This window comes from Actinoplanes xinjiangensis, from assembly GCF_003148685.1.
Taxonomy (GTDB): Bacteria; Actinomycetota; Actinomycetes; order Mycobacteriales; family Micromonosporaceae; genus Actinoplanes; species Actinoplanes xinjiangensis.
This window is the reverse complement of record NZ_QGGR01000029.1, coordinates 56,046-111,517: the sequence shown is the minus strand read 5'-3', so window position 1 is coordinate 111,517 and position 55,472 is coordinate 56,046. Positions and strand designations below refer to the sequence as shown.

The 55,472-nt window shown below is 70.8% G+C and carries 58 protein-coding genes and 1 pseudogene (2 of these 59 cut by a window edge); 23 read left to right on the top strand and 36 right to left on the bottom strand.

All coding sequences use genetic code 11. The features are described from left to right. Together BC793_RS40270 and BC793_RS40265 are read right to left on the bottom strand one after the other, a co-directional pair. On the bottom strand, window positions 1-542 hold the 5' portion of the coding sequence (locus tag BC793_RS40270) for a DUF6758 family protein (protein WP_346265301.1). It extends 121 nt beyond the left edge of the window; only the first 542 of its 663 coding nucleotides appear in the window; its start codon is at window positions 540-542; its stop codon lies off the left edge, out of view. Between the two features lie 78 nt (window positions 543-620). Beyond that, a complete protein-coding gene (locus tag BC793_RS40265) occupies window positions 621-1,253 on the bottom strand; it encodes a TrmH family RNA methyltransferase (protein WP_109601878.1) in 633 nt (210 codons plus the stop codon). Between the two features lie 521 nt (window positions 1,254-1,774). Here BC793_RS40265 and trxA point away from each other — a divergent pair. The 4 genes from trxA to BC793_RS40245 all read left to right on the top strand — a co-directional run bounded on the left by trxA (window position 1,775) and on the right by BC793_RS40245 (window position 5,387). After that, entirely contained in the window at window positions 1,775-2,221 is a 447-nt protein-coding gene (gene trxA / locus BC793_RS40260) for a thioredoxin (RefSeq protein ID WP_109601877.1), read from the top strand. A 126-nt stretch (window positions 2,222-2,347) separates the two neighbouring features. Beyond that, complete coding sequence (locus tag BC793_RS40255; RefSeq protein WP_109601876.1) at window positions 2,348-4,276, top strand: intein-containing Rv2578c family radical SAM protein; 1,929 nt, start codon at window positions 2,348-2,350, stop codon at window positions 4,274-4,276. A 67-nt stretch (window positions 4,277-4,343) separates the two neighbouring features. Further along, window positions 4,344-4,751: a CoA-binding protein gene (locus tag BC793_RS40250; RefSeq protein ID WP_109601875.1), complete on the top strand. Its 408-nt coding sequence runs from the start codon at window positions 4,344-4,346 to the stop codon at window positions 4,749-4,751. A gap of 87 nt (window positions 4,752-4,838) precedes the next feature. Next, window positions 4,839-5,387 (top strand): DUF4190 domain-containing protein, encoded by a 549-nt coding sequence (locus tag BC793_RS40245; protein WP_109601874.1) that lies wholly within the window; start codon window positions 4,839-4,841, stop codon window positions 5,385-5,387. A 48-nt stretch (window positions 5,388-5,435) separates the two neighbouring features. Here BC793_RS40245 and BC793_RS40240 read toward each other — a convergent pair whose 3' ends face one another. The 3 genes from BC793_RS40240 to BC793_RS40230 form a co-directional block, all read right to left on the bottom strand. Beyond that, on the bottom strand, window positions 5,436-6,374 hold the full coding sequence (locus BC793_RS40240; RefSeq protein ID WP_109601873.1) for an SDR family NAD(P)-dependent oxidoreductase: 939 nt from the start codon (window positions 6,372-6,374) through the stop codon (window positions 5,436-5,438). An 89-nt stretch (window positions 6,375-6,463) separates the two neighbouring features. After that, on the bottom strand, window positions 6,464-7,096 hold the full coding sequence (locus BC793_RS40235; protein ID WP_109601872.1) for a hypothetical protein: 633 nt from the start codon (window positions 7,094-7,096) through the stop codon (window positions 6,464-6,466). Window positions 7,097-7,176: 80 nt separating this feature from the next. Beyond that, window positions 7,177-8,082: a DMT family transporter gene (locus tag BC793_RS40230; RefSeq protein ID WP_109601871.1), complete on the bottom strand. Its 906-nt coding sequence runs from the start codon at window positions 8,080-8,082 to the stop codon at window positions 7,177-7,179. A gap of 134 nt (window positions 8,083-8,216) precedes the next feature. On the opposite strand from BC793_RS40230, the gene BC793_RS40225 reads away from it, so the two are divergent. Both BC793_RS40225 and BC793_RS40220 read left to right on the top strand, forming a co-directional pair. Continuing rightward, window positions 8,217-8,915: an HAD family hydrolase gene (locus BC793_RS40225; RefSeq protein ID WP_109601870.1), complete on the top strand. Its 699-nt coding sequence runs from the start codon at window positions 8,217-8,219 to the stop codon at window positions 8,913-8,915. Window positions 8,916-9,111: 196 nt separating this feature from the next. Further along, window positions 9,112-9,606 carry a hypothetical protein gene (locus BC793_RS40220; RefSeq protein WP_109601869.1) on the top strand — a complete coding sequence of 165 codons (495 nt, stop codon included), beginning with the start codon at window positions 9,112-9,114 and terminating at the stop codon, window positions 9,604-9,606. Between the two features lie 151 nt (window positions 9,607-9,757). On the opposite strand, the gene BC793_RS40215 is transcribed toward BC793_RS40220, so the two are convergent. Continuing rightward, the gene (locus BC793_RS40215) at window positions 9,758-10,633 is read right to left on the bottom strand and encodes a PhzF family phenazine biosynthesis protein (protein ID WP_109601868.1); all 876 of its coding nucleotides are present in this window, start codon (window positions 10,631-10,633) and stop codon (window positions 9,758-9,760) included. A 33-nt stretch (window positions 10,634-10,666) separates the two neighbouring features. Here BC793_RS40215 and BC793_RS40210 point away from each other — a divergent pair, with 33 nt between their 5' ends. The 3 genes from BC793_RS40210 to BC793_RS40200 are packed head-to-tail and all read left to right on the top strand — an operon-like array spanning window position 10,667 to window position 13,679. Next, window positions 10,667-11,929: a magnesium transporter MgtE N-terminal domain-containing protein gene (locus tag BC793_RS40210; protein ID WP_203896550.1), complete on the top strand. Its 1,263-nt coding sequence runs from the start codon at window positions 10,667-10,669 to the stop codon at window positions 11,927-11,929. 49 nt (window positions 11,930-11,978) lie between these two features. Beyond that, the gene (locus tag BC793_RS40205) at window positions 11,979-12,506 is read left to right on the top strand and encodes a DUF1003 domain-containing protein (protein ID WP_109601866.1); all 528 of its coding nucleotides are present in this window, start codon (window positions 11,979-11,981) and stop codon (window positions 12,504-12,506) included. A 21-nt stretch (window positions 12,507-12,527) separates the two neighbouring features. Further along, complete coding sequence (locus BC793_RS40200) at window positions 12,528-13,679, top strand: Mrp/NBP35 family ATP-binding protein (RefSeq protein ID WP_109601865.1); 1,152 nt, start codon at window positions 12,528-12,530, stop codon at window positions 13,677-13,679. Window positions 13,680-13,686: 7 nt separating this feature from the next. Here BC793_RS40200 and BC793_RS40195 read toward each other — a convergent pair whose 3' ends face one another. Continuing rightward, on the bottom strand, window positions 13,687-14,097 hold the full coding sequence (locus BC793_RS40195; protein ID WP_109601864.1) for a twin-arginine translocase TatA/TatE family subunit: 411 nt from the start codon (window positions 14,095-14,097) through the stop codon (window positions 13,687-13,689). Window positions 14,098-14,168: 71 nt separating this feature from the next. Next, window positions 14,169-15,431, bottom strand: a complete 1,263-nt coding sequence (locus tag BC793_RS40190) for a S1C family serine protease (protein ID WP_109601863.1) — start codon at window positions 15,429-15,431, stop codon at window positions 14,169-14,171. Window positions 15,432-15,681: 250 nt separating this feature from the next. Between BC793_RS40190 and BC793_RS40185 the strand changes: the two genes are divergently transcribed. Beyond that, a complete protein-coding gene (locus tag BC793_RS40185) occupies window positions 15,682-16,290 on the top strand; it encodes an O-methyltransferase (RefSeq protein WP_109601862.1) in 609 nt (202 codons plus the stop codon). Here the strand turns inward: BC793_RS40185 and BC793_RS40180 are convergent. Together BC793_RS40180 and BC793_RS40175 are read right to left on the bottom strand one after the other, a co-directional pair. Beyond that, window positions 16,255-17,661, bottom strand: a complete 1,407-nt coding sequence (locus BC793_RS40180) for a leucyl aminopeptidase family protein (protein ID WP_109601861.1) — start codon at window positions 17,659-17,661, stop codon at window positions 16,255-16,257. The genes BC793_RS40185 and BC793_RS40180 overlap by 36 nt on opposite strands. A 77-nt stretch (window positions 17,662-17,738) precedes the next feature. Beyond that, window positions 17,739-17,906, bottom strand: coding sequence for a DUF3117 domain-containing protein (locus tag BC793_RS40175; protein ID WP_014447667.1), 168 nt, complete (start codon window positions 17,904-17,906; stop codon window positions 17,739-17,741). A gap of 275 nt (window positions 17,907-18,181) precedes the next feature. Here BC793_RS40175 and BC793_RS40170 point away from each other — a divergent pair, with 275 nt between their 5' ends. Both BC793_RS40170 and BC793_RS40165 read left to right on the top strand, forming a co-directional pair. Then, complete coding sequence (locus BC793_RS40170; protein WP_109601860.1) at window positions 18,182-18,976, top strand: PaaX family transcriptional regulator; 795 nt, start codon at window positions 18,182-18,184, stop codon at window positions 18,974-18,976. Further along, window positions 18,973-19,761, top strand: coding sequence for an enoyl-CoA hydratase-related protein (locus BC793_RS40165; RefSeq protein ID WP_109601859.1), 789 nt, complete (start codon window positions 18,973-18,975; stop codon window positions 19,759-19,761). Before BC793_RS40170 ends, BC793_RS40165 begins: the two co-directional genes overlap by 4 nt. On the opposite strand, the gene BC793_RS40160 is transcribed toward BC793_RS40165, so the two are convergent. The 5 genes from BC793_RS40160 to ndhC are packed head-to-tail and all read right to left on the bottom strand — an operon-like array spanning window position 19,758 to window position 22,261. Continuing rightward, the gene (locus tag BC793_RS40160; protein WP_109601858.1) at window positions 19,758-20,264 is read right to left on the bottom strand and encodes a hypothetical protein; all 507 of its coding nucleotides are present in this window, start codon (window positions 20,262-20,264) and stop codon (window positions 19,758-19,760) included. The two genes, BC793_RS40165 and BC793_RS40160, sit on opposite strands and share 4 nt — an antisense overlap. Window positions 20,265-20,268: 4 nt before the next feature. Further along, on the bottom strand, window positions 20,269-20,841 hold the full coding sequence (locus BC793_RS40155) for a DNA-3-methyladenine glycosylase I (RefSeq protein ID WP_109601857.1): 573 nt from the start codon (window positions 20,839-20,841) through the stop codon (window positions 20,269-20,271). Further along, entirely contained in the window at window positions 20,838-21,308 is a 471-nt protein-coding gene (locus tag BC793_RS40150; protein WP_109601856.1) for an SRPBCC family protein, read from the bottom strand. Before BC793_RS40150 ends, BC793_RS40155 begins: the two co-directional genes overlap by 4 nt. Continuing rightward, window positions 21,305-21,829, bottom strand: coding sequence for a DivIVA domain-containing protein (locus tag BC793_RS40145; protein WP_109601855.1), 525 nt, complete (start codon window positions 21,827-21,829; stop codon window positions 21,305-21,307). The genes BC793_RS40150 and BC793_RS40145 overlap by 4 nt, the downstream gene beginning before the upstream one ends. Before the next feature lie 54 nt (window positions 21,830-21,883). Next, window positions 21,884-22,261 (bottom strand): NADH-quinone oxidoreductase subunit A, encoded by a 378-nt coding sequence (gene ndhC, locus BC793_RS40140; RefSeq protein WP_109601854.1) that lies wholly within the window; start codon window positions 22,259-22,261, stop codon window positions 21,884-21,886. 171 nt (window positions 22,262-22,432) lie between these two features. On the opposite strand from ndhC, the gene BC793_RS40135 reads away from it, so the two are divergent. Both BC793_RS40135 and BC793_RS40130 read left to right on the top strand, forming a co-directional pair. After that, entirely contained in the window at window positions 22,433-24,298 is a 1,866-nt protein-coding gene (locus tag BC793_RS40135; protein ID WP_109601853.1) for a 2-oxoacid:acceptor oxidoreductase subunit alpha, read from the top strand. Further along, window positions 24,291-25,301 carry a 2-oxoacid:ferredoxin oxidoreductase subunit beta gene (locus BC793_RS40130; protein WP_109601852.1) on the top strand — a complete coding sequence of 337 codons (1,011 nt, stop codon included), beginning with the start codon at window positions 24,291-24,293 and terminating at the stop codon, window positions 25,299-25,301. The genes BC793_RS40135 and BC793_RS40130 overlap by 8 nt, the downstream gene beginning before the upstream one ends. On the opposite strand, the gene BC793_RS40125 is transcribed toward BC793_RS40130, so the two are convergent. Next, window positions 25,298-26,314, bottom strand: coding sequence for a potassium channel family protein (locus BC793_RS40125; RefSeq protein WP_109601851.1), 1,017 nt, complete (start codon window positions 26,312-26,314; stop codon window positions 25,298-25,300). The genes BC793_RS40130 and BC793_RS40125 overlap by 4 nt on opposite strands. Window positions 26,315-26,416: 102 nt before the next feature. Between BC793_RS40125 and BC793_RS40120 the strand changes: the two genes are divergently transcribed. Then, window positions 26,417-26,854 carry a phospholipase gene (locus BC793_RS40120; RefSeq protein WP_239170562.1) on the top strand — a complete coding sequence of 146 codons (438 nt, stop codon included), beginning with the start codon at window positions 26,417-26,419 and terminating at the stop codon, window positions 26,852-26,854. A 185-nt stretch (window positions 26,855-27,039) separates the two neighbouring features. On the opposite strand, the gene BC793_RS51940 is transcribed toward BC793_RS40120, so the two are convergent. From BC793_RS51940 to BC793_RS49965, 3 genes are all read right to left on the bottom strand, one after another. Continuing rightward, window positions 27,040-30,048, bottom strand: a complete 3,009-nt coding sequence (locus BC793_RS51940; RefSeq protein ID WP_239170563.1) for an ATP-binding protein — start codon at window positions 30,046-30,048, stop codon at window positions 27,040-27,042. 334 nt (window positions 30,049-30,382) lie between these two features. Further along, the gene (locus tag BC793_RS40105) at window positions 30,383-30,601 is read right to left on the bottom strand and encodes an FmdB family zinc ribbon protein (RefSeq protein ID WP_109601895.1); all 219 of its coding nucleotides are present in this window, start codon (window positions 30,599-30,601) and stop codon (window positions 30,383-30,385) included. Window positions 30,602-30,795: 194 nt separating this feature from the next. Then, window positions 30,796-30,966, bottom strand: coding sequence for a hypothetical protein (locus BC793_RS49965; RefSeq protein ID WP_158319516.1), 171 nt, complete (start codon window positions 30,964-30,966; stop codon window positions 30,796-30,798). A 181-nt stretch (window positions 30,967-31,147) separates the two neighbouring features. Between BC793_RS49965 and BC793_RS52535 the strand changes: the two genes are divergently transcribed. Both BC793_RS52535 and BC793_RS40095 read left to right on the top strand, forming a co-directional pair. Continuing rightward, complete coding sequence (locus BC793_RS52535) at window positions 31,148-32,617, top strand: lytic transglycosylase domain-containing protein (protein WP_109601849.1); 1,470 nt, start codon at window positions 31,148-31,150, stop codon at window positions 32,615-32,617. A gap of 110 nt (window positions 32,618-32,727) precedes the next feature. Continuing rightward, window positions 32,728-33,747, top strand: a complete 1,020-nt coding sequence (locus BC793_RS40095) for a GNAT family N-acetyltransferase (protein WP_109601848.1) — start codon at window positions 32,728-32,730, stop codon at window positions 33,745-33,747. A gap of 27 nt (window positions 33,748-33,774) precedes the next feature. On the opposite strand, the gene hemB is transcribed toward BC793_RS40095, so the two are convergent. The 8 genes from hemB to BC793_RS40055 all read right to left on the bottom strand — a co-directional run bounded on the left by hemB (window position 33,775) and on the right by BC793_RS40055 (window position 41,949). Further along, window positions 33,775-34,764: a porphobilinogen synthase gene (gene hemB / locus BC793_RS40090; protein ID WP_109601847.1), complete on the bottom strand. Its 990-nt coding sequence runs from the start codon at window positions 34,762-34,764 to the stop codon at window positions 33,775-33,777. 48 nt (window positions 34,765-34,812) lie between these two features. Beyond that, window positions 34,813-36,399, bottom strand: a complete 1,587-nt coding sequence (locus tag BC793_RS40085) for a bifunctional uroporphyrinogen-III C-methyltransferase/uroporphyrinogen-III synthase (RefSeq protein WP_109601846.1) — start codon at window positions 36,397-36,399, stop codon at window positions 34,813-34,815. Next, window positions 36,396-37,319: a hydroxymethylbilane synthase gene (gene hemC / locus BC793_RS40080; protein WP_109601845.1), complete on the bottom strand. Its 924-nt coding sequence runs from the start codon at window positions 37,317-37,319 to the stop codon at window positions 36,396-36,398. Before hemC ends, BC793_RS40085 begins: the two co-directional genes overlap by 4 nt. Then, window positions 37,316-38,611 (bottom strand): glutamyl-tRNA reductase, encoded by a 1,296-nt coding sequence (locus BC793_RS40075; RefSeq protein ID WP_109601844.1) that lies wholly within the window; start codon window positions 38,609-38,611, stop codon window positions 37,316-37,318. Before BC793_RS40075 ends, hemC begins: the two co-directional genes overlap by 4 nt. Beyond that, complete coding sequence (locus BC793_RS40070) at window positions 38,608-39,354, bottom strand: redox-sensing transcriptional repressor Rex (protein ID WP_109601843.1); 747 nt, start codon at window positions 39,352-39,354, stop codon at window positions 38,608-38,610. Before BC793_RS40070 ends, BC793_RS40075 begins: the two co-directional genes overlap by 4 nt. A 232-nt stretch (window positions 39,355-39,586) precedes the next feature. Then, a complete protein-coding gene (locus BC793_RS40065) occupies window positions 39,587-40,228 on the bottom strand; it encodes an HAD family hydrolase (RefSeq protein WP_109601842.1) in 642 nt (213 codons plus the stop codon). Between the two features lie 9 nt (window positions 40,229-40,237). Continuing rightward, the gene (locus BC793_RS40060; RefSeq protein WP_109601841.1) at window positions 40,238-40,483 is read right to left on the bottom strand and encodes a glutaredoxin family protein; all 246 of its coding nucleotides are present in this window, start codon (window positions 40,481-40,483) and stop codon (window positions 40,238-40,240) included. Further along, on the bottom strand, window positions 40,480-41,949 hold the full coding sequence (locus tag BC793_RS40055) for a class I adenylate-forming enzyme family protein (RefSeq protein ID WP_109601840.1): 1,470 nt from the start codon (window positions 41,947-41,949) through the stop codon (window positions 40,480-40,482). Before BC793_RS40055 ends, BC793_RS40060 begins: the two co-directional genes overlap by 4 nt. 376 nt (window positions 41,950-42,325) lie before the next feature. Between BC793_RS40055 and BC793_RS40050 the strand changes: the two genes are divergently transcribed. Then, on the top strand, window positions 42,326-43,249 hold the full coding sequence (locus BC793_RS40050) for an ECF subfamily RNA polymerase sigma factor, BldN family (protein WP_109601839.1): 924 nt from the start codon (window positions 42,326-42,328) through the stop codon (window positions 43,247-43,249). A 175-nt stretch (window positions 43,250-43,424) separates the two neighbouring features. Further along, a complete protein-coding gene (locus tag BC793_RS40045) occupies window positions 43,425-44,585 on the top strand; it encodes a DUF5667 domain-containing protein (RefSeq protein ID WP_239170565.1) in 1,161 nt (386 codons plus the stop codon). 145 nt (window positions 44,586-44,730) lie between these two features. Here the strand turns inward: BC793_RS40045 and BC793_RS40040 are convergent, their stop codons facing one another. The 5 genes from BC793_RS40040 to BC793_RS40020 all read right to left on the bottom strand — a co-directional run bounded on the left by BC793_RS40040 (window position 44,731) and on the right by BC793_RS40020 (window position 48,470). After that, on the bottom strand, window positions 44,731-45,729 hold the full coding sequence (locus BC793_RS40040; RefSeq protein WP_109601837.1) for a lysophospholipid acyltransferase family protein: 999 nt from the start codon (window positions 45,727-45,729) through the stop codon (window positions 44,731-44,733). After that, window positions 45,726-46,808, bottom strand: coding sequence for an NAD-dependent epimerase/dehydratase family protein (locus tag BC793_RS40035; protein WP_109601836.1), 1,083 nt, complete (start codon window positions 46,806-46,808; stop codon window positions 45,726-45,728). Before BC793_RS40035 ends, BC793_RS40040 begins: the two co-directional genes overlap by 4 nt. 76 nt (window positions 46,809-46,884) lie before the next feature. Then, window positions 46,885-46,986: a 30S ribosomal protein bS22 gene (locus BC793_RS40030; protein WP_007465623.1), complete on the bottom strand. Its 102-nt coding sequence runs from the start codon at window positions 46,984-46,986 to the stop codon at window positions 46,885-46,887. 165 nt (window positions 46,987-47,151) lie between these two features. Then, entirely contained in the window at window positions 47,152-47,364 is a 213-nt protein-coding gene (locus BC793_RS40025; protein ID WP_109601835.1) for a helix-turn-helix domain-containing protein, read from the bottom strand. A 185-nt stretch (window positions 47,365-47,549) separates the two neighbouring features. Next, window positions 47,550-48,470 carry a proline dehydrogenase family protein gene (locus BC793_RS40020; RefSeq protein WP_109601834.1) on the bottom strand — a complete coding sequence of 307 codons (921 nt, stop codon included), beginning with the start codon at window positions 48,468-48,470 and terminating at the stop codon, window positions 47,550-47,552. Between the two features lie 85 nt (window positions 48,471-48,555). On the opposite strand from BC793_RS40020, the gene BC793_RS40015 reads away from it, so the two are divergent. Next, window positions 48,556-49,095 carry a CGNR zinc finger domain-containing protein gene (locus BC793_RS40015; protein WP_109601833.1) on the top strand — a complete coding sequence of 180 codons (540 nt, stop codon included), beginning with the start codon at window positions 48,556-48,558 and terminating at the stop codon, window positions 49,093-49,095. Here BC793_RS40015 and BC793_RS40010 read toward each other — a convergent pair. Next, entirely contained in the window at window positions 49,082-49,891 is an 810-nt protein-coding gene (locus BC793_RS40010) for a sugar phosphate isomerase/epimerase family protein (RefSeq protein WP_109601832.1), read from the bottom strand. The genes BC793_RS40015 and BC793_RS40010 overlap by 14 nt on opposite strands. 85 nt (window positions 49,892-49,976) lie before the next feature. Here BC793_RS40010 and BC793_RS40005 point away from each other — a divergent pair. Beyond that, window positions 49,977-50,738: pseudogene (locus tag BC793_RS40005) on the top strand (DUF3109 family protein); the annotation flags it as partial. A 161-nt stretch (window positions 50,739-50,899) separates the two neighbouring features. Here the strand turns inward: BC793_RS40005 and BC793_RS40000 are convergent. Together BC793_RS40000 and BC793_RS39995 are read right to left on the bottom strand one after the other, a co-directional pair. Then, window positions 50,900-51,583: a response regulator transcription factor gene (locus BC793_RS40000; RefSeq protein WP_109601831.1), complete on the bottom strand. Its 684-nt coding sequence runs from the start codon at window positions 51,581-51,583 to the stop codon at window positions 50,900-50,902. A 29-nt stretch (window positions 51,584-51,612) separates the two neighbouring features. Continuing rightward, window positions 51,613-52,893: a sensor histidine kinase gene (locus tag BC793_RS39995; protein WP_373871302.1), complete on the bottom strand. Its 1,281-nt coding sequence runs from the start codon at window positions 52,891-52,893 to the stop codon at window positions 51,613-51,615. A 192-nt stretch (window positions 52,894-53,085) separates the two neighbouring features. On the opposite strand from BC793_RS39995, the gene phoU reads away from it, so the two are divergent. After that, window positions 53,086-53,742, top strand: a complete 657-nt coding sequence (gene phoU / locus BC793_RS39990) for a phosphate signaling complex protein PhoU (protein WP_109601830.1) — start codon at window positions 53,086-53,088, stop codon at window positions 53,740-53,742. Between the two features lie 71 nt (window positions 53,743-53,813). Here the strand turns inward: phoU and BC793_RS39985 are convergent, their stop codons facing one another. Further along, window positions 53,814-54,563: a phosphoglyceromutase gene (locus BC793_RS39985; RefSeq protein WP_109601893.1), complete on the bottom strand. Its 750-nt coding sequence runs from the start codon at window positions 54,561-54,563 to the stop codon at window positions 53,814-53,816. Between the two features lie 136 nt (window positions 54,564-54,699). On the opposite strand from BC793_RS39985, the gene BC793_RS39980 reads away from it, so the two are divergent. Then, window positions 54,700-55,472: the 5' portion of an MDR family MFS transporter gene (locus BC793_RS39980; protein WP_109601829.1), read on the top strand. 466 nt of this gene lie beyond the right edge of the window; 773 of the gene's 1,239 nt are visible here — the first part of the coding sequence; it begins with the start codon at window positions 54,700-54,702; its stop codon lies beyond the right edge, outside the window.

The window sequence follows — 55,472 nt, the reverse complement described above, 5'->3', positions numbered from 1 at the left end:
GCTACCGCATAGAGCCACATTCCTTTTGCCTCACTCACGTACGCGCTGCGATCCTCCGGAGACTTGACACACCACAGTGGAGTGGGGTGTCCCGCCGCCTTGATCTTCGCATGTGGACCGGCGTGGGAGCCGCGATCCGCGAGCGCCTCGGAGAGCAGGTGCCCGGGGTCGAGACCGGGGATGCCGGCGAACCGTGTACCCAGGCCGACGCCGGGTTGTTCGGCGATCAGCACCAGGTCCGCGGGCCCGCCGCCGAGGGGTTCCGGACCGCTGCAGGCGAGGACCGTGGCCCGGACCCCGAACCGGTCGTCACCCGACCAGCCCACCCCGGTGACCATCCACCCGGACGGCAGCGGCCAGGGACACCAGAGCGGTATCCGCTCCGCACTGGTCGCCGATTCCCGCAGCACCGTCCCGACTATCTCCGCGCTGATGTGCTCGGCGACGTGGAACGGCGGAACGTCACCACAGTCGTTGCATCGCCAGCTGCTGTGCATCAGATCCGGCTTCCGGACCTGAGCAGCGCATCTAGGGCAACTCACCGTGACACCCACACTCCATACCGTGGTGGTCGCGCGGCGTGCCGTCAAGCGAATCGGCCGAAGAGGGGCCGATCCAGGTCACTCCGGCGGTGGCCCGGCATGCGCCCGGATCCACGCGTGCATGGCGATCCCGCTGGCCACCCCGGCGTTGATCGAGCGGGTCGAGCCGTACTGGGCGATCGAGAAGAGCTGATCGCAGGCCTTCCGGGCGGGGTCGGACAGACCCGGGCCCTCCTGACCGAAGAGCAGGACGCAGCGGCGCGGCAGCGTGGTCGTCTCCATCGGGCGCGAGCCGGGCAGGTTGTCGATCCCGATGATCGGCAGATCCTCGGCGGCCGCCCAGGTCACGAAGTCCTCGATCGACGGATGGTGCCGCACGTGCTGGTACCGGTCGGTGACCATGGCGCCCCGGCGGTTCCACCGGCGCTGCCCGACGATGTGCACCTCGGCGGCGAGGAAGGCGTTGGCGTTGCGCACCACGGTGCCGATGTTGAAGTCGTGCTGCCAGTTCTCGATCGCGACGTGGAAGCCGTGCCGGCGGGTGTCGAGGTCGGCCACCACCGCCTCGCGACTCCAGTAGCGGTAGCGGTCCACCACGTTGCGCCGGTCGCCGTGCTCCAGCAACTCGGGGTCCCAGTGGTCGCCGGCCGGCAGCTCACCCGTCCACGGGCCCACGCCGACCTCGGTGGATTCGTCCTCGCCCGCAGTCATGGGGCGTTAGGCTACCGATTCGACCGCGGGTCACCGACAAGTGATCACGGCGGACGCCGGAGCCGGTATGCGGAGCGGGTACGAGCGAGATCGAATGCCGAGTCGAAACGGCAGGAGACGCAATGAGCGGCGGGGCCCTCCCCGGCACCCGCCGCCCACGCTCTGTTGGGAAAGAGTTTGCCTTACCGTCCGTATCCATGTGAAGGACTTTCGTTTGTGAGGCAGCTCACATTTAGGTTAGTTAACTATTTCTTTCGACATCCGGGATCGCTCCCACTGTGGCCGCGCTGCCAGGGCAAATCACCTGAATAACAAGATCTGGTATCGAAACGCCAACTCAATCGAGTCAGCAACCAGACACCGAGCGCCTACTTTCAGTTACGCTGGGGCGGCCCGTGTCGTTTACGGGTACAAAACCGGGAACGTGCCGCACGCCACGTGTCGTGGCGCTCAGCCCGGGAATGACTAACGGGTACCCGGAGTTTCACCCGACGAAAGCGATTCCCGCAGACGGAGGCATCATGGCGACGGTTACGCTGACCACAGCTAACTTCGACGAGGTCACCAGCAAGGACGGCATCGTCCTGGTCGACTTCTGGGCCAGCTGGTGCGGGCCCTGCGTCCGCTTCGCGCCGACCTACGAGCGCTCCTCGGAGAAGCACCCGGAGATCACCTTCGGAAAGGTCGACACCGAGGCCGAGCAGATGCTCGCCGCCAAGTTCGACATCCGCTCGATCCCGACGATCATGGCGATCCGCGATGGCGTCGTGGTCTTCGCCCAGCCCGGAGCGCTCCCCGAGTCGTCCCTGGAGAACCTGATCGAGAAGGTTCAGGGTCTCGACATGGCCGAGGTGCGCGAGCAGATGGCCGCACACCGCAAGGGCGCCCACGCCGAGCCGGCCGAGGCCGCTCCGGCGAAGACCGACGAGGAGCCCGCCAAGGAAGAGGCTGCGGCCGGCCGCAGCTGACCCCGTACCGAACGAAAAGGCCCGTGGATCACCCGATCCGCGGGCCTTTCGGCGTACGCTCCGCTGTGTACACCTGTTCGAGCAAGGTCATGGACACGGACTAGAACATGTGTTCGAATACTCGCCATGCGATGGTCCCATCTGTCGGCTCGGCCCGGTGACACCACGCTCGTGGACAGGGCGGCGTCGGCGGCTCCACCCCTGCCGCTGGCGCTGCCCGGCGCGACCGTCCGCACCTTCGACACACCGGGGTTCGCGGGCATGACCTTCTACGAGGTGCGCGCCAAATCCCTGATCAACCGGGTGCCGGGGCAGTCACGGGTGCCGTTCGAGTGGACCGTCAACCCCTATCGCGGCTGCTCCCACGCCTGCACCTACTGCCTGGCCGGAGACACGCCGATCCTGCTCGCCGACGGCTCCACGCGGCCGCTGGCGCAGATCCGTCCCGGCGACGCGGTGATGGGCACCATGGGCGCCGGGGCGCACCGCCGCTACGTGCCGACCACGGTGCTCGACCACTGGGAGACGAGCAAACGCGCGTTCCGGGTCACCCTGGCCGACGGCACCCGGCTGGTCGGCAGCGGCGAGCACCGGTTCCTCACCGACCGCGGCTGGCGGCACGTCAGCCCGGCCGAGCCGCATCAGCCGGCCCTGGCGATCGGTGACCTGATGTTCGGGGTGGGCCGGTTCGCCGATCCCCCCAAGGAGTCGCCGGACTATCAGGCCGGGTTCGTCTGCGGGCTGGTCCGGGGTGACGCCGCCGACGGTGGGACGGCGGTCGAGAGCGACGCCTGGGTGCGGGCCGACGGCTATCTCGACGACGTCTCGCTGACCGAGGCGGTGCGCTGGCCCGAGTCACCGACCGACGACTGGTTCCGCGGCTTCCTGGCCGGCGCGTTCGGCGCGGTCGGCAGCACCGACCGGCTGGCCGTCACGTTCGCGTGTGGCGACCTGCCCTACCTGCGGCGGGTGGCGGAGGCGCTGACCTGTCTCGGCCTGGTCGCCCGGGGCCCGGGTCCGGTGCGGCCCGGCACGGTCGGGCGGGTGGAGACCGAGCGGCATCTCGACGCCGCCCTCCGGTTCCGGCACCTGACCGGCGCCTCGATGGCGCCGCTGGACGCCTCCGGGGTGGGCGTGCGCCGGGAGCGGCGGCTCACCGTGGTCGACATCGAGGATCTCGGGCTCACCCTGCCGCTGTTCGACATCTCGACCGGCACCGGCGACTTCATCGCCGACGGCGTGGTCAGCCACAACTGCTTCGCCCGTAACACCCACACCTATCTCGATCTGGACGCGGGCACCGACTTCGACACCCGCGTGGTGGTGAAGGTGAACGCGGGCGAGCTCATCCGGCGGGAGCTGAGCGACCCACGCTGGTCCGGTGCGCCCATCGCCATGGGTACGAATGTGGACGTCTACCAGCGCGCCGAAGGCCGTTACCGGCTGATGCCGGACATCCTGGCCGCGCTGCGCGACCACGCCAACCCGTTCTCCATCCTCACCAAGGGCACCCTCATCCTGCGCGATCTCGACCTGCTCCGGCAGGCGGCCGAGGTGACCCGGGTGGACCTGTCGTTCTCGGTCGGGTTCGTGGACGAGACGGTCTGGCGTTCGGCCGAGCCGGGCACCCCCAGTCCGCGCCGCCGGCTGGAGGCGGTCCGCCGGCTCACCGACGCCGGGTTCCGGGTCGGTGTGCTGATGGCCCCGATCCTGCCCGGGCTCACCGACACCGAGGAGTCGATCGACGAGACGGTGGCGGAGATCGCCGCGGCCGGCGCCACCGGTGTCACGCCGCTCCCGCTGCATCTGCGGCCGGGTGCCCGGGAGTGGTATGCGTCGTGGATCGGCCGGGAGCATCCGCACCTGCGGCCGCGCTACCGCGAACTGTTCGGCAACGGCTCCTACCTGCCCCGGGCCTACCAGGACGAGATCGGCGCCCGGGTGCGGATGGCGGCCCGCCGGCACGGCCTGCACCATCCATCACCGGCCACCGCCCGCCGGATGCCGCCGCCCACCCCGGCGCCGGCCGGCTCCGACCAGCTCACCCTGCTGTGACGCCGTGAACCCGGCACCGGGCGGCTCACCCCGTGCCGACGAAGATCGCCCGGCATACAGTTGAGGCATGCGGAGTGCTCAGCAGATCCTCGCCGACGCCAAGGTCATCGCGGTGGTCGGAGCGTCCCGCGACCCGTACAAGCCATCGCACACCGTGCCATTGCAGATCCTCCGGCACGGGTGGCGGATCCGGCCGGTCAACCCGTTCGTCGACGAGGTGTTCGGCATCCCGGCGGTGCCCACGCTGGCCGACCTGGACGAGCCGGTCGACCTGGTGAACATCTTCCGCCCGGCGCGGGACGCGGTGGACGTGGTGCGGCAGGCCGTCGCGATCAAGGCGCCGGCAGTGTGGCTGCAGAGCGGCATCGTCTCGGCTGAGGCGCGCCGGCTCGCCGAGGCCGCCGGGATCGACTACGTCGAGGACCGGTGCCTCGCCGTGGAGCGTGCGGTGGGCCGGCTCACCCGGCTGTCCTGAGGCGGAGAAACCCCAGGTGACACCCGGCCGTACGCTGTCGGCCTCCTCCACCCGCTAGACGGTGCGAGGACTTTAGGAGGACGTTCCATGACCTATCCACCGGATCCGTACCAGCCACCGGATCCGTACCGGCCGTCGGATCCGTACCGGCCCTTGGACCCCTACCAGGCCGTGCAGCCTCCGCCCCCGGACCCGACGCCGTCGTACCCGCCGCCCTACACGCCGACGAGTCCGGCGCCGTCGAGCGGCTCGGGCTACCCGCCGCCTCCTCCGTACGGCGGCGGCCCCGCCTATGGCCCGCCGCCGGGCTACCCGCCGCCGGCCAAGTCACCGTTCGGGCCGCCCGGCTACGGGGCTTCGTACGGGCCGCAGAACACCAGCGCAATGGCCATCGCGTCCCTGGTGTGCTCGATCGCCGGTGTCGTGACCTGCATCAGCGCCCCGGTCGGCGTCGTGCTGGGCCACCTCGCGAAGAGGCAGATCCGCGAGACCGGTGAGGGCGGCGAAGGACTGGCCACGGCCGGCCTGTGGGTCGGCTACATCCTGACCGTGATCGGCGTCGTCACGGCGCTCTTCTATGCCGCCATCTTCATCTGGGCGATCGCCGAGGGCACCAACGTGACCACCACCTTCTGACCACGGTGCCAGGGGGCCGGCCGGACCGGTCCCCTGGCGAACCGCCGGTCAGCGGAACTGGGCCTCGCGGACGCTGTTGCCGCCGTCGACGACCAGCATCTGGCCGGTGATGTAGGACGCGGCCGGCGAGCAGAGGAACGCCACCGCCGCGGCCACCTCGTCGGGTGTTCCGGGACGGCCGATCGGCGTACCCAGGCCCTGCTTGATCTCGGTCACCGTGGACGCGGCCGTGTAGATCGTGCCGGGTGCCACACAGTTCACGTTGATGCCGTCGGCGACCAGCTCCATGGCCAGCGCCCGGGTGAGACCGACGACACCGGCCTTCGCCGCCGCGTAGGCGGCCTCGGTGGGCAGCGCGTTCACCGGGCCGGCGGTGGCGGCGAGGTTCACGATCCGGCCCCAGCCCCGCTCCGACATGCTGCCGCAGAACGCGCGGCTGCACAGGAACGCGGTGCTCAGGTTGCGGTCGATCTCCGCCTTCCACTCGTCGTAGGTGAGCTGGGCGACCGGCCGCAGCACCTCGGGACTGGCCCGGCTCGCGAGACCGGCGTTGTTGACCAGCACCTCGACGTCGCCGAGCTGGTCGGAGATGGCGTCGGCGAGGGCACCGACCTCGGACTCGTCGGTGAGATCGGCGACGAAGCCGGTCACCCCGAGCTCGGTGGCGCGGTCATGGATCCGGCGGGTGGTGGACACGATCGCCACCCGGGCACCGAGGTCACGGAGGCGGCGGGCCGTCGCATAGCCGATCCCGTCGGGGCTGCCGGCGCCGGTGACCAGGGCGACCTTGCCGTCCAGCCGGAGCGTGACTGGGGCGTCGCCGGACACCTCGACCAACTCGGCCTCCACCAGATCCTGCATGTCGGAGCCGGCCGGGCGATCCGCGTCGGTGCCGGGCGTGCCGGAGCGGGGTGGCCGGCCGGCAGCGGGGCGAGTCGTGTCGCGCCGGGACGGGCTGCCCCCGGTGGAACGGGCGTCGAAGACCATGCGGCGATCCTGCCTGCTCGGGCAAGCCGGGGCAAACATCGTGTCACTGTGGCGTTCCCGGCGGCCGCCACCCGACACCCCGGGAACCGTCACGGAAGTCGCGGCGGATCGACCTTCAACGGTCGCACCGGACCCTCTTCGACCAGCACCAACGGGGCTCCGTCACCGTAGCGTGAGTGGAAGGCACGGCGCGTCTTCTCCAGATCGAGGGTGCCGATCTCGACGCCCGCGCCATCGTGCCGACTACCCACCGTGGCGATCTGGATGCCCTGTGCCGACCAGTACGGCAGGTCGGCGACCACCCGATCGTGCCACTCGGTGAGCTCCGCCACTCCGTGCGCGGCGTTCCGTACCACGATGCAGCTGTCCTCGGCACTGCTCCGGATGAAGGCGTCGAAAGCCTCCGAGGGGACCCGGTACACGATTGCCCGTACCCTCGCCTGATCGACCTCGAGGCCCGCGAAGCTGTCGGCGAACCGCTCACGCCCGCCCCGGTCGATCCGTTCCATCGCGGCGGCGAGCCGCGGCGGCGTCGCCGGGAGCCGCCGGGAACCGAGCGTCGTGAAATGGGGCGGGCGACTGAATTCGCAACCCGCCGTCCGCCAGCCGCCGGCCGGACCGGCCGGCTGCGACGGATCCGCGTCGTCGTCGGAGGCGCAGCCGGGAGCCGTCATGACGAGCGCCCCGGCGAGGAGCAGCCGGACCACTCGTTCGCGATACATCGCATCCCCCTTCAATACCCGCCCGGGACAACGAGCGGCAACTGTCGACGTTCCGCCATCGACCGGGAGGATCCGCCACCTCAACGACGAATTAGCTTGAAAGAGGCCTGACCGAGAATGAACACCGCGACCCCCGACACCAGGAGCACCAGCCCCGGCAGCGACTCGGCCCGTGGGACCTGACCCAGCCACCACCAGGCCAGGAACGCCGCACCCGGCACCTCCAGGAGGATCAGCACGCTGACCGTGGTCGCCGAGGTGTGCTGGAGCGCGTAGTTGAACATCGAATGCCCGAGCAGCTGAGCGCCCACGACGAGAGCCAGGATCGCCGCCCAGGTCTGGGTGTTGTAGCCGGTCAGGTCGATGCCGAAGGCCAGGCAGATCCCGAGTAGCAGCACCGCACACGTGCCGTAGCAGATCCAGGTGTACGTGGTGGTGCTCAACTCGGCGCGGGTCCGCTCGCCGAGCGCCGTGTACACCGCCGCCGCGAGTGCCCCGAGCAGCGCCAGCACATCGGCGAGGACGGCCTGCGAGGACACTCCGAGATCCACACCTGTCGCCCAGGCGGCGCCCGCCACGGCCAGCCCGATGCCCAGCCAGCCGGCCGTCGACGGGCGGCGTCCCTGCGCCGCCGCGATCAGGCCCTGCCACACCGGCTGGGTCGCGACCAGCGCCGTCGCGGTGACCACCGAGCCGAGCTGCACACTCGGCATCCAGGTGGCGAAATGCGCCGTCAACGCGAGGCCGGCCAGCACGCTGAACACTCCGGCCGGGCCGCGGACCGCCCGGCGCACCTCGACCCGGCGCGGACCCAGCGCGACCGGGGTGAGCACCAGGGCGGCGAGGCTGTTGCGCCAGAACGCGATCGCCAGCGCCGGGGCGGCCGCGAACGCGATGAGCGGCGCCGATGACGAGACGGCCAGCACCGCGACGGTCAGCGCGACCGCCGTCGGCGCGGCCACTTGAGCCGATGAACGCACATTCATCCCCGGCCATCGCTTCTTGCGCAGTCGGCCAGTGCACTTGGTAACTGTCTATTGGCTGACAGTGACGGACTCGCTACAGTCACCGACGGCTTACCGCCCGTTTCCATCCCTCGATGTCCTGGAGGACGATATACATGCCCGCGTACCGTGCGGTCGTGTTTGACTTTTTCGGCACCTTGACCCGGTCTGTCCAGCGTGGCCCCCAGCACGCGGCGATCGCCCGGTCCCTCGGCGCCGATCCCGAGGCCGTCACCGGCGTCCTCGACCGCACCTTCCGGGCCCGCGCCTGCGGCCGATACGGCTCCGCCGAGGCCACCCTGCGCTGGGTCATCGAGCAGGCCGGGGGCCGGCCACGCCCCGGCGCCATCCGCGCCGCCATGCCGGCCCGCGTCGACGCCCTCCGCGCCGACACGCAGCTGCGACCGGAAGCGGTCAGCGCCCTGACCGCCATCCGAAGCCGGGGCGTGCGCACCGCACTCATCAGCGACTGCACCCACGAACTCCCCGCCTTCCTGCCCGGTCTCCCGGTGGCCCCGCTGCTGGACGCTCAGATCTACTCGGTCGAGCTGGGTGTCTGCAAACCGGACCCGAAGATCTACCTGGCCGCGTGCGACCGGCTCGGCGTCGGCCCGGAGGACTGCCTCTACGTCGGCGACGGCGGCAGCCACGAGCTGACCGGCGCCGCGGCCGTCGGCATGACCCCGGTCCGGCTCGCCGCTCCCGACCTCGCCAACCACCTGGTCTTCGACGCCGACACCAACTTCGCGGGGCGAACGGTGCGATCCCTCACCGAGGTCCTGGCCCTCCTGGACCCGGTCCCCGCACTGGTCTGATGCCGCTTCCGTACGGCCAGAGGCCGACCGACCGCAGCCCACGGCGCACCGGGGCCACCACGCGAGGTACACGGGTGGTCCCGCCCACCAACGCGGCCGCCGGGCCGGCTGCCTGGTCACCGGCTGGCTCCCACCGCTGTCTCGCGCGCCCGGAGACAGCGGTGAGGACCAGCCGGAGCCGTGGGAGGATGACCCGGTGAGCTCTGCGGTGCTGGATGAGGCGATCAAGAAGGCGGCCATCGCCTGGATCTCCGTCGGGGACGGGCCGGCCTACGCCCTCTGGTGCATGCCGGTGGAGGCCTCGCTGGCGGTGATCAGCGGGCCGGGTGAGCAGTTCGCTCCCGGGCTGGCCGAGGCGCAGCATGCCACCGTCCGGCTGCGCGGTGATCACGGCGGCCTGATCGTGGAGTCCGCGATGACGGTGACCCGTCTGGTCCCGGGCTCCGAGGAGTGGAACGAGATCGCGCCCGCACTGGCCGGCAAGCGCCTCAACGCCACCGGCACCGCTGACGACCTGGTCGCCCGCTGGGCCGCCGACGGCTGTGCCCTGGTCCGGCTCACCCCGGTGGCCGAGACCGCGGTCGGTTCCGGGGACCTGCCGGCCGAGTCGCACGCCGAGCCGCCTCGCGAGACCCCGGCCCGGGTCGAGACCCGCCGCCCGTTCCGCCTCCACCGGGTCACCAAGCGCTGACCCAAGCTCTCATCCGGCTGGCTCTCACCGCTGTCTCCGAGACGCCGAGACAGCGGTGAGAACCAGCCGCATCCCTCCGGCTGGACGCCACCGCTGTCTCAGGGACGTTGAGACAGCGGTGGGAGCCAGCCGGGGGTGAGGGGTGGGTGGGTCAGCCGATGAATGGGGGGATGGCTATCTCGCCGGTGGCTACCGGCCAGACGTGGCCGGTGACGGTCGTGGTGACGGCGGTGCCGGCGGTGGCGGTGACCGTGCAGTCGAGGCGGGACGGGCGTTTCATCTCCACGCCCTGGTGGATGCGGTAGGTGGAGAGGCCGTCCGGCGGCAGCCATCCGGCGGCCACCAGCCACACGCCGAGGGCCAGTGCGGCCGATCCGGTGGCCGGGTCCTCGTCGACGGTCCAGGTCGAGGAGAAGACGCGGGCGTGGGCCTCGGTGCCCGACCAGGCGAACACGCTCAGGTCGGCACAGCCCGCCTCCTCGGCGGCCCGCGGGTCGACGCGTACCCGGGCGAGCGCCTCCCGGCGTACCGGAAGGAAGATCCAGTCGAGACCACAGCCTGCCGCGCGCGGGGCAGCCACGCCGTCGCCCGCGAAGTCGGCGGCCGTGAGGCCCGCCGCAGCGAGCAGAGGCGCCGGGTCGAGGGGCTCGCCCAGCATGGGCGCGGCACCGGTGAGGGTGGCCGCACCCGCCGCGGTCACCGTGATCGGCAGCAGGCCGGCGCCGCACTCCTGGACCACCTCGCCGGCTTCGAGGAGACCGCGCCGCATCGCGGTGACCGCCGAACCGACGCTGGGATGGCCGGCGAACGGCAGTTCGGACGTCGGCGTGAAGATCCGGACGCGGTGGGTGGCCCCGGCGGTCACCGGTGGGAGCAGGAAAACCGTCTCCGATAGGTTGAACTCTCGCGCCAGCGCCTGCATCTGATCGGTGGCCAGACCGGCGCCGCCGAACACCACGGCCAGCGGGTTGCCGGCGAAGGGCCGGTCCGTGAACACGTCGACGATCTCGTACGCCACTCCGGACATGTCCGGACCCTAACCTAGTCTGAGGTCGTGACCATGGGGACGAGGGTTTACCTGGCCCGCCTCGCCGGTCTTCCGGTGTTCGACCCGAACGGCGACCGTGTCGGGCGGGTTCGTGACGCCGTCGTCCGGCTGCGCACCACGAACCGGCCGCCACAGGTCGTCGGCCTGGTCGCCGAGATGGCCCTGCGCCGCCGGATCTTCCTGCCGATCGGGCGGGTCACCAGCATGGACGCGGAGGCGGTCGTGCTCGGCACCGGCTCGCTGAATCTGCGGCGGTTCGAGAAGCGGCAGAACGAGTTGCTGGTGCTGGAGGATCTGCTGGATCGGCGGGTGACGGTGGTGCCGGAGCACGACGAGGGGCGCGACCACGCGGGTACGGTGCTGGACATCGGCATGGAGCTGAACCGGAACACCGAGTGGATCATCACTCGGGTGGCGGTCCGGGAGCACAGCCGGCTGACCCGGCGCGGGCACGTCTATCAGGCCGAGTTCGACCGGGTGCGCGGTCTGATCGGCCCCACCGAGACGCAGGGCACCGCGAACCTGATCGCCCTGCTCGACCAGATGCGCCCGGCCGACATGGCGAACGCCCTGCAGGACCTCCCGGACGCCCGGCGCAACGAGGTGGCGGCGGCGCTGGACGACCGGCGTCTCGCCGACGTGCTGGAGGAGCTGCCCGAGCACGACCAGGTGGAGATCCTGGCCGGGCTGGACCGGGAACGCGCCGCGGACGTGCTGGAGCGGATGGACCCGGACGACGCCGCCGACCTGCTGGCCGAGCTGCCGAAGACGGAGCAGGCGGTGCTGCTCGACCTGATGGAGCCGGAGGAGGCGGCCCCGGTGCGGCAGCTGATGAACTACCGGCCGGGGACCGCGGGCAGTGTGATGACCTCGGAGCCGGTGATCCTCACCCCGGACACCACGGTCGCCGAGGCGCTGGCCCGGATCCGCAACCCGGAGCTGTCGCCGGTGGTCGCCGCGCAGGTCTTCGTGGCCCGCGCTCCGGCCGCCACGCCGACGGGTAAGTATCTGGGCATGGTGCACTTCCAGCGACTGTTGCGCGAGCCGCCGGCGTCGATCGTGGGCGGGCTGGTGGACAGCGGGATCGATCCGCTGCGGACCGAGACCGGGCTGCTCGAGATCACCCAGCGGATGGCGACGTACGACCTGGTGGCGATGCCGGTGGTGGACTCGACGAACCGGCTGCTGGGCGCGGTCACCGTCGACGACGTACTGGACCATTCGCTGCCCCGGGACTGGCGTGACCGGGACGCCCACGACGAGGGGGCCGTGTGAGCGAGCGCGGAGACCGGCGTGACCGGGACGCCCACCACGAGGGGACGACGTGAGCGAGCAGCGCAGGGACCGGCTCGACCAACCGCGCGAGCCGGGACGGGTACAGCTGCCGAAATTCGATCCGGAGGCGTTCGGCCGCTGGTCGGAGAGCATCGCCCGGTACATGGGCACGGCGAAGTTCATCGTCTACATGACGGTGGTGATCGCCGCCTGGTTCGCGTGGAACCACCTCGCGCCGTCGGGACGTCTGCGCTTCGACGAGTACCCGCATCAGTTCCTCACCCTGATCCTGTCGTTGCAGGCGTCGTACGCCGCGCCGTTGATCCTGCTGGCGCAGAACCGGCAGGCCGACCGTGACCGGCTCGCCATGGACGAGGATCGACGTCGCGCGGCGATGCAGAAGGCCGACACCGAGTTCCTGACCCGGGAGATCGCCGCTCTGCGGATCGCTCTCGGCGAGGTCGCGACCAGGGACTTCCTGCGTTCGGAACTGTCCCGGCTGGCCGATGAACTGGATGAGGCGGCGTTGCGGCGGGAGAAGCGGGCTCGTATGGACTGGGAAGAGGACCGCTCCTGACCTCGACGTAGCATGGGCTGCATGTCCGCTCCTGCATCCACGCTCGAGGACGCCATCCAGGCCGCTCTGGCGACCGTGGACGACCCCGAGATTCGCCGCCCGATCACCGACCTCGGCATGGTCTCGGGCTTCACTGTGAGCGAAGGCCTGGTCAAGGTCGATCTGCTGCTCACCGTCGCCGGCTGTCCGCTGCGGGACAAGCTGACCAACGACATCACCGCCGCCGTCACGAAGATCCCCGGTATCGACCGGGTCGAGATCAACTTCGGGGTGATGAGCGAGGAACAGCGTAAGGCGCTGCAGACCACCCTCCGCGGGGGCAGTGCCTCCGCCGAGCCGGTCATCCCGTTCGCCCAGCCGGGTTCCCGGACGAGGGTGTATGCGGTGGCCAGCGGCAAGGGTGGTGTCGGCAAGTCCAGCGTCACCGTGAACCTGGCCGCGGCGCTCGCCAAGCGGGGCCTGTCGGTCGGTGTGATCGACGCGGACATCTACGGCCACTCGGTGCCGCGGATGCTCGGCGTCGAGGGCAGGCCGACCCGCGTCGAGGAAATGATCATGCCGCCGCAGTCGCACGGTGTGAAGGTCATCTCGATCGGCATGTTCACCGCGGGCAACGCCGCGGTGGTCTGGCGTGGCCCGATGCTGCACCGGGCGCTCCAGCAGTTCCTCGCCGACGTCTACTGGGGCGACCTGGACGTGCTGTTGCTCGACCTGCCGCCGGGCACCGGTGACGTGGCCATCTCTCTGGCCCAGCTCCTGCCGAACGCGGAGATCCTGGTCGTCACCACCCCGCAGATGGCCGCCGCCGAGGTCGCCGAGCGGGCCGGCGCGATCGCCCTCCAGACACATCAGCGGCTGGTCGGTGTGGTGGAGAACATGTCGTGGCTGGAGCTGCCGGACGGTTCGCGCATGGAGGTCTTCGGCGCGGGCGGTGGGGAGACGGTGGCCGACTCGCTGTCCAAGACGATCGGCGCCCGGGTTCCGTTGCTGGGTCAGATCCCGCTGGACACCCGGGTCCGTGAGGCCGGCGACGACGGGACCCCGATCGTGCTGGCCGACCCGGAGTCGCCGGCCGCCAAGGCTCTCGACGGGGTCGCCGACAAGCTGGCGGTCCGCCGCGAGTCGCTGGTCGGCAAGCCCCTGGGCCTCATGGTCAACGCCAAGCGCGGTTAGTAGCGGCTCAGGTCGCGTCGAGGTCGTACGCCGGTCGGGAAGCCTCAGCGGCTTTCTCGGCCGGCGCGCTGCTCTTGCGGATGTCGACGGCCGCGGCGACGTCGTCGAGCTCGCTCTTGACCCCGTTGAGGTCCTGCTTCACGTCGTCGAAGAGCGTCTGCAGAGGCTTGCGCAGCGCCTGCTCGTCCTCCTCGCTGAGCAGGTGCTTACGGATGAACGCCTTCGGGTGCAGATCTTCCAGCCGGATGTCGGTGCCCAGCTCACGGCTCAGATCGGCGGTCGCACCCTGCGCCATGTTGCGCAGCCCGCGCAGCATGCGCAGCCCGTCGCCGATCACCTTGGGCAGCCGCTCCCCGAAGATCAGCAGCGCAAGCATGAGCAGTGCGCCGATCTCCCACCAGTTCAGATTCTCGAACACGTCCGGCCTCCCAGGCTTCCCGCGCCAAGCCTACGCACGCTCCCTGTGCGAACGCAGCCCGCCCGGGTCCGTCAGTTGGTGTCCGCGGCCAGGGTCACCGAGGCCGATGCGGTCTTGCTGCCCCGCCGGTATTCGACGGCGACGACCGAGCCCGGGGCGTATTTCCGGACCATGGCGATCAGGCCGATGCCGTCCTCCAGGGGGCGCCCGTCGAGCTTGGTGATCACGTCACCGGCCTTCAGGCCGGCACCTGCGGCCGGGCCGGCCGGCTGCACCGACTGCAGCCGCGCGCCGGTGGCCGACTCCCCGGTCATCACCTCGGCACCGATCACGGTGCGCCGGGCCTTGCCGGTGTCGATGATGTCCTCGGCGATCCGCTTCGCCTGGTTGATCGGGATGGCGAAGGCGAGGCCGATGTTGCCGGCCTCGGCGGTCGTACCCCCGACCGAGCGGATCACCGAGTTGACCCCGACGACCCGGCCGGCACCGTCGACCAGAGGGCCGCCGGAGTTGCCCTGGTTGACGGCGGCGTCGGTCTGGATGGCCGCGTAGTAGCGCCGGGTCCCGGTCTCCTCGCCGGCCTGGATGGTGCGGTCCAGGGCGCTCACGATGCCGGCGGTCACGGTGTTGACCAGCGCCAGCGGTGAACCGAAAGCAAGCACCGGGTCACCGACAGCGATCTCGTCGGAGTTTCCCAACGTGACCGGGATCAGGCCCTCTTTTGCGACTTTGATCACTGCGAGGTCGGACTCCGGGTCGCGCCCGACAAGCGTCGCGGCAGCCGTGGAGCCGTCGTGGAAGGAGACCGACAGGGTGTCGTCGGCGCCCTCGACCACGTGGTCGTTGGTGATCACGTAGCCCTCCGTGGAGACCACGAAACCGGACCCGATGGCCCCGCTGACCCGGACCGTCACGACACTCGGCTGGACCCGCTCGACCACTCCGCCGGCCGACTCGGGAGCCCGCTGGGCGGACTCCGGGACGCCCTGGCCGGATGCCCCGAGCTGGGTGCGGCCGCCCTCGGCGTAGCCGCCCTTGATCGCGAAGAGGAAGCCGAGCGTGCCGCCGACACCGCCCGCGAGCAGGGCGGTCACCAGACAGATCATCAGGATCGGGGCGAACGACCGGCGTGGCGCGTCCGGGTTGGGCGGGGTCTCCAGCGGCGCGCCGCCGGTGGATTGCGGCGTCGGCAGGACCACCGCCGACGGTGCGTACGGATCACGCCAGGGATCGGCCTGTCCCCCCGACCACCACGGCGACGGCTGCTGCGGCTCACCGGGCACCGGGTACGCAGAGGACGTCGGTGGCCGGCTCCAGTTCCAGCCGTCGGTCACGTCGGTGCCTCCACTCCGCTAGCCGGCTCCGCGCCTCCAGGATGACACGGATCCACCGGTTCACACCTTGCCACGGGTCCGCACCTGCGCCGAGTGGGTTGTTTATCCATCGACGGCGCAGTGCATCACCGGAGAACATCGCTCTACTCTCTTATCCGATGTGCGCGGTTCGGCCGCGGGCATCCCTTGCCGTACGGAGGTCGTCATCATCGGTCCTGCTCGTTCATTCGGTCAGCAGGCGGCGCAGTCAATGCCGTTCGCCGAGACCTACGCCACCGAGGACACGGTCCTCCAGACCGCCCGCGCCCTCGCCCACGAGCTCGGCCTGCCCTGTGTCTCCCCCGGCGCGGGCTCCGTGCTGCGTCTGCTGGCCGCCGCGGGCAGCGCCAAGGCGGTCGTCGAGATCGGCACCGGGACCGGGGTGAGCGGCATCTGGCTGCTCGGCGGGATGCGCCCGGACGGGGTCCTCACCACGATCGACGTCGAGCACGAGCACCAGCGGATCGCCCGGCGGATCTTCCAGGAGGCGGGGTACGCGCCGTCGCGTACCCGGATCATCAGCGGCCGCGCCCTCAACGTGCTGCCCCGGCTCGCGGACGGCGCCTACGACCTGATCTTCGTGGACGCCGACACCACCGAGTTCGCCGCCTGCACCGAGGCCGCCCAGCGCCTGCTCCGGCCGGGCGGGGTGCTGATCGTGAACGGCGCACACGCGAACGGCCGGATCAGCGACCCGTCCGCCCGCGACGTGGACACCCTCACCGTCCGGGAGATGCTGAAGGCGATCCGCGAGTCCGACGAGTGGATCCAGGCGGTGATCCCGTCAGGCGCCGGGCTGCTCGCCGCCGTCAAGTGCTGACAGGTAATTGAGCAGCGTCCGGGCGCCCCAGCCGGTGGCGCCCTTGGTCAGCTCCAGGTCGTGCGACTCGGCCCAGCTCGGGGCGGACATGTCCAGGTGGGCCCAGCGGACGTCACCGAAGAAGTCGCGCAGGAACAGGGCGGCCATCACCGAGCCCGGCCCGGCCGGTGCACTGATCCGGTCGGCGATGTCGCTGTGCAGGTTGTCCAGGTAGTCGTCGGAGAGCGGGAGCCGCCACATCAGCTCACCGGCCGCCGCTCCGGCCGCGGTCAGCGCCGCGGCGAGCTGGTCGTCCGGGCTGAACAGGGCGGCGGTGCGCTTGCCGAGGGCGACCGCGTTCGCCCCGGTCAGGGTGGCCAGGTCGATCACCAGATCGGGGTGCAGCACGTCGGCCGCGTAGCCGAGCGCGTCGGCCAGCACGATCCGGCCCTCCGCGTCGGAGTTCGTGTTCTCACTGGTCGAGCCGTCGTAGTGGGTGATCACGTCACCGGGACGGAAGGCGGAGCCGCTCACCGCGTTCTCGGCCAGCGGGGTCAGCGCGGTCACCCGTACCGGAAGATCCAGGTCGGCGGCACCGAGGGTCGCGGCGACCACGGCGGCCGCCCCGCCCATGTCCTTCTTCATCAGCTTCATGCCGTCACGCGGCTTGATCGAGATGCCGCCGGTGTCGAACGTGATGCCCTTGCCGACCAGGACCACGTGGAGGGTCGCACCGGGCGGCTGCCAGGACAGTTCGACGAACCGGGGCGGTGACACCGAACCACCGCCGACCGCCAGCAGGCCACCGAACCGGGCCAGCTCGTCACCGGCGCGAACCGAGACGGTCAAGCCCGGGCGTGTCGCGGCCTCGGCGACGATCTGCGCGGCGAACCACTCCGGGTTCTTCAGTGACGACGGCGTGTTGGTCAGGTCCCGCGCGAGCCAGGCGGCACGGGCCGCGATCTGCGCCCGGGTGAGGCTCTCCGCGTACGCCGACGGGTTGTCGACGATGAGCCGCACCTCGCCGGACCGGACCGGCTTCGGCGCGTCGCGATATCGGTAGCCGCCGAGCCAGAGGCCCTCCGCGAGGCCGCGCACCGACTCGGTGGCGACGCCGGCGGGCAACTGGACCTCGAGGACCTCGTCGTCGGCCGCCTCCCGGACCGCCGCGGCGCCGGCCGCCCGCCAGTCCGCCTCGGCACCGTCGCCGAGGCCGGCCAGCAGCACTCGGGCCGGGCTGCGCAGCGGGCGTGGAAGCACCGTGATCCGGCCCCGGGCATCGGCCCCGTCGGTCGCGGTGACCAGCGCGGACATCTCGGCGTCCAGCTCGGAACCGACCGGGACGACCCTGGTGGACGTGCCGGGCACGTCCGTCAATCGGATGTGGAACACGGGAGGATGACCTTTCCGTAAGACGTGGAAAGCCCGCCGGTACGGGCGGTACCGTACCGGCGGGCTCGCGTGAAACGTCAGCCGGCGATCGACTTCAACGCGTCACCCAGCGCGTTGGCCTCGTCCGGAGTCATCTCAACGACGAGACGGCCACCACCTTCCAGCGGGACGCGCATCACGATGCCCCGTCCCTCCTTGGTGACCTCCAGCGGACCATCGCCCGTCCGCGGCTTCATCGCCGCCATTTTGTCTCCCCTCAGACCTACGTCAGGGTCGGTGGGTTACCCCACAGCCACTTGCTCCTGGAATGCCAGCAGCCTCGTCACGTGCTCAGCCCCACGTGACGCGGTGCTCGTTTCCGACCGGCGGCCCGCTCAGGCCGTTTTCACGTCTTCACGCGTCGCGGCCCACCGTGCCGATCAAACATTTTCCCTGATGAACACCGGCGAACCCAAACCCAGCCCGGGCGGATGTGACAGCGTCTAGCATATCGTCTTTCGGGCTGTCACAATGTGCGGTCATGCAGGCGCGGTCCGCACTCTTCGACCTGTACGGCGACTACCTGCGTGCTCGCGGTTCCCGAGCCCCGGTAGCGGCCCTCGTGAGACTGCTGGCCCCGCTCGACATCGCGGCCCCGGCGGTCCGTACCGCAGTGTCGCGAATGGTGCGACAGGGATGGCTGCATCCGCTACGTCTGGCCTCCGGACCGGGATATCTGCTCACCCCGAAGGCCGCACGCCGGCTCGACGAGGCGGCCGCCCGGGTGTACCGGACCGGTCGCGGCGGCTGGGACGGCCGCTTCGACATGATCCTGCTGGACGAGCCGGTCGCGCGGCAGGACACGCTGCGTCTCACCTATCTGGGCTACGGGCCGCTCAGCGATCAGGTGTGGGTGGCGCCCAGGCCCTCCGACGAGGTCGGGTCGGTGCTGGCCGGTGTCGGCTACGTGCGGTTCAGCGCCAGCCACACCGCCGGCTCGGACGTCGTGGCACGGGCCTGGGACCTCGGCCGGATCGGACGGTCGTACGAGGAGTTCGTCGAATCCCTACGCCCCGTCATGAAGGCGGTCACTCCACGTAGCACCGACGAGGAGGCCTACGCTGCCCGGTTCCGCCTGGTCCACGCATGGCGCTCATTTCTCTTCCAGGATCCTCAATTGCCCACCGCGTTGCTGCCGCCGGGCTGGCCGGGCGTCAAGGCCGCGCTCTTCTTCGACAAACACGCGGCCCGGCTGCGCCCCGCCGCCGACCGGCATGTGGAACGTTGCCTGCAATCGGCCACGCGTGGAGGACGTGTGGGATTCTCAGACTCATGACCGACGCGCTGCTCGTCGACCGCACTGATGCGGTCGTCACCCTGACCTTGAACCGACCCGAGGCGATGAACTCGTTCACCGTCGACCTCAAGGAAGCGCTGCGGGACACCCTCGCCCAGCTGGAGAGCGACCGGTCGTGCCGGGCGATCGTGCTGGCCGGCGCGGGCGGCAACTTCTGCGGCGGCCAGGATCTCAAGGAGCACGCGACGCTGCTCGCGGCGGGCTCGACCGACCTGAACACCGTCCAGGTGCACTACAACCCGATCGCCCAGCGGCTGTCCAGCATGCCGAAGCCGGTGGTCGCCGCGGTGCGGGGGATGGCCGCCGGGGCGGGCGCGTCGCTGTCGCTGCTCGCCGACTTCCGGATCGGCGGACCGAAGACCAGCTTCCTGATGGCGTTCGCCAATGTGGGCCTGGCCGGCGACAGCGGCATCTCGTGGTCGCTGCCGCGGATCGTGGGTCACGCCCGGGCCGTCGAGCTGCTGCTGCTGGCCCGGCCGGTGAAGGCCGAGGAGGCGTCCCGCATCGGCATGCTCACCGAGCTGCTGGAGGACGACGAGCAGGTGCTGCCGCGGGCGCAGGAGCTGGCCGCGCGGCTGGCCGCCGGCCCGACGATCGCCTACGGCGCGATCAAGCGGGAGCTGTCCATCGGTGACGCCGGCACTCTGTCGGACGCGCTGGCGGCCGAGGCGCAGGCGCAGGCGATCTGCGGCGCGACCGCGGACCACCAGGCCGCGGTCCACGCCTTCCTGAACAAGCAGAAGCCCGAATACCAGGGCCGCTAGTCGTCCTCGTCCTCTTCCTCGGGGTCCTGGTTCGCCTCGGCCCCGAGGACGAAGGCCTGCATGGCCAGCTCGTCACCGGACGGCCAGACGTAGGTGGGCAGCTCCGCCGGGCCCAGCTCCAGCACGTGCGACCAGAACTGCCGCACCGCCTCCGCCGGGTTCACCGCCTCGATCGGCATGGCCACGCTGACCAGCCACGGCTTCTTGTCGGCGGCCGGGCCGAGTCGCCGCGCGTACCGCTGGAAGGTCTCCTCGTCGATCGCGCCGGCCGGTCCCTCGAAGGGGATCGCCTCGTCGAAGGCGCGCCGCAGATACCACAGAGCCAGCTCGCCGCCGTCTGCCTTCTCCACCCGGGTCAGGGCGACGACCTGATCCTCGGCGACCAGCAGCACCTCGTCGCCGACCGCCGGGCCGGCCGAGGAGGCCACCGTCACCGCGTCGTGCTGGAACAACCGCTCGGTCGCCCACTGCCCTTCCGGAATGATCACCACGAACTGAGCCATGGTGTCATCTCATCACGGGCACCCAGCAGTCCGTGAGGTGGTCGTCGACCATGCCGGTGGCCTGCATCAACGCGTACGCGGTGGTGGGCCCGACGAACTTGAAGCCGCGCTTCTTGAGCGCCTTCGCCATGGCGGTGGACTCTCCGGTGACGGCCGGGACGTCGGCGCGGGTGCGCGGGCGGTCCCTCGTCGCCGGCGCGAACGACCAGAGCAGCTCCGTCAGGTCCAGCTCGACCGCCACCCGGGCGTTGTGCAGCGCCGCGTCGACCTTCATCCGGTTGCGGACGATGCCCGGGTCGGCCATCAGGCGGGCGGCGTCGGACTCGGTGAATTCGGCGACCTTCGCGATCGAGAATCCGGCGAAGGCGGCCCGGAACGCCGGCCGCTTGCGCAGGATGGTGATCCACGACAGGCCGGACTGGAACGCCTCCAGGGTGAGCCGCTCGAACAGCGCGTCGTCGCCGCGGACCGGCTTACCCCACTCCTCGTCGTGGTAGATCGCGTAGTCGGGCGTGCTGCCGCCCCAGGAGCAGCGGGGGCGGCCGTCGGCACCGATCACGAGGCCGTCGTCGGTCACGGAAGACGGCCCTGCTCGACGAGGCGGGCGAATCGTCTGAGCGCGCCGGTGAAGCCCAGTTTCGACCCCGGCCACAACACCGGCCAGGCGATCTTGCCGACCGCGCCGGCCGGCAGCTGGAACCACTCGTGCAGGACCACCTGGGTACGGTCGCCGGACATCGCGGTGCAGCGCATCGCACCCGGGCCCTTCAGCACCTTGCCGCAGTGCACGACGCGCACCTCGTACGGCGCGTTGACCTTGACCACGCGCAGCTCGTCGCGGAGTGTCGCCGGGCCCAACGTGGTGACCGCCTCGACGAGACTGCCCTCGCCACCGTCGCCCTCGACCACCCGGACCCGGGTGAACGGGATCCACTCGGACTGCTTCTCCCAGTTCATGAACGCGGAGAAGACCTTGGGCGCGGGCGCGTTGACGATCACCGTGGCGGTGAACTCACCTGGTCCCGCCTCCGAGTCGTTGCTCATCGTTTCTCCACCGGCTCCTGTTCCTTGGCGGAGGACCCGCCCGCGGAGTCGCCGTTCGTGGAGGACCCGCCGGCGGAGTCGCCGTTCGTGGCCGAGTCGTCGGCGGACGGCTCCATCGGGATGATCGCCGGCTCCGGCACGGGCGGGACGGCGGCGGCCGGGGCGAGCGCCGCCTCACGGGCCCGGCGCAGCGCGTCGGCCTCGTCGGTCCGGCCGGCGCGCAGGGCGGCCACCTCGGCCTCCAGCACGCCGATCAGCTCGCCCTTGTAGCCGATGTCGTACGCCGCCCGCTGGAGCGCCTGGTCGACCTGTGCCATCCGGTAGCCCCGCCAGACGGTGTCGAACCTGGTCCGGGAGATGTCCTCCTCGCCGAGGGGACGGTCGCCGGGCAGCGGGACCGCACGGCCGTCGGGCTCGACCGGGGTCAGCCCGGGGTCGCTGCCGCTCAGCAACACGGTCACGCCGAAGACGATCGTCGCGACGACCAGAGCCACGACGATGAAGAGGAGAAGCTGACCCATGCGCACGATGTTGACATGTCCGCTTTCCGGAGGCGAGACCGCCACCCGTCTGGTTCAGGTCCAGCTGAGGATCTTCTTGCGCCAGGCGTAGAGGATGCCGAGCGCGAGCACCGCGACGAAGATGCCCATCTCCGCGATGGAGAGACCGCCGAAACCGGGACGATCGAAGATCAGCGCCCACGGGAAGAGAAAAACCGCCTCAACAGCGAAAAGGACATAAAGGTACGCGTACACGTAATACCGGATCTGCGCCTGCGCCCAGTCGCCCCCGACCGGATCGATGCCGCTCTCGTAGGAGATCCGCTTGCCCGCCGGTTCCGCCGGACGGCCCGGCCGGAGCAGCCGGTTCGCACCGAACGCGGCGACGAACAGCAGCACACCGGCGGCCAGGACGAGACCGAGAAGCGCATACGAGCCCAGATATCCCTCCACGATCGTGCAGCCTACCGAAGAGCACTGGCCCGTCCGATACCCGATAGCTACTGTGGGCAACGGTCCGGGGCCCCTTCGTAAGGGGTGGCGACGTAGTGTGGAAGTGACGATCAGCGGGCCGGCTCATCGACGCTCGTGACGCAGCCGACCGCGCCTTTTGGAGGTTGAATCGTGGCCGCTCCCGAGAAGCGAGTCGAGAAGCGAGTCGAGCAACTGGACCGGGTGGTCATCCGTTTCGCCGGCGACTCCGGCGACGGCATGCAGCTCACCGGCGACCGGTTCACGTCGGAGACCGCACAACTCGGCAACGACATCTCGACGCTTCCGAACTTCCCGGCGGAGATCCGCGCACCAGCCGGGACCCTGCCCGGGGTCTCCAGCTTTCAGGTGCACTTCGCCGACTACGACATCCTGACCCCCGGCGACGCGCCGGACGTACTGGTGGCGATGAACCCGGCGGCACTCAAGGCCAACGTGGCCGACCTGCCCGCCGGGGCCGACATCATCGTCAACACCGACGAGTTCACCCGCCGCAACCTGACCAAGGTCGGTTACGCCGTCAGTCCCCTGGAGGACGGCTCACTCGACGGGTTCGCGGTGCACCCGGTGGCCCTCACCTCCCTGACCGTAGGCGCGCTGGCCGAGAGCGGCGTCTCGAAGAAGGACGGCGAGCGCGCCAAGAACATGTTCGCGCTGGGGCTGCTCAGCTGGATGTACTCGCGGCCGTACGAGTCGACGCTGCGGTTCCTGGAGCGCAAGTTCGCCAAGCGGCCCGACCTGGTCACGGCGAACAAGGAGGCGTTCCGGGCCGGGTGGAACTACGGCGAGACCACCGAGGCGTTCTCGGTGCGCTACGAGATCAAGCCGGCGAAGATGCCGGCCGGCACCTACCGCAACATCACCGGCAACCAGGCGCTCGCGCTCGGGCTGGTGGCCGCCGCGGTGCGCTCGAAACTGCCGCTGTTCCTCGGCGCCTACCCGATCACCCCGGCCTCCGACATCCTGCACGAGCTGTCCAAGCACAAGCGGTTCGGCGTCACCACGATGCAGGCCGAGGACGAGATCGCGGCGATCGGGGCGGCGCTCGGAGCCTCCTACGGCGGGGCACTCGGTGTCACCACCACCTCCGGCCCCGGCGTGGCCCTCAAGGGCGAGACCATCTCGCTCGCCATCGCCCTCGAACTGCCGTTGGTGGTCGTCGACGTGCAGCGGGCCGGCCCGTCGACCGGCATGCCGACCAAGACCGAGCAGGCCGACCTCAACATGGCGCTGTTCGGCCGGCACGGCGAGGCGCCCCTCGCGGTGATCGCGCCCAAGTCACCGTCCGACTGCTTCCACGCGGCGCTGGAGGCGGCCCGGATCGCGCTGACCTACCGCACCCCGGTGATCCTGCTGTCCGACAACTACGTGGCCAACGGCTCGGAGCCGTGGCTCCTGCCGTCCGTGGACGAGCTGCCCGATCTGCGGGTCTCGTTCGCCGCGGCGCCCAACACCCCCGACGGGCGCTTCCTGCCGTACCTCCGTGATCCGGAGACGATGGCGCGGCCGTGGGCCGTGCCCGGAACGCCCGGCCTGGAGCACCGCATCGGGGGTCTGGAGAAGGCCGACAAGACCGGTGACATCTCGTACGACCCGGCGAACCACGAATTCATGGTCCGCACCCGGCAGGCCCGCATCGACGCCATCCCGGTGCCCGAGCTGGACGTCGAGGACCCGTCCGAGGGTGCCCGGGTGCTGGTGCTCGGCTGGGGCTCCACCTACGGGCCGATCGGGGCCGCCTGCCGGGCGCTGCGCCAGCGTGGCCTCACCATCGCGCAGGCGCACCTGCGGCACCTGTCGCCGCTCCCCGCGAACCTCGGCGAGGTGCTCGCCGGCTACGACAAGGTCGTGATCCCGGAGATGAACCTCGGCCAGCTGGCCGCCGTGATCCGATCCCGATACCTTGTCGACGCGGTTTCGTTCAACCAGGTCAGCGGCCTGCCGTTCACCGCGGCGACGCTGGAGAGCATGCTGGAGGACGTGGTCAAGAATGGCTGAGACGGTCGCTCTGAAACTGACCGCCAAGGACTTCAAGTCCGATCAGGAGGTCCGCTGGTGTCCCGGCTGCGGTGACTACTCGATCCTCGCGGCGATGCAGCGGTTCATGCCGGAACTGGGCATCCCGCGCGAGAAGATCGTCTTCGTCTCCGGGATCGGCTGTTCGTCGCGGTTCCCGTACTACATGAACACGTACGGGATGCACTCCATCCACGGGCGCGCCCCGGCGATCGCGACCGGCCTGTCGGCGTCCCGCCCCGACCTGAACGTCTGGGTGGTGACCGGCGACGGCGACGCGCTGTCGATCGGCGGCAACCACCTGATCCACGCCCTCCGGCGCAACGTGAACCTGAAGATCCTGCTGTTCAACAACCGGATCTACGGCCTCACCAAGGGTCAGTACTCGCCGACCTCGGAAATCGGCAAGATCACCAAGTCGACGCCGACCGGCTCGGCGGACACGCCGTTCAACCCGCTCTCGCTGGCGCTGGGTGCCGAGGCCACGTTCGTCGCCCGGACCATCGACTCGGACGCCAGGCACCTGCAGTCGGTGCTGCGGGCGGCGGCCGAGCATCAGGGCTCCGCGTTCGTCGAGATCTACCAGAACTGCAACATCTTCAACGACGGCGCCTTCGACCTGATCAAGGACTCCGACACCCGCGACCAGCACCTGATCCGGCTCGAGCAGGGCCAGCCGATCACCGTCGGGAACCTCAACGTCGTACACCCGGAGGGCAGTTTCGGTCTGAAGGTCCAGGAGGGTGGCACGCCGATCATCCACGACGCGACCGTGGACGACCCGGCCTACGCGTTCGCGCTCAGCCGCCTCTCCGGCTCGGATCTGAACACCACACCGATCGGCGTGTTCCGTAACGTCCAGCGCCCGTCCTACGACGAGATCGTCCGCAAACAGGTGCTCGACGCGCAGGCGCAGGCCACCGGCACCCCCGAGGAGATGCTCGATCAGCTTCTCGGCAGCGGGGACACCTGGACGATCATCTAGAAGCTGACCCCGCTGGGGACGGACTCGTCGTCGCGGATGTAGACGAGCAGGTCGCCGGTCTCGATCGTGACGATCTGCTCGCCACCGAGCGGCAGGACCTTGCCCCGGCGGATCAGCGCCACCACCAGGGTCGGCAGCTCCCGCGGATTGCGGCCCACCTCGGCCCGCTCCGCCGACCGCATCGCCAGCGCCATGCCCTGACCGGGGGTCAGCAGATCCTCCACCACGTCGATCAGCGGCGGCGCGGTCGTCGTCAGGCCCAGCAGCCGGCCCGCCGTCGACGACGACACGATCACGTGATGGGCGCCGCTCTGCTTCAGCAGGGCGGCGTTCTCCTGCTCGCGGACCGCCGCGATGATCCGCACCTGGCCGGCCGTCAACTGGCGCACCGTCAACGTGATCAGCACCGACGACTCGTCCCGGTCGGTGGCGATGATGACCGACTTGGCGTTCTTCACATCCGCCTCGTTCAGCACCGACGACCGGGTCGCATCACCCTCGATGACGACGAAACCACTGGCCGCGGCCTGCCGGACACCGACCTCCCGGTTCTCCACGATGACGATCCGGGCCTTGTCATACCCCGTCTCCAGCAGCGCGGCGACCGCGGCCCGGCCCTTGGTGCCGTAGCCGCAGATGATCACGTGGTCCTTCAACTTGCGCCTCCACCGGCTGACCCGAAGGCCCTTGCGGTACTGGTCGGTCAGCACCTCCAGTGTGGTGCCGACCAGGATGATCAGGAAGAGGACCCGGGCGGGCGTGATGAACAGGACGTTCACCAGCCGGGCCGACTGGGTCTCCGGCGTGATGTCGCCGTAGCCGGTGGTGGAGAGCGAGACGACCGCGTAGTAGAAGCAGTCGAGCAGGGTGAGGCCGTCCTCGTTGACGTCCCGGTAGCCGTCCCGGTCGATGTAGATCACCCCGACCGCGAGCAGCACCAGGGAGGTCGCCATCAACAAACGGACCCCGAGGGCCCGTAACGGTCCCTGCCGGACCAGAGGTAGATGAATCATGGAACAGCTCGCACGCGATCACCTTAACGGTCAAGCTGAAGGACGTATCCCAGCACATCACATCAGTCACCGGCCGCGCGTCGGAGGTCTCACATGCGCCACATGACGGTTACCGCGCTCCTCGCGGTCGTCCTCGTCCCGGCCCCGCCCGCGGCGGCCGCATCGACCGGCACCGAGCCGACCCGTGACGAGGTCCTGGCGAGCTGGACACAACCGACCGCGGAGAGCACCGCCGCCTGGAAGGCCGCCCGCCGTCAGCAGGACAGGTGGGCCGTCTACCGTTTCGACTGGTCCAGCGACGTGTGTACGCGCGCGCCCGACACCCCGGTCGGCTTCGATTTCGCCGACGCCTGCCGGCACCACGACTTCGGCTACCGCAACTACCGGCACGACCTCGCCCGCCACAAGGACCGCATCGACGAGGTCTTCCGCGCCGACCTGCGCCGCGTCTGCGACGCCCGGCACATGCTCGCGCAACCCTTCTGCAACGGCATCGCGTTCACCTACTACGAGACGGTGCGGTTCCTGCCGAGAACATAGATCATCCGGTACGCCCGGAAACGCCCACGAAAGCAGTTCACGCCCGTTCCGCCCGCGCCCCGCGACGCCGGCGGCCGGTCCCGGCCGACAGCGCGACCGCCGGGCGTATGCGGTGGGGACGGCCGGTGGCGTACCCCATGATCATCTGAGCGAACCGCGTCATCCGACTGTCTGCGTGAACCGCATCATCTGACTATCTGCGCGAACCGTGCGGCACCGTTCTCCAGGTCGGGGTGTTCGACTGCCAGAGCCATGGCGACTATCCGGTCGAAGCCGATGCCGGCGCCGTCGGCGTAGGCCGCGTCGAAGGCGATGTCGCCGAGCGCCGCCCGCAGCGCCGCCTGCTGCGCCGACCAGAAGGCGCCGAACGACGCGGTCCGGCGGGCTCCGCGGGCCGCCTCCGCGCCCCCGAACAGCACCGTCGCGGTCGCCGGGTCACCGCCGAGCACACAGCGGACCGCGATCGCCGCCACCGCGTCGGCGGCCGCACCGCGGAATCCGTGCCGCAGCCGGGACCGCAACGCCACCACCAGATGATCGTGGGCGGCCACCAGGTCGCCGCGGCGTAGCGCGACCATGCCGAGCAGCCAGTCGACGGCACGGCGGCCACGGTCCTCGGGACGGGCGGCCTCCAGGTGACGGGCGGCGCCCAGCAGTTCGGCCGCCTCATTCAGTGCGTCGCGGCGCCAGAGCAGTTCGGCCAGGGTCAGAACGGCGGGAAAGGCGGTGTTCGGTACACCGGCGCGGTCGGCCAGCGCGATCGCCTCACGACAGTCGCGCTCGGTGGCACGGGGGTCGTCGCCGGCCAGAGTCAGACGGGCGATCCGGATCCGGAGGCGCAGGGCCGTCTCGCCGGGGCGCTCGCCGTCGGTGGTGAGCTTCCCGGCCGCCTCGGTGGTTGCCGTGCCGGCGGTCGTTGCGGTGTCGGCGGCCGCTGAGGTGATCTCGGGGGCTCCTGCTTCCACGATCCCGGCGGTCCCTGCTGCGGCGGCCCGGGCGGCTCCCGCGGCTTCGGTGGCTCCCGCGCCTTTTTCGGTGGCTCCCGCGCCTTGGGTGGCTCCCGCGCCTTGGGTGGCTCCCGCGGATTCGGTGGCTTCGGTGGCCTTGGTGGCGGACCGAGGGCTTCCCGACTCGGCGGTGGGCCCGGCTCCCGCGGCGGACCGGGCGGCTCCCGGTTCCACGGCAGTCCCGGTGGCAGAGCGGGCGGCTCCGGTTCCGGCTCCGGCTTCGGCGGCCCCGGCGGCTTCGGCGGTGGCCTCGGCTAGGGTCAGGTAGTGGTCCTGTTCGGTGCGGTCGGCGGTGAGTCCGGCGTGCACGAGATAGGCCGCGGCCAGGTTGGGCGGGATGCCGCCGGCGGGCAGGTGCCGGTAGAGGGCGGCGAGCAGCTCCCGGCCCTCGAGGGTGTCGCCGTGTTCGCGCCACCACGGGTCGAGGGCGGTCGCCAGCCGCAGTCCGGCGGTCACGTCACCGGTCTCGGCGGCCCAGCGCAGCGCCGTCTGCCACTCGGCCACGTAGGGGCTCAACTCGGTCAGGGAGAGCGTGCGGACCTGGTCGTCGGTGTCCACGGTGACCCGGTCGAGGGTGTGCAGTGACCAGGTGAGGTGCCGGTCCCGGGCGGCCCCCTCGCCGCCGGTCGCCGCGAGACGGCGCAGCGCGTAGGCGCGGACCTGTTCGGACAGCCGGTAACGGGGGCCGGGCGTCACCTCGACCAGCGACTTGTCGGCCAGTTCGGAGAGGGCGCTCAGGGCTTCCGGGTCGTACCACTCGACGGTTGCGAGATCGACCGGGCCGGCGAAGACGGCGAGGCGGTGCAGCAGGTCGGCGGCGCGGCTGCTCAGCGTCCGGTAGGACCAGGTCAGGTTGTTGGCGAGGCTGGCGTGCCGGCCGTCACCGGCGGCGTCGTTGTCGAGCGCACCGAGCGGGTCGTCGAGACGCCGGGCCAGTTGTTCGGCCGGAAGCAGCCGCAGCCGCGCCGCGGCCAGCTGGATCACCAGCGGCGAACCCTCCAGACGGGCGGCCAGCCGGGCCAGTTGCGGGTCACCGTCGCCCGGACGTCCCCCCTGCGCGGCCGCCGCCCGGTCCCGGAGCAGCGCGAACGCGTCGGCCGGCACGAGCGGCGGAATCCGCCACACGGTCTCCCCGGCGAGCGCGAGCGGCGCCCGGGCGGTGGCCAGCACGTCGAGGCGGCGGCAGCGGCTGAGCAGCCGGTGCACCAGCGTGGTGGTGAGGGCGGGCGCGGCCTCACACGTCTGCAGCACCACCAGCATGCGGCGCTCGGCGCACTCCTCGACCAGCGTGTCGATCATCGGCCGACCCGGTTCGGGGCGCAGGCCGAGCGACGCGGCCAGGGCATTCGGCAGGCCTTTCGCCGCGTTCGCCGCATCGATCGTCCAGACCCCGCCGGGGTACGCCGGAAGCAACTGCTCGGCCACGGCATGAGTGAGGCGCGTCTTGCCCGATCCGCCGGGACCGACGACCGTGACCAGACGGTGGCGGCTGATCAGCGCGGCCAGCTCGGACAGTTCGGACCGGCGCCCGACGAACGGGGCGTGCTCGGCCGGAAGGTTGTGCCGGGGCGCCTCCGCGGTCCGCGGGCGGGGGAAGTCCCGCTCCAGGCCCGGCGCCACCACCTGGAACAGGCGCTCGTCGTCGTCGAAGCCGCGCAGCCGGTAGGCGCCGAGGTCGAGCAGATCCACGGTGGCCAGCGTGGCGGCGGCCGCGGCACCGGTCGTCCCGCCTGCGGTGGCGGCGTAAGTGGCGGTCACCGCGAGGGCCGTCGCCTCCGAGCAGAGCACCTGGCCACCATGGGCGGCAGCGGACACCCGCGCGGCCCGGTGCACTTCGGCGCTCGCGTACTCCTGGCCGATCGGCACGGCCCGACCGGTGTGCAGCCCCATCCGGACCCGGGGGACCGCGTCGTCGCGGGGCCAGTCATGTGCGGACAGTCGGCGCTGCGCTTCGACACACGCCGCCACCGCCGCGTCGGCGTTCGAGAAGGCCACGAAAAAGGAGTCACCCTCAGTGAGAAGCTCGACACCATCAAAGTCGTCGAATACTCCGCGTAGCACTGCTCGATGCGCTCCGAGAACCGTCCGATACGTCTCACCGAGCATCCGGGCAAGTCGTGTCGAGCCCTCGATGTCGGTGAACATAAAGGTCACCAGGCCACTGGGTAGCTCGATCCGTCCCGACACGGTGGAACCTCCGCCCCCTTTGGGAAGTCGCGAATGATGCTGCCGTTTCTCTGCGTCACCGCCCATCGTAGAAACGGACGGTAATCACGTGCCCGCCACGGCCGACCCCTTACGGACGACATCCGGATCGCGGCATCGACCGGAGGCATACGGGACTACGCGTCTCGTAACGAAAGAGATCGAACGCGGAAACGCCGCGCGCGGCCAAAACCGCGGGGGCGGCCGGGAGTACCCGTACGGGGCAATGAAATGCCACCGCGAGCAAGGAGAGGGTCACCGGCCGAAGTCGACAGCCGCGCGGCCGACCGGAGCGATCGCGCGGCACCGGAACCGGTCAGCAGCCGCAGCCCCCACCGCAACAGCCGCCACCACCGCCGCCGGACGGCCGCGGTGTGGCCGCGCCGCCACGTCCGGTGACGGCGACTGTGGACAGCAGCTTGACGGTGTCGGCGTGCCCCTGCGGGCAGGCCGCCGGGTCGGTGGCCGCACGCATCGGACGACTCACCTCGAACGTGGCGCCGCACGCGCGGCACCGGAACTCATAACGCGGCATCCGACCAGCGTAGGGCCCGTGCGGCCGGGCGCGCACGGCGAGTTCGGTGAGGCGTTGCCGGACCGTTGCGCAGGCGTTGTCCACAGGCGGCCGGCGTCCCTCCCGAGAGTGGTTTCCGGCGGGTAGGGTCGACCCGTGGTAGAGGCGTCGTACAACCCAGCAGAGCGACCGGAGTTGCGATCCGCGGCGCCGCATCAGGGTGGGCCGCTGGGCAGTTCCGGGGCGGCCCCGGGGCGCGCCGGCTCGTCCGGGTCCGCCTCGGATGCCACGACGCCGCCGGCGACGGCCGAGGCGAAACCCGACACGACGGCAGCTGAGACGGTCCCGGCCGCGCCCGCCCCCAGGACACCGGCCGACGCGGTCACCGGCGGGACCGGTCCCGAAACGTCGGCCGCCGACGCGGGTCCGGCAGGAACGGGCGGCGAAACGCCGGCCCCCGCGGCAGGCGCAAGCGAAACGCGGCCTGAAACGCCGGTCGCGAGCAAGGGGACGCCGTCCACTGATCAGGCTGAATCCTCGCCAGAGGCGGTCAAACCGTCCGAAGTCATGGCCAAGCAGGAGACCGCGGCGACGGCGACACCGGACGTGGGTAAGACCCCCGGCGGGGCCGAGCTGAAATCTGCCGACCAGGCGAAGGACGTCACCGCTTCCCCGACCGACCCCGTCAAGGCTGCCGAGGCAGCGAAGCCGACGGGCGACGCCAAACCGACCAGCGACACGAAACCAGCCGGCGACACGAAGCCAACCGGCGACACCAAGCCAACAAGCGACGCGAAACCAGCCGGCGACGCCAAACCGACCACCAGCGCGGAACCAGCCGGCGATGCCAAGCCAACCGGCGACGCGAAGGCGGCCGGCGACGCGAAGGCGGCCGGCGACGCGAAGGCGGCCGGCGACGCGAAACCGACCGGGGACACCAAAGCGGCCGGGGATGCGAAGCCCACCGGGGATACGGCCACCGCGGGTGCCGCCGGTGCAACGGGTGCCGCCGGGGCCGCCGGTGCCGCAAAGGTCGGGGGTGTCGCAGGGGCCGCGGGTGCCGGGGCGGCGGTCAAGGCTCGCCGCCGGTTCCGGCCACTGCATGCCACCGGCCGAGGCGCCCGCGCGGTGGCCACCTGGACGAGGGGCCCGGCCGGCCGGGTGGTGGTGCCGGGCGTGCTGGTGGCGACGCTGGTCGTGCTGGCCGGCTCGTTCGGGGCCTATCTGGTGCCGCAGGCCCTGGAGGCCACGCCCGCGCCCAGTGCCACGCCGACGTTCGGAGCCGACCCGCAGGGTTCGGTGCCGCCGGCCGTCGGGGCGTCACCGGGGAGCGGGGCCGGCCTGCCGGGCGCGGGGACCGTACCGGGCCTGCCGGGCCTGCCGGGGGCGACCGGCCTGCCGGGTGTCCCCGGGTCGACAGGTCTGCCGGGTGTCCTGCCCACGCAGCCCGCGGTGAACGCGGCCCGGCCGGCGGACGCGCTGGCCTCGTGGGCGGAGCAGGCCGGCACCCGGGTGGGTATCCCGGTGGTGGCGGTGCAGGCCTACGGCTACGCCGAGCTGGTGCTGGCGCAGACCAACCCGGGCTGCCGCCTGGAGTGGACGACCCTGGCCGCGATCGGCAAGGTGGAGTCGTCACACGGCAGCTTCAACGGGGCGGTGCTGGGTGCCGACGGGGTGGCGCAGCCGACGATCCTCGGTCTGCCGCTGGACGGTCAGGGTGGACGTCAGATGATCGCGGACACCGACCGTGGCGCGCTGGACCAGGACACCACGTATGACCGGGCGATCGGGCCTATGCAGTTCATCCCGGCGACCTGGAAGGAGACGGCGGTGGACGCCGACCGGGACGGGGTGGCGAACCCGAACGACATCGACGACGCGGCGCTGACCGCGGCGACCTACCTGTGCAAGGGCAGTCGCGACCTGTCCAAGCCCGACTCGTGGTGGGACGCGATCCTGTCGTACAACGCGGTCCGGCCGTACGCGCAGAAGGTGTTCGCGACCGCGCAGGACTATGGGATGCGCAGCAGACTGTGAAGCCTTCGAGCCCCGAGACATCGGCGATCATAGCGACGCTCCGTGAGCGCTGACGTACTTTTGCGTGGTCAGCACTTCCCTGAAGGTCTCACAAACGGCACGATGTACGAGTGAGGGTGCGTGAATGGGATCCCCGCTCCGCGTCCGCGACCGAGGTCAACTCGCTCGTGGAGGCGGTGAACGCGGTCCTGGCGGTCGATCTCCCGGATGATCCACCCTGGCGAGACGTGCAGGTCAGGGAGTATCTCGCCGAAACCATGCCCGGTGAACGCCGGATCACCTGGGTGGCCGAGGACGATCGCCTGCCGGAGGGTACGGGGAAGATCTTCGGGCACGTGAACATTCTGCTGCTCGGCGACATCGGTGTGCTCGAGGTCCTGGTTCGCCCCGAGTTGCGCCGTCGTGGGCTGGGCCGGCAGTTGGTGGCAGTGGCGGCCCGTCGCGCCTATCTGGAGGGTTTCTCCTCGATCGGGGTGGAGGCGATCGGCGGCACGTCGGCGATTCCCTTCTACCAGTCTCTCGGTTTCGAGCGGGAGTATGTGGAGACCCGCAGCGTCCTCAGCCTGGACACGGTGGACTGGCCGGCGCTGGCCGGGATGGCGAACGGGATCAGCGCGGGATACCGGATCGAGTATCACCCGGGCGGCCCGGCGGACCATCTGCTCGCCGCATACGCGCAGGCCAAGGCGGAGGCGCAACGCGACGACGACGACCTGGACCTGGCGCCCCGCTCGTCGGATCCGCAGCGGCTGCGTGAGTCGCTGGAGACGCTGCACCGGCGCGGGCTGAAACCTTACATCGTGCTGGCGATCCACGAGGCGACCGGCCACGTGGCCGGGCTGACCGAGGTGGTGGTCCCGGCGCAGCACCCGGAGCGGGCCGATCAGTACGACACGATCGTCGTCCGGGAGCACCGCGGTTACGGCATCGACCGGGCGATCAAGGCGCGGATGCTGTTCGAGCTGCGGGCCGCCGAGCCGACGCTGCGCCAGGTCCAGACGTGGAACGCGCAGCACAACGAGTCGATGCTGAAGGTCAACGCGGAGCTGGGCTATCAGTCCGACCGGGACTGGTTCGAGTACATCGCCGACGTCACCCAGCTGGTCCAGTCGCTGGAGCCGACCGGGTAGGAACCGGCCGGCCCGACGGCGTACCCGCTAGAAGCGGTTTCGGATGAGCTGGGCCGCCTCGGTGGCCCAGTACGTCAGGGTGATCTGGGCGCCGGCGCGCTTGATCGACGTGAGGGACTCGAGGATGACGCGTTCGCGGTCGATCCAGCCGTTGGCGGCGGCGGCCTCGACCATCGCGTACTCGCCGGAGACCTGGTAGGCGGCGACCGGGACGGTGACGCGGTCCCGGATCGCGGCGATGATGTCCAGGTAGGGCAGGGCCGGCTTGACCATGACGATGTCGGCACCCTCGGCGATGTCGAGGTCGACCTCGCGCAGGGCCTCGCGGACGTTCGGCGGGTCCTGCTGGTACTGCCGGCGGTCGCCCTGGAGCGTCGATTCGACGGCTTCCCGGAACGGTCCGTAGAAGGCGCCCGCATACTTCGCGGAGTAGGCGAGGATCGCGACGTCCTGGTGACCGGCCGCGTCGAGGGCCTTGCGGATGACGCCGATCTGGCCGTCCATCATGCCGGACGGGCCGACCATGTGGGCGCCGGCGTCGGCCTGCGCGACCGCCATGTCGGCATAGACGGCCAGGGTGGCGTCGTTGTCGACCGAGCCGTCACCGGCGAGCACCCCACAGTGGCCGTGCGAGGTGAACTCGTCGAGGCACAGGTCGCTCATGATGACCGTGGCGTCGCCCAGCTCGGCCTTGAGGTCGCGGAGACCGAGATTGAGGACGCCGTCGGGGTCGAGGCCGGCCGAACCCGTCTCGTCCTTGTTGGCGTTGTCCGGTACGCCGAACAGCATCAGGCCGCCGACGCCCGCCTCGACCGCTTCGGCCGCGGCCTTGCGCAGCGACTCGCGGGAGTGCTGGACGACGCCGGGCAGTGAGCTGATCGGTCTCGGCTCGCTCAGGCCCTCTTTCAGGAAGAGCGGCAGGATCAGCTCGGACGGGGCGAGGCGCGTCTCCTCGACCAGGCGGCGGATGGCGGGGGTGCGCCGCAGACGGCGCGGGCGGATGTCAGGGAAGGACATCGGGGCTCCCTTTTGGTGGGCCGGACCGGGCCGGCCCACCACAGACGGTCAGCGGAAACGAAGAGCCGTCGGGCCCTGCACCTTGGAGCCGCGGCGCTGCTTGGCCGGCATGGCGGCCAGCTTCTCGCGGAGCTCCAGAGCGTACTCGGCGAGCGCCTCGACCAGGTCGGGCACCGAGGCGTTCTGCGGCTGGGTGTCGACCCGGAGGCCGAACTCGACGGCGGTCTCGGCGGTCTTCGGGCCGATCACCGCGACGACCGTGCGGGCGTGCGGCTTACCGGCGATGCCGACCAGGTTGCGGACGGTCGAGGACGAGGTGAAGAGCACCGCGTCGAAGCCGCCGGACTTGATCGCGTCGCGGATCTCGGCGGGCGGCGGGGCGGCGCGGACGGTCCGGTACGCCGTGACGTCGTCCACCTCCCAGCCACGCTCGATGAGCCCGGCCGCGAGGGTCTCGGTCGCGATGTCGGCACGGGGCAGCAGCACCCGGCCGACCGGGTCGAGGATCTCGTCGTGCGGGGAGAACTCGGCCAGCAGACCGTCGCTGGACTGCTCGCCGGCCGGGATCAGCTCCGGCTGGATGCCGAACGCGCGAACCGCGTCGGCGGTGGCCTCGCCGATGCACGCGATCTTCACGCCGCCGAAGTGCCGGGCGTCGAGACCGTGCTCGCCGAACTTCTCCCAGACCGCGCGGACCGCGTTGACCGAGGTGAAGATGACCCACGCGTACCGGCCGTCGACCAGGCCCTTGACGGCCCGCTCCATCTGCGCCGGGGTGCGCGGCGGCTCGACCGCGATGGTCGGCACCTCGCACGGGATCGCGCCGTAGGCACGGAGCCGGGCGGACATCGCGCCGGCCTGCTCCTTGGTCCGCGGGACGAGGACCTTCCAGCCGTACAGCGGGCGATTCTCCCACCAGCTCAGGCTGTCGCGCTCGGCGACGTCGGAGCCGACGGTGAGGACGACCCGGCCGGTGAAGCCGAGCGCCGCGGCGACGAAGCTGTCCACCGTCGAGGTGGTCGTGTACTGCGTCTCACCGGTGCCGTCGCCGGTCACGCCGACCGGGACACCCGGCTCGACACCGGCCGCGAGCAGCCCGTCACGGACGGCGGCGAGGTCGCCGGCGTCCACGGCCACGGCGAAGGAGCCCTTCTGGGCGGCCGTGGCGAGCGCGTCGAAGTCGAGGTTGGTGACGTCGTCGACGTCGGCGGCGACCCGCACCCCGGGCAGCGGCACACCGGCGTAGGCGGCGACGCCCTCGGCCTGGCCGATGCCGGGGATCACCTCGAAGTGCACCGCGGTCCGCGCGACCGCCTGCACCTCCTTGACCACCGAGTCGTGGCCGAACGGGTCACCGGCGACGAGGTGTACGGCGGACAGACCCGACTTGGCCGCGGAGAGCAGCACCTTGGCGACGTCACCGGGGGCGCCTTCGGCCGGGCTGAACTGCGCGTCCTCCTTGGCGTCGGAACGGAGCGCGCTGAGCAGGGATTCGGGCACGCCGCGGTCGTAGACCACCTGGTCGGCATCGGTCAGCGCCGCATACGCGCGGCGGGTCAGCAGCTCCGGGTCGCCGGGTCCGGCGCCGATGAACGCGATGCGTCCGGCTGGCTTACGGGCGGTGCGGGTGGTCATTCTGTGCTCCCCATCAGGGTATCGGCTCCGGCGTCGAGGAGATCGATGGCAAGTGCCTTGCCGATCTCCGCCGCGCCGGCGGGCGTTCCGGTGCGCGACAGTCGGACGGCTCGGACACCATCCGGGCTGATCACGGCACCGCGCAGGTAGATCTCGTCACCGTCGTCGCCCTCGGCGATCTCGGCGTGTGCCGCGACCGGGGCGGAGCACCCGGCCTCGAGCGTGGCGAGCATCGACCGCTCCGCCGTCACGGCGGAGCGGGTCGGTGCGTGATCGAGAACGGACAGCAACTCGATCAGGTCGGTGTTGTCGGCCCGGCACTCCACGGCCAGCGCACCCTGAGCCGGGGCGGGCAGCATGAGCATCGGGTCGAGCGTCTCGGTGATCTCCGCGAATCGACCGAGACGTGCCACTCCGGCCCGGGCGAGAACGACGGCATCGAGATCTGCCTCGGGTCCGAGTACCCGGGCGATTCGCGAGTCGACGTTTCCTCGGATCGGCGTGACCTGCAACTCTAGGCCCAAGGCATGCAATTGCGCGATTCGGCGCACCGCACCGGTGCCGATGGTCGAGCCCGGGGGCAGTTCGGCCAGGGTCAACCCGTCGCGGGCGATCAGGGCGTCCCGGGGGTCCTCCCGCACCGGCACCGCGGCGATGTGCAGGCTGGAGGGCTCGGCGGTGGGGAGGTCCTTGTACGAGTGGACGGCGAAGTCGATCTCGCCGGCCAGCAGCGCGTCCCGCAGCGCGGAGACGAACACACCCACGCCGAGCTCGGCGACCGGCGCGGACGAACGGTCACCGGGAGTGACGATCCGGACCAGCTCGACCGGGCGGCCGGTGGCGGCGGTCAGCGCGTCGGCGACCATCTGCGACTGGGTGAGCGCCAGAGCGCTTCCCCGCGTACCGAGACGCAGCGTCATGCTTTCCCCCCGATCTCAGGTACCGCGTCGGCCTGGGTGGCGAGCGGGACGTCCAGGTCGAACAGTTCACGGAGCAGTGCCGCGTACTGGTCGCCGCCGGGTTCGGCGGCGAGCTGGCGGACACGCACGGTGGGCGAGTGCAGCAACTGCTGGACGACCCGGTGCAGGGTACGGGAAACATCCGCCCGCTGCTCCTCGGTGAATTCCGGCCGCCGGGACATCAGCTTGCGCATCTCCGCCGACACGACGTCCTCGGCGCGGGTGCGCAGCGCGGCCACGGTGGGCGCGATCTCGGACCCGCGCATCCAGCCGAGGAAGTTGTCGACCTCGCCGGCGACGATCTGCTCGACGGCCGCGGTCTCGGCCGCCGCCGGGTTGGACCGGCGGCTGTTGGCCAGGCTGTCGATGTCGATCACGGTCAGGCCCGGCAGGCCGGCGGCGTCGGGCGCCACGTCGCGCGGGACGGCCAGGTCGAGGACGATCAGGTCCTTGCCGACCCGCTCGAGGCGCTCGCGGGTGAGGACCGGCACGGTGGAGGCGGTGGCGCACACCACGATGTCGACCTCACGCAGCACCGCGTCGAGCTGATCGAACGGGATCGCGGTGGCACCGTAGGCCTCGGCGAGCCGGTCGGCGCGGTCGTGGCTGCGGTTGGTGATCCGCAGCGGGCCGACACCGTTGCGGGTGAGCGTGGCCACCGACAGCGACCCCATCGCCCCGGCCCCGATGATCAGGGCGGGCCGGCCGGTCAGGTCACCGCCGAGATGGTCGGCGGCGACGTCGAGGGCGGCCGTGACGACACTCTGCCCGGCCTTGTCGATGCCGGTCTCGGCGTGCGCCCGCTTACCCACCCGCAGCGTCTGCTGCATCAGCTCGTGCAGCAGGCGGCCGGCCGAGTCCACCTCGGTGGCCGAGTGGTACGCGTCGCGCAGCTGTCCGAGGATCTGGGCCTCGCCGACGACCATCGAGTCGAGGCCGGACGACACCCGGAACGAGTGCCGGACCGCGGCCTCGCCGTAGTGCACGTAGAGGTGGCCGGCCAGTTCGGTGGCCGGGATGCCGGAGTGCTCGGCCAGCACGTTGCAGATGTCGCCGAGGCCGCCGTGGAAGCCGCTGACCGCCGCGTAGACCTCGACCCGATTGCAGGTGGAGACGACGACGGCCTCCCCCACGTACGGCTGGGCGACCAGGCGCTGGAGCAGGTCCGGGACGGACGACTCGGGAATGACGAGGCGCTCGAGGACCGCGACGTCGGCCGTACGGTACGAGGCGCCGATGCTGAGCAGGTTCACGACCCGACCACCTCCTGATCGCCGCTCGCGGGTTGAGCCGAGCGACCCCCGGGCAGTGCGGTCAGAGACGCCTTGCGGTGCTCGTGGAACGAAAGGATCTGGAGCTCGATGGCCAGATCCACTTTACGGACGTCAACGTTGGACGGCACCGACAGAACCCCCGGGGCGAAATTGAGGATGCTTGTCACTCCCGCGGCGACCAGCGCGTCGGCGACCGCCTGCGCGGTGCCGGGCGGGGTGGCGATGACTCCGATCGCGATCGACTCCTCGGCGGCGACCCGCTCCAGGTCGTCGGTGTGCTGCACGGTGAGGCCGTTGATCTGCTCACCGACCTTCTTCGGGTCGGCGTCGAAGAGCGCCACCACCCGGAAGCCGCGACTCGCGAACCCGGCGTAACCGGCGAGGGCGTGCCCCAGGTTGCCGACGCCGACCAGGCAGACCGCGCGGTTCTTGTCGAGGCCGAGAATGTACTCGATCTGGTCGACCAGCAGGGCAACGTCGTAGCCGACGCCACGGGTGCCGTACGAGCCGAGGTGCGACAGGTCCTTGCGGAGTTTGGCCGAGTTGACCCCGGCGGCCGCGGCGAGACCCTCGCTCGACACCGTCTCCGCGCCGGTCTCGGCGAGGTGGTGAAGGGCACGAAGATACTCCGGCAGTCGCGCGATGGTCGCCTCCGGCAGATCCGGGAAGGCCGGGACGCCATCGGCTGCGCCGGGCGTGCTTCCGTGACGTTGCTGGCTCATCTGACTCCGTGCCGACGAGGCGAACCTGCGGTGAGCCCCGTCTGTGCGATACCGGTGGAACCCTCTTGGGGTGGCTGTGGTAGCGGGGCTCGTCGGAGTCACAGAGTAGGCGCTTGTGAAGGCGTGCACAAATCGCGATCTTGTCGGGACAATTGGACAAGATCGACCCGGCTGTGTTAGTCGGGCCGACCTGTCGAGTATTACCGTTCGAACCCCGCCAGGGCCACTCAGCTCAGAGTGACATGGCCATCTTTACCGCCTCTACCAGCGTGTCGGCGACCGGACGCCCGGATTCACGCAACCGTGCGGGATCGGTGAACCCGCCGGTGTAGAGCACGGCGTGCCCGCCGACCGCCTCGGCCGCGTCGGCGTCGTCGAGCGAGTCGCCGATCATCACCACGTCGCGGCCCTCGACCCCGAGTTCGGCCAGGTGAGCCGCGAGGTGCGCGGCCTTGAACCCGCCACCCAGCTCGGCCCGCAGACCGTCGATCCGGGCGAACATCCCGGCCAGGCCGTACCCCTCGACCGCCGGGACCAGCTCGTGGTGGAACCACATGGACAGCAGCGACTGGCTGCCCGGCCAGGTCTTGATCGCGGCCTGCGCGTCGGCGGCCAGCGTGACGTCGGTCAGCCCGAGGCGGTACGCGTCATGGAAGATCCGGTCCAGCCGGCCGAACTCCTCGGCGTCGATCGCGCGGCCGAGCATCTCGGCGTAGAAGTCGGCGACCGGCCGCCGGAAGGTCCGCCGGTGCTCGTCGGAATCGACGTCACGGCCGCCGACCGCGGCGAAGGCGACGTTCGTCGACGACACGACCAGGTGAAGATCGTCGAGAAGGGTCCCGTTCCAGTCCCAGACCAAATGCTTAGCTGTCACCTGGAGAATCTACAGGCGGGGCTCACCGGGTTGTCGAGCCAGATCCCGCAGGAGGCGCTCCTCCTCGATCCGCCAGTAACCGTGCTCCTTGCCGTCCAGCAGCAGCACCGGCACCCGGTCGCCGTAGTCGCGTTCCAGCTCGACGTCCGCGTCCACGTCGACCTTCGTCCACTGGCCGGGTGCGATCCGGTCCAGCGTCTGCTCGGCGACCTCGCACAGGTGGCAGCCATCACGGCTGATCAGGGTCAGTCTCACAGGTCCCTCTTCCGTACCTTGCCGATCGCGGTCCGCGGCAGCTCGCCCACCAGCTCGACACCGGGCAGTTTGAACCGGGCCAGCCGGGCCGCGCAGTGCACCTGCAATGCGGTCGCGGTGGGCGGCGGATCGCCGGTCACCGTGACGTACGCGTGCGGCCGCTGCCCGGTCGTGCTGTCCGGCACCCCGACCACGGCCACGCCGGTGACCCGTGGGTGCGCCATCAGCACCCGCTCGATCTCGGCCGGGTAGACGTTGAAGCCGTTGACCAGGATCAGCTCGCCGATCCGGTCGACAAGCACCAGGTCACCGTCACCGTCGGCGTAGGCGATGTCCCCGGTCGGCCACCAGCCGTCCGGGCCGGGACCGTCCCGCCCGTCCGGCCAGTATCCGGAGAACAGGTTGGGCCCGCGCACCACGATCTCGCCGGGGTCGGTGCCGGCCGACTCGGCGACGATCAGCTCGTCGTCGGCATGCTCCTGGTCGACCGGGGCGGTGCCGTCCCGCCACAGCTCGGTGCCGGCCGGGGTACGCAACGACAGCTCGACCCCGGGCAGCGGCCGGCCGATCGAGCCGCTCTTGTCCCGGTCGCTGACCGCCGTCGTGGTCAGCACCGGGGCGGTCTCGGTCAGCCCGTACCCGATGAGGATCGCCCGCCCGGTCAGTGCGCGGAAGCGCGCCGCGACGCCGGTGTCCAGGGGCGCCGCGCCGCACACCGCGGTCCGCACGCCGTGCAGCGCCGCACCGGCCGACGGCAGTGCGGTCCAGGCCTGGTACATCCCGGGAACCCCGACCGTGACGGTCACCGCGTGCCGGCTGATCAGGTCGAGTGACGACGCCGGGTCGAAGCGCTCGGTCAGCACGCCGGTCGCCGCGTGGTGTGCGACGCTGCCGAGCCCGGTGTTCAGCCCGTAGGCGTGGAAGAACGGCACGGCGAGCAGCACCACGTCGTCCGGCCCGACCACGGGTGGCTCGATCCGGTCCAGCTGGTCGTGGTTCGCGGCGAGCGCGGCATGGGTGAGCATGGCGCCCTTGGGGCGCCCGCTGGTGCCGGAGGTGTACAGCAGAACCGCGAGATCGTTCTTTCCGGGTACGGCCGGAGCGTCGCCGCCCTCCACCGAGCCGGGTGGGCCGTCCACCACCAGCGAGGCACCGGAGTCGGCGATCGCGTGGTCGCGCTCGTCGGCGGTGTAGCCGGGATTCAGCGGCACCGCGACCCGGCCGGCCCGCAGCGCGCCGAAGTAGGTCACCGCGAAGTCGAGCGTGTTGCCGAGCAGTAGTGCGACCCGGTCGCCCGGCTCGGTCCGGGAGGCGATCCAACGGGCGGCGGCGGACACCCGCGTGTCCATTTCCGACCATGTGACGACGGTGTCCCCGGCGATCAGTGCGGGGTGGCCGGGGCGACGGCCGGCGGCCTCGGCGACCGCGTCGCGGGCGGGTTCCTCCACGAGGCCCGAGTCTGGCATAAACACGGCGCCACCGGGACGTCGGACAGGCGGTCCGTCCGTAACGCGGCTTGTTCCGCCAAGGTGACCTTGACGTGGGTTGCGGTGTTAGGGCGATTCGCGGCTTTGCGCGCAGCGCACACACTGTGCGACTCGGCGTGTCCGAAGTCGGCAATACTTCCGCACTGTGTAACGGAATACACACCAACGGGTGAGGTTGACCGGTCTATACGCCGGTTACCCACCCATTTTGTTGTGATTGACCACTTTTGTTATGAGTGACCCACCCTCATCCCGAGGAGGCCGCTGTGCCCCACAAAGCACGGAATCACGGTGAATCCACGTCTGGCGGGACGGATTCGCTGTCGCCGGAGGCCCGCCGGGCTGAGGAGGCGCAGTGACTTATGTGTACGCGGAGGATCCGTACCCCCGCGACGTCCTGAACGCACTGCGCGACACGGCTGGGGGGATGATCGTCAACGCCATCCGGGGCGACAGCCCCAAACAGACCGGCAGCCGCCGCACGCCCAACGGGCCACCGGCGGTCGCCTCACCGAACGCCGCGAACGGCAAGTTCGGCGGCAGCCGGCCCGGTGCGCCGCGTCCTCCGGCGCAACCCACCGCCGGCCAGCGCTCGAATCTCGGTGAGGGGGACACCACCACGCCCGGCGACCACACCGTGGTCCTGCCGACTCAGAGCACCACCGGACCACCCACCGAGTCCGCCCCGCCGAAGGCCCGGCCGGATCGCGGCGACCCGGCCGCCGAGGTGTGGGCGCTCGTCGAACGGGCCCAGGCCGGCGAGTCCGAGGCGTTCGGCCTGATCTACGACCGGTACGTGGACACCGTCTTCCGCTTCGTCTACTTCCGGGTCGGCAACCGCCAGCTCGCCGAGGATCTCACCTCGGACACCTTCCTGCGGGCCCTCAAGCGCATCGGCAGCTTCACGTGGCAGGGCCGTGACCTGGGCGCCTGGCTGGTCACCATCGCCCGGAACCTGGTCGCCGACCACTTCAAGTCCGGCCGCTACCGCCTTGAGGTGACCACCGGCGACGTGCTCGACGCCGACCGCGAGGACCGGGGCCCGGAGGGCAGCCCGGAGTCCGCGGTGGTCGACCACATCACCAACGTCGCCCTGCTCACCGCGGTCAAGCAGCTCAATCCGGAGCAGCAGGAATGCATCGTGCTCCGGTTCCTTCAGGGCTTCTCGGTCGCCGAGACCGCACAGACCATGGGCAAGAACGAGGGCGCCATCAAGGCGCTCCAGTACCGGGCCGTCCGCGCGCTCAACCGGCTCCTGCCCGACGGGTTCCAATCTTGATCGAACCTACCGAGTTGTCGATCTCTGATACCCGATGGCGCCGTCCGGCACCCGTAACCGGGGCCGCGTGTCGCGCGTTTGTCCGGATGCGACCCAGGACCGTCTTTCACGGTCCGGCCGCCGACGTCGGCCTCCAGGCCGGCGAGACAGTCACGAGCGAGGGGAGGTGCCCACGGTGAAGTTCGCTTTCCCGAACTCCCGGAGTGCCGAGCGCTTCGCGGAGCTTCTGGACGACGCCGGTGGCGCCCGTCGGCACCACAGTCGTGGGCAGGCCGACGAGGAGATGAACCGGCTGGTCGCCATAAGCAACCGGCTCTCCACGGCCCGGCCGGGCGCACCGGTCGACTCCGAGTTCCGCGTCGGCCTGCGCGCCATGCTGGTCGCCACCGCCGATCGGGACGGCATCGGGCGGACCGCCGCCGGCGCCGAACCCGCGCCCGTTGCCGAGCCCATCGTCCGCCGACCGCTGTTCGGCCGCCGGATACGTGCCCGCGGAGCGATCGTGATCGGCGTGGCCGCCGGTGCGATGGCCGTCTCCGGCATCTCCGCGGCCAGCGAGAGCGCGTCACCGGGCGAGGTCCTGTACAGCGTCAAGCGCCAGACCGAGCGCGCCCAGCTGGCGATCGCCGGATCGGACGTGACCCGTGGCCAGCTGTCGCTGGACTTCGCCCGCACCCGGCTCTCCGAGGCGATGGCGATGAGCGGCGACGCACCCGATTTCGCGCTGGTGCTGGACGACATGGACGCCGACACCCGCAAGGGCGTCCGCCTGCTGACCACGTCGGCGGTGTCCCAGCAGGACACCAGGCCGCTGGCCACACTGGACGACTTCGTCGACGACCAGCGCACCGCGTTCACGCCCGCGCTGGAACGGCTCTCCGCCCCCAACCGGGAACGGGCGACCACCTCGCTCGGCCTGCTGGAGGACGTCGTCAAGCGGGCCGAGACCCTGCGGTCCGGCCTCGGCTGCGACAAGGTCACGCCGGCCGGCACCGACGCGCTCGGGCCGAGGCTGCGCGACTGCACGGTCGAGGACGAGCGCCCCGCCGAGCCGAGCGGGACGACACCGCAGAACAACGGGACCGGCAACAAGACCGGGAACCGGCAGAACGGTCAGGCCACCACGTCGAAGCCGTCGAAGCCGGACGCCACGGCCGACCCCGGAACGACCGGCCAGGCCGTGACGCCGAAGAGGTCGGTCGCGCCCGGGGTGACACCGACCGTCAACGGCGGAGTCACTCCGATGATCGACGACGAGCCTCTCGAGCCGGCGCCGATCGAACCACTCGAAGAGGACGGCGGTGTGCTGGGCGACCTGCTCGGCGACATCTTCTGACCAGCGACATGGCGAGGGCCAGCGGCGCGGCGAGGGGCAGCGACATGGCGAGGGGCGGTGCCGGAGGAACACTCCGGGGCCGCCCCTCAACCGTCACTATAGGACGGTACGGGGGACCGCTCCAGAAGATTGGCACTCCCGCAGGTCACGGGCCGAACGGGTCCGGGCGCTTCTCCAGCAGCTCGTGCAGGGTGGCCTGGATCGTCTCGCGCACCTGGTCGGCGAGGTTGTAGACGACGAGCGGGTCGTCGGCGAACTCGGTGAGGTGCGCGGTCGGGATCGGCGGGCAGAACTGGATCAGCCACTTGCTCGGCAACGGCACCATGCCCAGCGGCCCCAGCCACGGGAAGGTCGGCGTGATCGGGAAATACGGCACCCCGAGTAGCCGGGCCAGCGGCTTCAGGTCGGCCAGGATCGGATAGATCTCCTCGGCGCCGACGATCGCGACCGGGACGATCGGCGTGCCGGTCCGCAGGGCCGCCGAGACGAACCCGCCCCGGCCGAACCGCTGGAGCTTGTAGCGCTCGGAGAACTTCTTCCCGATGCCCTTGAAGCCTTCCGGGAAGACGCCGACCAGGTGGCCCGAGGTCATCAGGCGCTCGGCGTCCGGGTTGCAGGCCACGGTGGCGCCGGCCGCGCGGGCCAGCTCACTCATCAGGGGCATCCGGAACACCAGATCGGCGCCGAGCAGGCGCAGGTGGCGCTGCTGCGGATGCCTGTCGCGCAGGCCGACCGTGAGCATCAGGGCGTCCAGCGCGATCGTGCCGGAGTGGTTGCCGACGACCAGGGCGCTGCCCTCGGCCGGCACGTTCTCGATACCGAGCACCTCGGTCCGGAACCAGTCCCGGTAGAGGATCTTCAGCAGTGGGTGGAAGAACGCCTCTGCCAACTCCGGGTCGAACCCGAACTCGTCCACCTCGTACGCCCCGGCCAGCCGCCGGCGCAGGAACGCGAGGCCTTCGGCGACCCGCCGGTCCCAGACGTCCAGCCCGCCGGGCGCGGCCACCGGGTCCGGCCTCTCCGGCATCGGCTCGCCCTTCTCCGGGATCGGGCGCCGGCCGTTGACCCGCTGCACCGGCGGCGGCTCGGGCAGCCGGAACTCGGTGGTGCCGGGCAGCATGTCGCGGTACTCGTCCTGGCTCACGACGTCTCCCGTCCCGCCGGCGCGGCGTCGGCCGCCGCCGCCCGGACGCGGCGGATGCCGTCCAGGATCGCGTTCTCCGCGGCGACCAGCCGGTCCGCGGTGAGCGTGGACCCGGCCGCATGCGCCTGGATGAAGTCCTCGAACGCCTCCACCGTGGTACGCGGGGTGTAGCCGAACTCCCGGACGAGACGGGTCGTGTCGACCACCCGGCCGTGCACGAAGAGATCGATCTGGTCCATGCCGATCTGCTCGACGCCGAGATTGCGGAGCAGGGCCGCGGCGGTGGAGAGCGCGGGCTCGGGAAGCGGCAGGGAGAGCCGGCCGGCCCGGCGGACGGCCTGGGAGAGCATCAGGACACCGGAACCGGCGACGTTGAAGGTGCCGGGGTGGTCCTCGATCACCGCGCGGTGCAGGATCTCGAACGCGTCCTCGGCGTGCACGAACTGGAGCCGGGCGTCGCGGCCGAGCACGGTGGGCACCACCGGCTGGGCGAAGTAGCGCGTCAGCGACGTCTCGGCGGAGGAGCTGATCATCGGGGCGAACCGCAGGACGGTCGCGGCGACCTCGGGCCGGCGGCGGCGGAACCCGCGCACATAGCCCTCGATGTCGAGGATGTCCCGCGCGTACGACCCACGGGGCACCGCCCGCGGCTCGGTGTCCTCGGTGAAGACGGCGGGGTCCCGGAAGGACGCGCCGTAGGCGGCCGTGGACGAGCGCACCACGAGTTTGCGCAGCCCGGGAGCACCCTGGGCGGCGGCCAGCACCTGCATGGTGCCGATGACGTTCTGTTCCTTCATCGCCGCACGCCCGCCGTTGCGCCCGTCGGGCACGCTGGTGATGGCCAGGTGCACGACCGCCTCGGGGCCGAGATCGGCGATGGCCTCGGTGGCCGCACGCGCGTCGGCCCGGATCCGCTCCACCCCGTCCAGCAGGCCCAGAAGGCGTGCGGGCGGGTCGTGCGGATCCAGACCGACGACACGGTCGATACGAGGATCAGCGGCGAGGCGCGCGGCCACCCGAGCGCCGAAATAACGGCTGACTCCGGTGACCACGACAACGCTGGGCGGTGAGGTCACCACGGGGGCACCCTTCGATGCGCGGCCTCGATCAGATGGCAAGTGCCGTCAGCAGCCGGGCGGATCGCCCGGCCGACGGTCACTTGCCGAGACGGCGACGCTGGACGCGGGTCTTGCGCAGCAGCTTGCGGTGCTTCTTCTTCGCCATACGCTTGCGGCGCTTCTTGACCACGGAGCCCATACGAAAAGCCTCTCGAGAAACCATGTGGGTGGCCCGGCACATGGCCGGGACCTGACTGGGACGGCGCCCGGAGCAGCGGCGCCACATGAACGGCACGCGTAGACCCGGGAACCAACCGGTCCAGCGTACCGGCATGCCCCAGCCGGGCCAACACGGCCCCGGTCGTCAGGCGCTCTGCGAGAAGGCGCCCCGCAGATATGCGTGCACCGCATGCTCCGGCACCCGGAACGAACGGCCGACCCGGACCGCGGTGAGATCACCGCCGTGCACGAGCCGGTAGACGGTCATCTTGGAGACCCGCATGAGCGCGGCCACCTCGGCCACCGTCAGGAAACGTACCTCCGAGAGGCGTTCCTCGGTCTGGGCTGGACCCGTCATGTCGTCGCACCGATCCTTTCGCAATCCTCCGCGGCGGGATGCGGCCGGAGGGTCCCGGAAGGCCGCGGGGATGACGTGCGTGTCATCAGAACGGTATCGATACGGCTGTGACCAACGCGATACGTTCCGTGAAATGCCCAGAAAAAGTCAAGCCCGACACACCGGATACGTGGTGATATCGCCCTTTATTTCCGAGAAGCGACCGCTCGTGCCAGAAAGCCGACGTTCGCCGGGCGCTCCGCCAGGCGGCGCATCAGGTAGGCGTACCACTCCTCGCCGTAGGGCAGGTGGACCCGGACCGTGTGACCGCTGCCGGTCAGGCGAGCCTGCTCCTCCGGGCGCACGCCGTAGAGCATCTGGAACTCGTACTCCGCGGTGGAGCGGTCGAACCAGCGGGCCCGGTCCTCGGCGATCGCGATCAGCCGCGCGTCGTGGGTCGCCACCATCGGGTAGCCCTCCCCCGCCATCAGGATGTTCAGACAGCGGACGAACGACTTGTCCACATCCAGCGCGGACGGGAACGCCACCGACTCCGGCTCCGCGTAGGCGCCCTTGCACAGGCGCACCCGGGAGCCGGCCGTCGCCAGCTCACGACAGTCCCCCTCGGTCCGCCGCAGGTACGCCTGGAGGGCCGCCCCGGTGGACGGGAAGTCCCGGCGCAGCTCGGCCAGCGTCTCCAGGGTCGCGTCCGTGGTGCCGTGGTCCTCGGCGTCCAGCGTCACCGTGGTGCCCGCCTCGGCGGCCGCGGCACAGATCGCGCGCGCGTGCTCGTACGCCAGTTTCTCGTCGATCCGCCGGCCCAGGGCCGAGAGTTTGACGCTGACCTCGACCGCCGGCGTCAGCCCGGCGCCCTTGAGCCGGCCGAGGACCGCAACGTACTCGTCGCGGGTGGCCACCGCCTGCTCTATCGTCCGGGTCTCGTCGCTCAGATGATCGAGGCTGACGGCCAGGCCGTCGTCGACGAGACCACGGCTGACCAGCAGAACCTCGTCGGCGCTCGGCCCGGCGACGAAACGCTGCACGATTCCCCGGCTGACGGGTGCGATCTCGGCCAGCCGCCCGAGCCGGGCGGATCCGGCCGCGGCGAGAAACAGGGTACGGAGCATGCGCCGAGCGTAACGTCCGGACCTGGCACGGACGCCGGGCAACACATACGTGCCCCATCGGGTCAGGTGCGGCTACCGTTGTCGGGTGAACTTCGATGCGTACGCCCGGACGGCGATAGACCTCGTCAACGCAGGTCTGGACGATCTCGCCGGGTTGCGGGCCCTGTTCAGCGGCGAACAGGCGTACATGCGCGACCACGTCACCGAGAAGGACCTGGCCCCGTTCCGCCGCGCGCAGCGGCGCCTGCGGGAGGTCTTCGAGTTCGGCACCTCCGGGCGGGACAACGAGGCGGTGCGCGAGCTGAACGGCCTGCTGGAGGCCTACCCGGTGCAGCCACGCATCTCCGGGCACGACGCGAGTGACTGGCACATGCACGTGACCAGCCGCGGCGCCACCGTCAGCGCCGAGTATCTGGCGGGCGCCGTCTGGGGCCTGTCGGTCTGGCTCTGCGAGTACGGGAGTGCCCGCTTCGGCATCTGCGCCGACGAACGGTGCGGCAACGTCTACCTGGACACGTCGTCCAACAACTGCCGGCGGTTCTGCTCGGAGCGCTGCGCCACCCGGTCGCACGTCGCCGCGCACCGGGCCCGCAAGCGCGCCGCGGAGAACCTCACCCCTGCGTGACCGCGGGACTCGGTTCGAGGTGGCGGCGGGCGAACTCCAGCGCCTCGCGGAGATCGGCCTCGCGGGCCGGACGGCTCGCCGCCTTACGCGTGTTGATCTCCAGTGCCACCGACCCGGTGAACCCGCGCCCGGCCAGCGACCGCAACAACTCGGCGCACGGCTGATTGCCGCGGCCCGGCACCAGGTGCTCGTCGCGGCCCTCGCCGGTGCCATCACCCAGATGCACGTGCCGCAGGCCGGCACCCATCCGGTCGGCCATCTCCAGCGCGTCGATGCGCGAGGCCGCGCAGTGGGAGAGGTCCAGCGTGTACGCGTCGAAGCCGGTCTCGGTCGGGTCCCAGCCGGGGTTGTACGGCACCACCCAGCGGCCGGCCATCTTGACCGGGAACATGTTCTCCACCGCGAAGGTCAGGTCGGGATGCCGGCCGCGGACCCTGGTCAGTCCCTCGGCGAAGTTGCGGGCGTAGTCGCCCTGCCAGCGGAACGGCGGGTGCACCACCACGGTCGGCGCGCCCAGGCTCTCGGCGAGCTGGGCGGCCCGGGTCAGCCGCTCCCACGGGTCGGAACTCCACACCCGCTGGGTCACCAGCAGGCACGGGGCGTGCACCGAGAGGACCGGAACGTCGTAGTGGTCGGCCAGTCCCTTGAGGGCCCCGGCGTCCTGGCTGACGGCGTCGGTCCACACCATGACCTCCAGGCCGTCGTAGCCGACCGTGGCCGCCATCTCGAACGCCGCCGCCGTCGGCTCCGGGAAGACCGAGGAGCTGGAGAGAAGCACGGGTACGCGGGAAGTCACGCCCTCCAGCGTAGCCGCGCGCGACCGGGCCGGATATATCAGCTCTAAACGGTCATGATCCACGAGTGGGCGTACGCTGACCCGGATGAGCCGCGCGACACCACCCCGGGAAGTACCGCTCGACTTCCCTCGCGAGTGGATCGAGTTCCTCGATCCCGCCGACGAGCAGCACCTGATCCGGGCCGATCTGACCTGGCTGCTCTCCCGCTGGACCTGCGTCTTCGGCTCCGCCTGCCGGGGCATCCTGCCCGGCCGCGCCGAGGACGGCTGCTGCTCGCACGGCGCGTTCTTCACCGACGCCGACGACGAGACCCGGGTGCGGGCGGCGGCCGCCAGGCTGACCCCGCAGACCTGGCAGCACTACCGTCGCGGGTTCAAGAACTACACCGAGGTGGACACCGTCGACGGCAGCAAACCCGCCCGGCGTACGGCCACGCGCTCCGCCGACGGCCCGTGCGTCTTCCTGAACGAGGCCGGCTTCCCGGGTGGCGGTGGTTGTGCACTGCACGGTCAGGCCCTGCGGGACGGTGTGCACCCGCTCAAGTACAAGCCGGACGTCTGCTGGCAGTTGCCGGTCCGCCGCGAGCAGGACTGGATCACCCGGCCGGACGGCACGAAGCTGCTCCAGTCCACTTTGAGTGAGTTCGACCGCCGCGGCTGGGGGGCGGGCGGCCACGACCTGGCCTGGTGGTGCACGTCGTCACCGGAGGCCCACGTGGGCACCGACGCGATGTATGTCACCTACGCACCCGAGCTGACCGAGCTGATCGGGGAGGCCGCATACGGCCGCCTCGCCGAACTGTGCTCCGCCCGGATCAGGTCCGGCCTGATCGCCATCCACCCGGCGACCAGCGCGGCGGACTCCACCAGGCCGGCCGGCCCGGTCGACGCCACCGGCACGGCTGACTCCACCGGCACGGCGAATCCCAGGCGTCGGGTGACCCGATCACGGGCGGGTCACCCGACATCCCCATAGTCGCATGCTAGTTAGCAGGGGACAAGGGTGAATCAGGGCTCGAACTTGTAGCCCAGGCCCCGCACGGTGACGATGTACCGCGGCGCGGACGGCTCCGGCTCCACCTTGGAACGCAGCCGCTTCACGTGCACGTCGAGCGTCTTGGTGTCACCGACGTAGTCGGCGCCCCAGACCCGGTCGATCAGCTGACCGCGGGTGAGGACCCGGCCGGCGTTGCGCAGCAGCAGCTCGAGCAGCTCGAACTCCTTCAACGGCAACTGCACGCCCGAACCGTCGACGGTCACGACGTGCCGCTCGACGTCCATCCGGACCGGGCCGGCGGTCAGTGTCGGGGTGGTGACCTCGGGCGCGTCGGCGCCCTGGCGGCGGAGCACGGCACGGATCCGGGCGACCAGCTCACGAGGCGAGTAGGGCTTCGTGACGTAGTCGTCGGCTCCGATCTCCAGTCCGACCACCTTGTCGATCTCGCTGTCCCGGGCGGTGACCATGATGATCGGGACCGCGGAGCGCTGCCGCAACTGACGGCACACCTCGGTTCCGGACATCTCGGGAAGCATCAGGTCGAGCAGCACGATGTCGGCACCGGTCCGGTCGAACTGCGTCAGGGCGGAGGTCCCGGTCGCGGCGACCGACACCTCGAAACCCTCTTTGCGCAGCATGTACGACAGGGCGTCGGAGAACGACTCCTCGTCCTCGACCACGAGCACGCGGGCCAATGAAGTTCCTTCCGTCGTCGGCGGCGGGCTCAACGCCCGGCCACACCGGACTCGATCTCAATCGCCGTCGGTGACGACGAGGGGGACTCGGGGGGTCGTGCAGGTAGGCGCAGGGTGAACGTAGAGCCGTCGCCGAGTGAACTGGTCACGTCGACGCGGCCGCCGTGGTTGGTCGCGATGTGCTTGACGATCGCCAGGCCGAGACCGGTCCCGCCGGTGGACCGGGAACGGGCCTGGTCGGCGCGGTAGAACCGCTCGAAGACCCGTTCGACGTCCTGCGGGGCGATCCCGATGCCCTCATCGGTGACGTCGATCTCGATCCAGTCGTCACTGTGACGCATGGTGAGCGAGACGACGGTGTTCTCACCCGAGTACGCGATCGCGTTCTCCACCAGGTTGGTGACCGCCGTGGCGAACTGGCTGTCGTTGCCGTACGCCATGGTGCCCTTCGGGCCGTCGTAGGTGACCTCGATGTTCTTCGCCGACGCGGTCGTCCTGGTCCGGTCGACCACCTCGGCGATCACCCAGTCCAGCGAGACCGGTTCCGGGTTCGGCAACGGTTCCGCGCCCTGGAGCCGGGTGAGCTCGAGCAACTCGTTCACCAGGCGGCCCATCCGGGCCGACTCGTGATGGATGCGCTCGGCGAACCGGCGGGCGGCCACCAGATCCTCGGACTGCGCGCCGGGCGCCGTCTCGGGGAGCTGGGTGGCGTCGAGCAGTGCCTCGGCCAGGAGCTGGAGCGCACCGATCGGCGTCTTGAGCTCGTGGCTGACGTTGGCGACGAAGTCGCGGCGGACCCGGGCCAGCCGATGCGACTCGGTCACGTCGGCGGCCTCGACCGCGACGTGTGTCGCGTTCAGGGCCACCGCCCGCAGGTGCAGACCCAGCGGGGCATGCCCGCCCCCGGCCCGGCCCCGCGGGAGGTCGAGCTCGACCTCCCGGCGCACTCCGGTCCGCCGGACCTGGCCGGCCAGCGTCCGCAGGATCGGATGGGCGGCGATGGTGCCCGGTGCCCCGCCGGAACGCAGCAGGCCCATCGCGCGGGCCGCCGGGTTCACCAGCACCGGATGATCGTCGGCGTCGAGGACGACGACTCCCACCCGTAACGAATCGAGGCTCTTGCGTCCGAGCCCCTTGAGGCCGTGTTTGCCTCCCGGGCGATCGTCGTCCGGTTCGATGGCGGCGCTCCCCTCCGGTACCCCGGTCCGAGCCTCTGCGCCCGGCCGGCGGATCCGGGCAAGGGCGAGCCCCGTTCCCACACCGACGGCCAGCGCGGCAGAAACCATGCCGACGGCGTATTCCCACTCCACGCTGCGATCGTAGGGTCATTGTTTACCTGAACCACAGGGCCATTACGGCAAATCGGGCGCACGTCGAATAATGTTCACCACTGCGCCCGCCCTCGTTCACCGGTGTTCATGTTGAGGCCGTTCCGCGCCCATAGCGTGGTCAGCGCAACCCCGGCCGCCATGGCCGTCGCCGTCGAAAGAGGGAACTGAGAAATGCGCGAGGAGTACCAGGCCGATCTGGTCGAGGTGAGCCGCCTGCTCGTGACCATGGCGGAGTCGGTCCGCGCCGCACTCCGCAAGGCGACGTCGGCGCTGCTGACCGCCGACCTGGCCGCCGCCCGGTCGGTGATCGAGCGGGACTCCGAGGTCGACGCCATCTACGAGCAGGTCGAGTTGAAGGTCGCGGACACCATCGCCCGCCAGGCGCCGGTCGCGTCCGACCTGCGGCGCGTCATCACCGCGCTGCACATCGGGGCCGACCTGGAGCGGATGGGCGACCTGGCCGAGCACGTGGCGAAGACCGCGGCCCGGCGGCACCCGTCACCCGCCGTCCCGGCCGAGCTGCGCCCCACCTTCAAGGGCATGGCCGAGGTCGCCGACCACATGGCCGAGAAGATCACCACGCTGCTCGCGAAGCCGAACGCCGAACTCGCGGCCCAACTGGAGACCGACGACGACGCGATCGACGACCTCGAACGCAAGCTGTTCAAGATCATGCTGGCCGACGACTGGCCGTACGGAGCGGAGACCGCCATCGACGGTGCCCTGCTGGGCCGCTTCTACGAGCGTTACGCCGACCACGCCGTCAACATCGGCGAGCACCTGATCTACCTGATCACCGGCGAGACGACCGGGCAGATCGAGGACTGATCAGATCTCCGGCGCGCGAGCCGGGAGATCCGGGGGCCGGGACACCACGGGGGTGTCCCGGCCCCCGTCTGTCACTTACGGCCCTGGGCGGCGACCGCGGCAGCGGCCTCCTTGGCGGCGACCGGGTCGAGATAGGTGCCGCCCGCGGTGATCGGGCGCAGGTTCTCGTCCAGGTCGTAGCGCAACGGGATGCCGGTCGGGATGTTCAGCCCGGCGATCGCCTCGTCGGAGACGCCGTCGAGGTGCTTCACGATCGCGCGCAGCGAGTTGCCGTGCGCCGCGACCAGCACCGTCCTACCGGCGCGCAGGTCGGGGACGATCGCGTCGTACCAGTACGGCAGGGCCCGCAGCAGCACGTCCTTCAGGCACTCCGCCCTCGGCAGGATCTCCGGGGCCAGGCTCGCGTAGCGGGGGTCACCGGCCTGGGAGAACTCGGCGCCGTCCTCGATGGGGGGCGGCGGGACGTCGTACGACCGGCGCCAGAGCATGAACTGCTCCTCCCCGTACGTCTCCAGGGTCTGCTTCTTGTCCTTGCCCTGCAGAGCGCCGTAGTGGCGCTCGTTGAGCCGCCAGTGACGCTTCACCGGGATCCAGTGCCGGTCGGTGATGTGCAGTGCGATCTCACTGGTCCGGATCGCGCGCCGAAGAAGGCTGGTGTGCACCACGTCGGGCAGCACCCCCTGCTCCTTGAGAAGTTCGCCGCCGCGCCGGGCCTCCTGCTCACCCTTGGCGTCCAGGTCCACGTCGACCCAGCCGGTGAAGAGGTTCTTGGCGTTCCACTCGCTGTTGCCGTGCCGCAGCAGCACCAGGGTTCCAGTCATGACCACATCTTCCCCCGAGCCGCGCCGGCCTGTACCGGCCACCCGGCACGTGTCCGCCGCCACACCGAAACCCGCTTGCGCAAGCACCTCAGATGTAAGGGAATAAACCGCGCAGACTACTTACGGGGAGACGATCGTGCGAGGTTGGTTACGGCAGGCCGCCGGTGGGCTGCCCCGGCAGTTCTGGTTCCTCTGGGCCGGCACCCTGATCAACCGCGTCGGCTCGTTCGCGGTGCTCTTCCTGAGCATCTACCTGACCTCGGAGCGGGACTTCTCGCAGAGTCAGGCCGGCCTGATCCTGGGCCTCTACGGCGTCGGCGGCGCGATCGGCACCCTCGGCGGCGGTGTGCTGGCCGATCGCTGGGGCCGTCGCCCGACCATGCTGATCGCCCAGTTCGGCGCGGCCGCCCTGATGCTGGCCCTGGGGCTGGCCCGGACGTACCCGCAGATCGCCGTGGCCACCCTGCTGCTCGGCCTGTTCGCCGAGGCGGTCCGGCCGGCCTTCTCCGCCATGATGATCGACATCGTCCCGGAGCGGGATCGGGTCCGGGCGTTCTCCCTGAACTACTGGGCGGTCAACCTCGGCTTCGCCCTCGCGGCGGTCATCGCGGGCTTCGCGGCGAAGGTGGACTATCTGCTGCTCTTCGCCGGCGACGCGGCCACCACCCTGATCACCGCGATCATCACGGCGATCTTCCTGGCCGAGACGCGGCCGGCGCGGATCCCCGGGCGCAGAGTGGAGCCGGGCGGCCTCGGTACCGCGCTGCGCGACGGCAACTACGCCGTCTACCTGCTGCTCAGCTTCATCTCGGTGCTGGTCATCCTCCAGCACCTGTCGACGCTGCCGATCAGCATGCTGGCCGAGGGGCACACGGCCGCCACCTACGGCACGGTCATCGCGGTGAACGG

What these genes read in the sequence shown, in the direction of transcription:
- BC793_RS40025 (WP_109601835.1), bottom strand. Translation starts at nt 47,364, where the DNA reads ATGACGGGTCCAGCCCAGACCGAGGAACGCCTCTCGGAGGTACGTTTC.
- BC793_RS40235 (WP_109601872.1), bottom strand. Translation starts at nt 7,096, where the DNA reads ATGTATCGCGAACGAGTGGTCCGGCTGCTCCTCGCCGGGGCGCTCGTC.
- BC793_RS52535 (WP_109601849.1), top strand. Translation starts at nt 31,148, where the DNA reads ATGGCCAAGCAGGAGACCGCGGCGACGGCGACACCGGACGTGGGTAAG.
- BC793_RS40130 (WP_109601852.1), top strand. Translation starts at nt 24,291, where the DNA reads ATGGCTGAGACGGTCGCTCTGAAACTGACCGCCAAGGACTTCAAGTCC.
- BC793_RS39985 (WP_109601893.1), bottom strand. Translation starts at nt 54,563, where the DNA reads ATGACTGGAACCCTGGTGCTGCTGCGGCACGGCAACAGCGAGTGGAAC.
- BC793_RS40185 (WP_109601862.1), top strand. Translation starts at nt 15,682, where the DNA reads ATGCCGTTCGCCGAGACCTACGCCACCGAGGACACGGTCCTCCAGACC.
- BC793_RS40150 (WP_109601856.1), bottom strand. Translation starts at nt 21,308, where the DNA reads ATGAGCAACGACTCGGAGGCGGGACCAGGTGAGTTCACCGCCACGGTG.
- phoU (WP_109601830.1), top strand. Translation starts at nt 53,086, where the DNA reads ATGCGCGAGGAGTACCAGGCCGATCTGGTCGAGGTGAGCCGCCTGCTC.
- BC793_RS40125 (WP_109601851.1), bottom strand. Translation starts at nt 26,314, where the DNA reads ATGATTCATCTACCTCTGGTCCGGCAGGGACCGTTACGGGCCCTCGGG.
- BC793_RS40215 (WP_109601868.1), bottom strand. Translation starts at nt 10,633, where the DNA reads ATGTCCGGAGTGGCGTACGAGATCGTCGACGTGTTCACGGACCGGCCC.
- BC793_RS40085 (WP_109601846.1), bottom strand. Translation starts at nt 36,399, where the DNA reads ATGACCACCCGCACCGCCCGTAAGCCAGCCGGACGCATCGCGTTCATC.
- BC793_RS40240 (WP_109601873.1), bottom strand. Translation starts at nt 6,374, where the DNA reads ATGGTCTTCGACGCCCGTTCCACCGGGGGCAGCCCGTCCCGGCGCGAC.
- BC793_RS40210 (WP_203896550.1), top strand. Translation starts at nt 10,667, where the DNA reads ATGGGGACGAGGGTTTACCTGGCCCGCCTCGCCGGTCTTCCGGTGTTC.
- BC793_RS40175 (WP_014447667.1), bottom strand. Translation starts at nt 17,906, where the DNA reads ATGGCGGCGATGAAGCCGCGGACGGGCGATGGTCCGCTGGAGGTCACC.
- trxA (WP_109601877.1), top strand. Translation starts at nt 1,775, where the DNA reads ATGGCGACGGTTACGCTGACCACAGCTAACTTCGACGAGGTCACCAGC.
- BC793_RS40020 (WP_109601834.1), bottom strand. Translation starts at nt 48,470, where the DNA reads ATGCTCCGTACCCTGTTTCTCGCCGCGGCCGGATCCGCCCGGCTCGGG.
- hemB (WP_109601847.1), bottom strand. Translation starts at nt 34,764, where the DNA reads ATGTCCTTCCCTGACATCCGCCCGCGCCGTCTGCGGCGCACCCCCGCC.
- BC793_RS40030 (WP_007465623.1), bottom strand. Translation starts at nt 46,986, where the DNA reads ATGGGCTCCGTGGTCAAGAAGCGCCGCAAGCGTATGGCGAAGAAGAAG.
- BC793_RS40145 (WP_109601855.1), bottom strand. Translation starts at nt 21,829, where the DNA reads ATGGGTCAGCTTCTCCTCTTCATCGTCGTGGCTCTGGTCGTCGCGACG.
- BC793_RS40230 (WP_109601871.1), bottom strand. Translation starts at nt 8,082, where the DNA reads ATGAATGTGCGTTCATCGGCTCAAGTGGCCGCGCCGACGGCGGTCGCG.
- BC793_RS40200 (WP_109601865.1), top strand. Translation starts at nt 12,528, where the DNA reads ATGTCCGCTCCTGCATCCACGCTCGAGGACGCCATCCAGGCCGCTCTG.
- BC793_RS40265 (WP_109601878.1), bottom strand. Translation starts at nt 1,253, where the DNA reads ATGACTGCGGGCGAGGACGAATCCACCGAGGTCGGCGTGGGCCCGTGG.
- BC793_RS40055 (WP_109601840.1), bottom strand. Translation starts at nt 41,949, where the DNA reads ATGCCAGACTCGGGCCTCGTGGAGGAACCCGCCCGCGACGCGGTCGCC.
- BC793_RS40225 (WP_109601870.1), top strand. Translation starts at nt 8,217, where the DNA reads ATGCCCGCGTACCGTGCGGTCGTGTTTGACTTTTTCGGCACCTTGACC.
- BC793_RS40170 (WP_109601860.1), top strand. Translation starts at nt 18,182, where the DNA reads ATGCAGGCGCGGTCCGCACTCTTCGACCTGTACGGCGACTACCTGCGT.
- BC793_RS40070 (WP_109601843.1), bottom strand. Translation starts at nt 39,354, where the DNA reads ATGAGCCAGCAACGTCACGGAAGCACGCCCGGCGCAGCCGATGGCGTC.
- BC793_RS40250 (WP_109601875.1), top strand. Translation starts at nt 4,344, where the DNA reads ATGCGGAGTGCTCAGCAGATCCTCGCCGACGCCAAGGTCATCGCGGTG.
- BC793_RS40245 (WP_109601874.1), top strand. Translation starts at nt 4,839, where the DNA reads ATGACCTATCCACCGGATCCGTACCAGCCACCGGATCCGTACCGGCCG.
- BC793_RS40165 (WP_109601859.1), top strand. Translation starts at nt 18,973, where the DNA reads ATGACCGACGCGCTGCTCGTCGACCGCACTGATGCGGTCGTCACCCTG.
- BC793_RS40160 (WP_109601858.1), bottom strand. Translation starts at nt 20,264, where the DNA reads ATGGCTCAGTTCGTGGTGATCATTCCGGAAGGGCAGTGGGCGACCGAG.
- BC793_RS40120 (WP_239170562.1), top strand. Translation starts at nt 26,417, where the DNA reads ATGACGGTTACCGCGCTCCTCGCGGTCGTCCTCGTCCCGGCCCCGCCC.
- hemC (WP_109601845.1), bottom strand. Translation starts at nt 37,319, where the DNA reads ATGACGCTGCGTCTCGGTACGCGGGGAAGCGCTCTGGCGCTCACCCAG.
- BC793_RS40255 (WP_109601876.1), top strand. Translation starts at nt 2,348, where the DNA reads ATGCGATGGTCCCATCTGTCGGCTCGGCCCGGTGACACCACGCTCGTG.
- BC793_RS40105 (WP_109601895.1), bottom strand. Translation starts at nt 30,601, where the DNA reads ATGCCGCGTTATGAGTTCCGGTGCCGCGCGTGCGGCGCCACGTTCGAG.